The following is a 57671-nucleotide window of genomic DNA, read 5'->3' as shown; positions in this document are numbered from 1 at the left end:
CCGGGCGATACGTTGTTCCTCTACACGGATGGCGTGACGGAAGCGACCAATGAGCATAATGAGCTGTTCGGCAACGATAGGTTGCTCGATGCACTTACGCATGGCGGTGGAAAAGGCACCAAGGAAATGTGCCGCTTTGTCAAACGCCAAATTGATGCGTTTACAAGGAAAGCGTCGCAGTTTGACGACATTACCATGCTTGCAATGGAATATAAAGGGGGTAATGACCGGTAAGCTTAAGATGCTTACAAAATGTTACCCTTGACGGATTTAGAATATTTAGGTATATTTGGCTATCCAAAAACTGAATTTTTAACCAAAGGATTATCGTGATCGGCGTTATTGTTAAGTCCAACGAACCTTTCGAACGCGCACTCAAGCGTTTCACCAAGTCTTGCGAAAAGAATGGTATCATTTCCGACGTCAAGAAGCGTCAGCGTTTCGAAAAGCCCTCCGAAGAAAAGAAGCGTATTGAAACGGCTGCTCGTCGCAAGCGTCTCAAAGAGATTGCTGACCAGAACCGCAAGCGTCTCTACTAATTCGATTCCTTAATCGGACTTTGTTAAGCTTTAATGAGTTATCAGCTTGCGCTGATGACTCATTAGGTGTTTTATAACAAATCTTCATCGCTTGGAGCGAAGCGTTATAATCGCTCGAGGTCAATATGAGTTGTGCTTTGCTTACCCAGATTCTCGACGACATCAAGACTGCCATGAAGGCTCACGATGCCGAAACTCTCGGAACTCTTCGTACGCTCCATTCTGACATCAAGAACGAAGCTATGAAGTCTGGTGCCACTCCGGCACAGATTACCGAAAGCATTACCGATGCCATGTGCATCGACGTTCTCGCCAAGAGCGTGAAGCAGAAGCAGGAATCCATCGAAATCCTCAAGAAGGGCGGATTCCTGGACAAGATCCCGGCCGAAGAAGCTGTCATTGCCATTTACCGCAAGTACATGCCGGCCGAGATGACCGAAGACGAAGTCAAGGCCCTCATTGCCGAAATCAAGGCCGCAACGGGCGCCTCTTCTCCGAAGGACATGGGAAAGATCATGAAGGAACTTTCCCCGAAGGTCAAGGGCCGCTTTGATTCCAAGCGCGCTTCCGCCCTCGTTCAAGAAGCGTTGAAGTAACGCTACGCTTCCAGCCACGCTTTGTCATGCCCGCCACCGAGCGGGCATCTCTTTTTTTGCGGTAAAAAAAATTATATTGTTTGTATGATAAAAATTAGCTCTGTCATCGCTTTATTTCTTGTGTCGTTTGCTGCGGCTTCCGACATTTCCTGGAAAACATTTGATGTCAAGTTTGGCCCTTCATTTGGAAGCTGGAATGACGAGTCGACTTCAATGTTTGGAGGCTCGCTTTCTCTTGTAAAGCCGTTGAACCCCTACGTTGGAGTTGGCGTCATGTTGGAAGTCGCTACCGATGTTTCTGGGTGTGATGATTGTCTCAATTATGATTTCAACGAACTTTCTGAAGGCCTCGTGGTCAATTTGAATGCTCCCATTGGGCGCGGTGTTAGCTTGATTGCTAATTTCATGTTCCTTGTGAATTTTCAGGACGGAACTGCTGATGAAATCCGTTTTAACGACCCCACGCCAATTGAAGCTTACGATGCAGATGGAAATCGCATAGAAGCTTATGAATATGCGCGGGATAGGGATAACGGGGGCTATGTTTCCAAAACGTCTGAAGACTATTACTTTGAGTCGTTCATGTTCCGTTCGAACTTAGGCGTTTCTTGGCGTACAAAGAGTGAATTCTTTGGATTGGAATTTTATCCATTGGATTTTGCTATTGTAAGAGGCGGAGATTCGCGCATGACGTTCTCGTTGAATGCTGTTTTCCGCGTATTTTAGGTGATTCATGACTTCTGGTGAAGAACGTAGAATCCAAGAATTGGAGTTGCTCTACAAGATCAGCTCCATCTTGAACCAGAGTCTTGATTTCGAAACCGTGGCGCATCCGGTTTTGCAGACCGTTGAATCGGTGATGGGCGTTGAGCATGCAACGCTTACGTTGTACAACCGCCATACCGGCGAAATTTCCATTGAAATTGCAGAAGGTTTGAGCAGCCGCCAGGCGAGCAAGGGCCGCTATAAGGTGGGCGAAGGCATTACCGGTCGCGTTGTTGAAACGGGTAAGCCAATCATCATCCCGTCTGTCGCAAAGGACCCGGACTTCTTGGACCGTACGGGCCGCGGCAAGACTGAAGACAAGGCGTTCCTTTGCGTCCCGATTATCATGGAACAGGAAGTCGTTGGCGCCTTGAGTGCTGACGAACACAATCCCGACGAGGCAAACCTCAACGACCAGATTCATTTGCTCGAAATTATCGCGCAGATGCTTGCGACTGCTGTGAAACTCCGCCGTCAGGCCCGAGAAGAAAACGAAATCCTCAAGGCCGAAAACGAACGTATGGCGATGGAGCTTAAGGCTAGGTTCCAACCGGATAACATCATCGGCAAAACGCCCGAGATGCAGCAGGTCTATACGCAAATCGACCAGGTTGCCAAAAGCCCGCTCCCAGCGCTCATCGTGGGGGAGGTGGGGACTGGTAAAGGTCTTGTTGCAGAAGCCATTCATTTCCGTTCAGACCGCAATTTAGGACCGTTTGTGCGAGTGCATTGCGCGGCCCTCCCGGAGTCCGTTTTGGACCGGGAACTTTTCGGTAGCGAAAAGGGCGCCTTGGTTGGCGTCGTTAACGAGGCGCCGGGCCGCGTCGAGCAGGCCGAAGGCGGCACGCTATTCCTCGATGAAGTTGCTGAACTCACGCCGAATTTGCAGATAAAATTGCTTCGCCTTTTGCAACAGGGCGAAATGGAACGTGTTGGTGCTCGATTCCCGAAAAAGGTGAACGTGCGCGTGATTTGCGCGACCACTAAGAATTTGCAGCAGATGGTCTCGGATGGGACTTTCCGCGAAGACTTGTACTACCAGCTTCACATCGTTCCGATTTACGTACCGCCTCTTCGCAAGCGCCGCACCGACATTGTGCTTTTGGCGGATTACTTTGTGGATCATTACTGCCGCTTGGTGGGTAAGAATGTGCGTCGCCTTGCTCGCGGTACGATTGAAATGCTCATGAGCTACCCGTGGCCGGGCAATGTGCGCGAACTTGAAAACGCGATTGAACGTGCGGTGCTCTTGACCGAAGAAGACGTCATCTATCCGCATCACTTCCCGCCGACGATCCAGACGGACGAAACGAGCGGAACGCCTGTAAGTGGCAACCTCAAGCTCATGGTCGAGGCGTACGAACGCGATATCATTTGCGATGCGCTCAAGAGTAGCAAAGGCAAGATGGCCGCTGCCGCCCGCAGCCTCTCGACCACTCCGCGCATCCTGACTTACAAAATCAAACAGCTCGGCATCGACCTCACTGCTTTTAGTAAGTAGCAGTTATGTTGTCATGCCCGCCTGAATGTCATGCCCGACTTGATCGGGCACCTCCCTCTCGTCTAAAAACCTATATTTCACCCCATGGAATTGACTCAGCTTAAATACTTCTTGGAGGTGGCGCGCACGGAGCATGTCACGCAAAGTGCAAAGAACCTCTGCATCGTTCAGCCGGCGCTTACGCAAGCTATCCACAAGCTCGAAGATGAACTAGGCGTTTTGCTGTTCAAAAACTCTGGTCGAAACATCAAGCTCACTGATAGCGGAAAGTTCTTTTACGAAAAGCTCCAGCCGCTTTACGAGAATATGATGGCGCTTCCGGCTCTTCTCAAGGAGACGGCGAACAAGCAGAACAACAATGTCAAGCTGAACGTCCTTGCCGCATCCACGCTTATCACGAGTGCAGTGATTGAGTACAGACGAAGTAATTCAGATATCGACGTGGACATTGTGCAGAATGAAGAAACGAGCGTTTTCGATATCTGCGTTCGCACTTACGCGAATTACAGACCGGAACTCGACAATACCGAAAGTGACGAAACGTTTGTCCATTCCGAAAAGATTTATCTCGCAGTCCCGAATACGGCGCAGTACAAAAAGCTCAATTCTATATCGCTCTTTGATTTGAAAGACGAAAAATTTATCCGTCTTTACGGTTCCAAACAGTATCGCCAGATTTGTAATGAACTCTGCGATAGTATCGGATTCCATACAAATGTGACGTTCGAAAGTGATAACGCCGCTGTTGTCAAGGAAGCTGTTGCTGCGGGCATTGGCGTGGGTTTCTGGCCGGAACTCTCGTGGGGCAAAATGGACCACAAGCGCGTTCGGCTCCTTGAAATCACCGATACGGATTTTAAGCGCGATATCGTGGTATCGCTGCGTCGCAATAAACAGGATAATTCCAAGACAGAAGAATTCTACAACTTCTTGACCAAGTATATCCTTCGCCGTCAACAGAACAAACGGAAATAATCACGCTTGCGTGACAGGACTGTAAAAAAGAAAAGCCTCCATGTTAGACATGGAGGCTTTTCAATGGTTTAAATCAACAATTAGTTGAACGTGTAGGATGCCACGATGGAGAACGAATTGGAGGAGGCTTCGTTCTTTTCACCACGATAGTTACCGTCAGCGGAGTGATGGGAGAACGAGAATGCCACGCCGAGAGCGTTTTCATCGTTCAGCCACCATTCTTTGCCGACGGTGATGTTGAAGCCGAAGCCGGCATCAAGATTGTCGAAGTTGTAGGAGTTGCTGTTTAGAGAAATGCTTATGTCAGTCACGCCGAAAGAAGCGCTGGCATAAATGTTTTGTTCGGGGACGACGTAATAAGTTAAACCGCCGCCGAGCATAAGCATGTTGAAACCGTCGTGTTCAAGAGACTCTTCGTCGCGCCCGGCTTTGAATTCGAGGTCTGAGTAAATGGCGTTGCCAATGAAGGTAAAATGAAGGATTAAGTTGGGGTATATAGTACCGCCGAGTTTAAAGGATGCTTCAAAGGCGCCGCCGTCGCAAGTTATCTTGCCGAGACCGCCTTCAATCTTGTCTTCAAAGCTGGAATAGCCGGCACCCATCGTGGCGTTCAAGAAGAAACCATCATGGGTTTTCGGAGCAGAAGCTGCAAATGCGCAGATGGCGGCAAGTGCAATGGACAAAAGAATTTTTTTTCATATAATGTTTTCCTGATAAGTTTAAAATTTTGCGCAAAAAGTAATAAATAAAAAATCAATTCAAAGTTTATATTTGTAAATATATATTTACGTGTATTTTGATGATACAAAAGGGTTCAAATTCTTTCATATTCCGCAAATGTCCTTTTGATTTTTTACCATCGTAATGCATAACTCGTTTAATGGCAATGGACTAATGGTCAACAACTAATTACTATCTTTGTCGCGAAATTAAAAAATCAACCATTGAGATTATTATGCAATTCCGTCCTGTAAAAGAACAGCTTGAAATTTTGATGCGCGGCGTTACCGACATTGTGCCGCAAGACGAACTCGAAAAGAAACTCCAGAAGTCCTACGAAACGGGCAAGCCCCTCCGTATCAAGATGGGTGTGGATCCGACGGCTCCGGACGTTCACTTCGGTCATACGGTCGTGATGCGCAAGCTCCGCCAGTTCCAGGACCTCGGTCATACTGTTGTGCTCATTGTGGGTGACTACACGGCTCAGATTGGTGACCCGAGCGGCCGCAACAAGGCTCGTCCGCGCCTTACGCACGAACAGGTGCTCGAAAACGCGAAGGAATACCAGGAACAGTTCTTCAAGGTTGTCCGCCGCGATCAGGTCGAAATCCACTACAACGGAGAATGGTTCTCCAAGCTCCCGTTCAGCAAGGTCACAGAACTCATGGGCCAGTTCACTGTCGCCCAGATGCTCGAACGCGAAGACTTCCACAACCGCTATACGGCAAACACGCCGATCAGCCTCCACGAATTCATGTACCCGATGATGCAGGGTTACGATTCTGTCGCTATCCAGAGTGACGTGGAACTCGGCGGCACCGACCAGAAGTTCAACGTGCTTCGTGGTCGCGACCTCCAGATTTTTGAAGGCATGGAACCGCAGATCGGTCTCTTTATGCCGATTTTGCTCGGTACTGACGGCAAGGTCAAGATGTCCAAGTCCATCGGCAACTACGTTGGCCTTAACGAACCGGCTGATGTGATGTACCACAAGATTTACAGCCTCTCCGACAACATTGTCGAAAACTGGTACGAACTTTTGACCAACATTCCGCTCGACGAAGTCAAGCAGATGATGGCAGACATCGCTGCAGGCAAGATGAATCCGAACGATGCAAAGCACCGCCTCGCCATCGACATCGTGACGCAGTACTACGGTGCCGAAGCTGCCGAAGCCGCTGCCGCCAAGGAACGCGAAATCCACAGTGGTAACGCTATCCCGAGTGATGCTGCCGAATGCTCTGTTGATGCTGGCACGTATGGCGCCCTCGATCTCCTTGTGAACATCAAGGCTTTTGCTTCCAAGGGTGAAGCTCGCCGTATGGTGCAGAACGGCGGTGTGAAGATTGGCGGCGAAAAGCTCGCTGATCCGCAGGCCCAAATCGAAATCAAGGGCGGCGACCAGCTCGTTGTCCAGGTGGGCAAGCGCAAGTTCTACAAGGTGAACTTCTAAGGTAAGCGATGTCAAGGGAAATCTTAGTTCTCGGTTTGAATCCTGCTTGGCAGAGGGTGTTCTTTCTGGACAAGTTTACTCCAGGTGAAGTCCACCGCATCTCCAAGGTCAAGGAATACGCGTCGGGCAAGGGTATCAACTGCTGCCGTGTGTTGCAGCTCTTGGGCGGTACACCTCGCTTGATGCATTTCCTCGGTGCCGGGAACGGAGAAAAAATCTTTGACGAACTCTCTGCTTGCGGCATCCAGCAGGTGCCTATCTGGATTCGCGAAAATACGCGCATCTGCACGACGATTGCTTGTAACGGCGACACGACTGAACTTGTGGAGCCGTCTCCGATGCTTGCGGATTCCGAAAACGAAGATTTTGCACAAACGCTCAACGATTACTGGGATTCAACGCAGTACATCGCTTTGTGCGGAACGTTCCCGCAAGGCTTTAACGCGAAGATGTTCAATGAGCTGGACTTTAGCGACAAGCACATCTTTGTCGATGCTATTGACGGTATTGATGAACTCCTTGCAAAAGGCGTGGACCTTCTGAAAATCAACATGCTGGAATACTGCAAGCTTTTGGAACGCATGGGCATTCCGCAAGTCAAGTCTAGCCCGCAGTTCTGGAAGATGACGGCAACAGCAGTGCTTGAACGTCTCCCGATCAAGAATCTCATCGTGACCGAAGAAGATGCTCCAGTGCGTGCCTTCCGTCTCATGGAAAAGAAGTTCCAGGGCATCCAGTTGCAACCGCCGACCATCAATGTGAAAAACGATATCGGCGCCGGTGATTCGTTCTTTGCGGGCTGGCTCTATGCTTTTGAACAAAATCTTAGCTTTGAAAGTTGCTTGGCGAAGGCGACTGCAGTGGCTAGTGCCCGTTGCGAAGTCGAACGCCCGTGGAACTTGAGCCTGGATCGCGTTGCCGAGCTCGAAAGCGATCTCTCGACAAAGGTCGAACGCCTCGAATAAGGATTTTGCTATGGAGAACGACTTTGTTCCTTTGTTTGCCTTTGCGTCAAACTTGGAATTCTTTGGCGTCTTTCCAGAATGCAAGTCCTTTGTCCAAAGTAATATTCGTTTAGGCGAAATCGTCGAGTTGCCCGAAGGGCGCGGCTTTGCCGTTGTCCTTGGCGTTGGAATGCTTGAATTTGCAACAAATTTATCCGTTTTACTCTCTCGTTTTGCCGCTGAGGGGCCTTTTTCGCATGTAGTGCTTGCGGGCATCTGTGGTGCCTATCCTGGTCGCGGATTGAACGTAGGTGACGTTGTCCGCGTCGATTCCGAAATTGTTGGGGATTTGGGCGTTGTAGAATGCGATGGCTCGTTTACGACGTGGCACAAGGTTTGCGCTGCTTCTGCGAATGGCGCTTCGTCTACAGAGTCCGCACAAGTCTACGAATCTTCTCCGTTACAGGGCGCTCCTGCATGGCTTTCCAATTTGAAGCCTGTTGCCGGTCTCAGCGTGAATTGCTGCACGGGAACCGCCTCCATGGCGAAAGAGCGTAGCGAAAACTTCAATGTCGATGTAGAATCGATGGAAGGGGCCGCCTGCTTCTCGATTTGCCATGCCTTTTGCATTCCCTGCTATGAAATCCGTGGTGTCAGTAACTTTGCGTCCACTCGTGACAAATCCACCTGGCGCATCTCCGATGCTCTCGCCTCCCTCCGCACTGTTTTGACGTCATTCTGAGGGCGTAGCCCGAAGAAACGAGAGCAAGGCGAATGAAACAGGTTGCTTGCAAGCCTATTTCTGAGCCAAAGCCTCGGACGCAAAGCGTCAATCCAGTTAAATTTACTTCCAGCATCAAATTTCTTACTCCTTACAGCATATGCAACTAAAACTCGGTATCTCCACTTGCCCAAATGACACGTTCATCTACGAAGCCTTGCTCCAGGGGCTCGAAAATTCCCTATTTGAATGGAAAGTGACGTTTGCCGACGTGCAGACGCTTAACGAAATGGTCCTTCGGGGCGAACTCGACGTCGCAAAGATTAGTGCCCAGGTCTATCCCCATATTGCTGAAACCTACCGCTGCCTTGGTTGTGGGGGAGCTATCGGGTACGGCTGTGGCCCGCTTTTACTCTCTTCGGAGTCGGGTACGTTCAATCCGGAGCTCTCGACGACCCTTCCGGGCGCCAATACGACCGCAGCGCTCCTTTTCAAGTTTTGGTACGCCCATCAGTTCAAAAACGCTCCAAAACTCGAATACGCCCTCTTTAACGAGGTTTATCAGGGACTCCTGAACAAGAATATCCCTCAGGGCGTTACTATCCACGAGCATCGCTTTACGTGGAAGCGTGACGGTCTACACCTTTTGCAGGACTTGGGCGCCTATTGGGAGCAAGAAACGGGTTCTCCAATTCCGCTTGGAATTGCGGTTGCGAAAAAGGAACTGGGGTATGCGACTATCGAATCTGTCGAAAATGAAATCCGGCGCAGTCTCCAAATTGCCCGTCAAAGGCATAATCCAGTGACCCCTTTTATCGTCGAAAAAGCACAGATCGATGACGATGAAGTCATCAAGTCCCACATCGCAATGTTCGTAAATGACTTCTCCGAAAATGTCGGCGAGGCGGGTTGGAGGGCTCTTGAAAATCTGTGGCGGTTATCACGCTGTTGATAAGCTGTTGAATAAGCTTTATTCTATGTAATAGTTTATAAACGTAAACGTAATTTTGCAAAACGGCGAATTTTTAGCAAAAACTTTATTTATTTTCCAAAAAGCATCTTTTTTTGGAGTTTGCTTATGAGTTTAGTAAACGATCTCGAACTAGAAATTGAAAATTTCAAACGCGAATACGAGAAATTCGAACGCGGCAACAAATCAGCTGGCACGCGCGCTCGCAAGGTCTTGCAGAACATCAAGAAGACCTGCCAAGAGATCCGCGTTTCAATTCAAGGTGCAAAGAAGGAGGAGGAGAAGGACGATCTTCCGAGCGAGGATTGACAGATAAGTTATCCCCAAATGGCTATACCTGTGTAATTTTTACACGAAAAATGGCGTTTTTGACGAAAAGTATTTGACTAAAGTCATTTTTGAAGGTATATTCCCACATGGGTTTTGTGTTTGCCAAACTGGCAAACGTATGTTTAACGAATTTAAGTGTTCTATGATTGGAGAAACGTAGCAGTATGACCCTAAAGAAACTGGTCTTAATTACGGCCGGGGCGATGCTTCTTTCTGGAACCGCCATGGCGAAGAATATCAACGTTCCTGGCGATTTCGCAAAGATTGCAGATGCTCTCGGAAATGCGGATGCCGGGGATACAATCCTTGTCAAACGCGGTGTTTATAACGAAAACATCACCTTGATCATGGGTGTTGTTCTCAAGGGCGAGGACCCCTTGTCTACCATTATCGATGGTGGCCGTCGCGGTCCGACCGTCATGGGTACTTCGGGCGCAGAAATGTCGCACTTCACTGTGAGGAACGGTCTCGAAGGTATCCTTTGCGAAAACGCAGCCCCCTACATTCATCATTGCTATGTGATCGATAACCATGCAACTGGTATCGGTGCCTTTATTTCTCTGCCGTGGCTCCGCAACAACGTGGTGTACGGCAACCGCTGGTCCGGCATTCTCGCCTGGGGTGCAAAGTCTCTCGATGCCTACATCGAACAGAACGTTGTGCTTCGCAATGGCTACTCCGGCCTTACGCTGAAGGGACCGACTAACCTGGTCGCTCGTAACAACATTTTCATGGAAAACCACTACTACGGTGTGTTTGCTGACCCGGCTGCCGGTCAGACGAAGGTGGAATACAACAACATCTACAAGAACTACTACCCGTTCAACCAGTTCATCAAGGTGAACCGCACGAACGTGTCCTTGGACCCGAAGTTCATCAGCCCGTCTCTCGGCAACCCGAACTTCTTCTGCCAGTCCACCTCTCCGATGATCAAGCGCGGAAAGGGCAAGCTGGATATTGGTCTTACTGCAACTGACGTCGTTAAGGAAGAAGAAGCTGTCGAAGAAACACGTAATCCGGATACCGATGGCGATGGCCTTTGCGATCCGTGGGTTTCTGAAGAAGGTCTCTCCGAAAAGTATGCTGGCGTTTGCACCGGTTTCGATAACTGCCCGGAAGAAGCCGAAGACTTCGATGGCTTCCAGGACGACGATGGCTGCCCGGATGCCGACAACGACCGCGATGGTCTCTGCGACCCGTGGGTTGAAGCTAAGGGTATGCTTTCCCAGTACGCTCACATCTGTAAGGGTGTGGACCTCTGCCCGGAACAGGCTGAATCTCTCAACAACTACAAGGACGACGATGGTTGCCCGGATGAAGTTCCGCAGCCGCCGAAGAAGGTCTTCGTTCTTGAAGGTGTGAACTTCGAATCTGGTAAGTCCACGATTACTCAGGACTCCTACATCTCCTTGATGAAGGTCGTCGATATCATGGAAACCTTCCCGGAAGCTACTTTCGAAATTATTGGTCATACTGATAACATCGGTAACAAGGACAAGAACATGACCCTCTCCGCAGACCGTGCAAACGCTGTGAAGAACTTCCTTGTCGAAAAGGGTATTACCGAAAGCCGTATGACGACTAAGGGCATGGGCGATACTAAGCCTGTTGCTTCCAACAAGACACCTGAAGGACGTGCGCAGAACCGCCGTATCGAGTTCATCCGCACGGATATTAAGTAAAGGAGTAGGTGATGTTGCGTACTAGTTTCATCAAGACGTCCGCTCTCGGACTTGCCGTAGCCAGCACTTCTTTGTTTGCAGAGGCAACCTACACGCCGAATAAGTATCAGCAGAATGACTGGTTTGCAGAATTTGGTGGTAACACCGCCATGTACGTGAACCCGGCTGGTATTTCTGAAACCGATCAGCTCGAATTCAGCGCTGCATTCTTTAGCACCATTAGTGGCGAAGCTAGCCAGGAATATGTCAGCTTGACATACCCGATTGACTACAAGCACACTTTGGGCTTCTCCCTTTTCGAAAACGGTGCTTCCATTGAAGGTGGTGAATCCTATGGCGAAATTGCCGCTCAGTTCGGTTACGCTTACAGACTTTTCCACTTGCTCTCTCTTGGTGTCAACCTCGATGTGCTTTACATCAACCAGTTTGATGAACTCAAGCAGCTCACGGTTGGTGCTGACGTAGGTTTGAGCTGGAACCCGCTTGCTTCTTCGAAGTACGGTTACTTGCTCATCGGCGTTGCCGTCCAGAACCTTCTTGCTCCGGCTGTCAGCGAAGCTGATGGTGACGGTAGCTTCAAGTTCGTTCTCATGGGCGCAGCTGATGCTTATAAGATCCCGACGAACCTGAACGTTTCGTTCTTCTATCGCGGATTCAACCGTCTCCTCGAAATGAAGGCTGAATTCTCCCTCATTGATATCATTCATGATTCCGATGAAGGTGGTAAGGGTGCTAACCTCGAAATGAGCTTCACCTTGACTTACTACCTTTCTTCTCACCTTGGTGTTCGTGCTCGCTTCACTAAGGAAGGCTACCCGGTCATCGGCGCTACGGTTAACGTCAAGGATGTGAGCATCTTCCGTTACCTCGCTCTCGACCTCGAAATGTCTCACGACGATCTCTGGGCCAAGAAGAACCGTGGCTTTGTGTGGGCTGTCAAGCTTACTTCTCGCTTCGGTGATACCCGTGAAGAAAAAATCGGTGAAGAACGTTATCGCCGCTTGAAGATCGAACCTGAAAACGACTACCGCGCTGCAATGCGTCTGTACTTGAACCGTCAGTTCCTCGAAGCTGCTTATGCCTTCGGTAAGGTTCAGACCAAGTACCCGGCATTCCACTTGGTGGACCAGGCTGCTTTCTACAAGGCAAAGTCTTTCGAAAACCTCCGTATGCACAAGGCTGCTAAGTCCGTCTACGAAGACGCTATCAAGCGCTATCCGCAGAGTGACCAGCGTGCTAAGTACCACTTCCAGTTGATGAACATCGACTATAAGGAAGGCAAGTACACGGAAGCTATGACCAAGTATCAGAACATTGCTCAGAAGTTTGGTGAAAGCGACGTGAAGGCTGACGCTGACTACGTTGCTGGCCAGATCAAGTTCGAACAGGGCCTCTATCAGGAATGCGTCGACTTGCTCGCCTCCATCCTCCCGGGTAACGCAAACTACTTCTACGCTCGCTATACCATGGGTATTGCTAACAGCCGTATGGGTAAGTTCGATGAAGCTGAAAACTGCTTCCGTGACATTACGGAACAGCCGGTTTCCAACCAGTCTGAACGCGACCTTCAGGACGCTGCAAGAGTTAAGCTCGGCCACCTCTTCTTCTCTGGTGAAAAGCCGGACATCGCAGCTGCTGCTCAGATGTATGGCCAGGTCCAGAAGGAATCTCCGGTGTTCGATGAAGCTATGCTCGGTATTGCATGGTCCTTCCTCAAGGTCAACAAGCCGGATGAAGCTATCAAGCCGGCCAAGTGGATCATTTCTAACCTTCCGGAATCCTTCCTCGTGTCTGAAGCTTACCTCGTGATTGGTTACTGCCACTTCATGAAGAAGAACTATCAGGACGCTCTTGAAGCTTTGACTCAGGCTGAAAAGCGCACGGAACAGCCGATTGTGTCTGTTGCCGCTCGCGACAGCGCTCGTCAGGCTTACGATGCAATGCAGAGCCAGTTCGACTCCGTTCAGGTTATTGCTTTGGATCTTGCTCGCCAGCTTCCGACTCCGCGTGTGGAAAGCAAGCGCGAAGCTTTGCGTCCGACGTTCAACAAGGCTAACCAAGCTATTGAAGATTACGCTTCCTTCATGCAGAGATCCATCCAGAGTGACCGCTTCGAATCCAACCGTAAGCGTATCTTGGATGACGCTGGCTTTACAAAGGCTACCCTCTTGTCTAAGATGGGTGGTGCTGGCGGTGGCTCATCGAAGAATTCTGGCGCATCTGAAATGCCCTCGTTGGAGGATGACCTCTAATAGTTATAGTTGCGGGCCCGCTTAAAACCGGGTCCGTCCTTTTTATTTTTTAGAAATAATCATAGGTGGATAGAGAACGATGAAAAATCTATTGCTCGTTTCAGCAATTGTTTGCTCCATGGCCGGAACATCTTTTGCTGCATCGGACCCGTGTAAAGATAAGACTACCGAAGCAAAGAATCTTTACGCAAAGTGCAAATCCATTGGAAAGGGCAACTCTGGTTATGAACAGTGCGCCAGTTCCTATAGAGTTATTAAGAACCAGGCTGAACAGGCTTGCCGTTCTGGTGGCCTCGACGAACAGGGCATGCGCGATGCTATCGCCCAGTGGGAACGTCAGGTAGAACGCTGCAAGGGCAAGGTGAGCAACCGTTGCGCAAGCTCCTTGCAACAGCTCGGTCACTATCAGTTCCAGCTCGAAGAAAAGCAGTTCCTCGACAAGAACGCCCAGTATGAAGAAGATGTCGCATGGTGCGCTGACCGTGATAACAAGCCGGCAAAGTGCGCCAACATTGGCCAGTTCCCGAAGCCGGATCACCAGAAGTCTTTGGGCTATTTCCTCGAATACATCGACAAGTATCCGAAGGAAGCCAAGGCTCCGACCGTGATTTACCAGGCTGCAGCAGTGCAGGAAGCTAGCGGCGAAGACGACAAGGCATACAAGCTCCGTATGCAGCTCGTCCGCGACTTCCCGGACAACGGTCTTGTGCCGAAGGCATGGCTCCGTATTGCAGAATACCACTTCATGAACCGTAAGTTCAAGGACGCTATCGGAGCCTATAAGAAGGTGACGGGCTTCGAAAACCTCACGGGTAAGGAAGCTGCACTTGCCATGTACCACTTGGCAGAATCTTACTATAACACTGCCGAATACGAAATTGCTGCTAAGCAGTACTTCGACTACATCGTCGGCGCTGACAAGGGTAAATACCCGAACGACTTGCGCGCAGAAGCTATGGACTTCATGGCTGCTTCCTTCTCTGACTTGGAAGGTGGTGGTGTCCAGGAAGCTGAAGCTTTCTTGAGGGACAAGAAGGTTCCGTTCAAGGACTCTGTCTACTACCGTATCGGTATGAAGAACAAGGACCATGACCGTAACGAAGAAGCTGTCCAGTCCTTCAAGCGCTTGATGAACATCAACCCGGACTATATCGACGCTCCGCTCGCCGATATTGCCATGATCGAAATCTTGATCGTGCAGCAGAAGTTCGAAGACGCTCAGGCTCACCGTTATGAAGTCGTGAAGCGTTACGACCGCAACTCTTCTTGGTACAAGAAGAACCAGAAGTATCCGGAATCTGTGAAGAATGCTGAAGCAGCCATCCGTGGCGCTATGCTCGACATTCCGCAGTACCATCACGCTCAGGCTGCTAAGCTCACCAAGGAAGGTGATATCGAAGGCGGCAAGAGACAGTATGCTAAGGCTATCGAAGCTTATGAAGCATTCCTCAAGCGTTATGCCAAGGAACCGACTTGGGACGAATACAAGGTTCACATCAACCTCGCTCTCGTTTACCAGGAAATGGGTCAGCATGCTAACGCAGCCAAGATGTTCAACTGGATCGTCGAAACCGATACGACCCGCTATGGCCGTCGCGAAATGGGTTCTGGCACGCTCCTCTCCAAGGACGAAGCTGGTTACAACGCCGTTCTCATGATGGACCAGGCTCGCGAAAATGCTCGCAAGACCAAGGCTAACGATGACGCCGTCCAGGCTTACAACTTGCCGGAAACCAAGGCTTACTTCGACCAGGTCGATAAGTACATGGCCAAGTTCGGTAAGAACAAGGAAGCTGCAGAACTTGCATACAACGCTGCTATCGTTCACTACGATGCAAAGCAGTTCAGTGTTGCCGTGAACGTCCTCCGCAAGCTCAAGAAGGACTTCCCGAAACACCAGTACATTTTGCTCATCAGCCGTATGCTTGCCCAGTCCTTGCTGGAATCCAACCAGCTCGACGAATCCCTCACGGAATTCGAATGGCTCCTCAAGCAGTACAAGGCCAAGGAAACTCGCAACGACTCCATGGCTGCTGAAATCGAAAAGGCTATCGCTTACGTTCTCTTCCAGAAGGCTGAATCCTCCGTCAAGGCTGGCAAGAACGAAGCTGGTGCTAAGGCTTACTTGGACCTCGTGAAGCGCTACCCGAACATCGACATTGCTGACAAGGCAATCTTCGAAGCCGCTGCCGCTTACGAAGCAACCAACCAGTACAAGAAGGCTGCTGAAACGTTCATGCTCCTCCCGAAGAGCTATGCTAAGTCTCCGCTCACGGTTAAGGGTATCTTGCGTGCTGCAAGCAACTACAAGAAGGACAAGCAGCCGGTTCAGGCCGCCAAGACGTTCTTGTTCATTACTGACAACTTCCCGCAGGACTCCATGGCCTTCTCGGCAATCGGCTTTGCCGCTCAGACCTATGACTCCATCCCGGATAAGAAGCAGGCTGCTATTACCTTCGAACTTGCTTACAAGCGTTATCCGCAGAACGAAGAAACTCCGTCCTTCCTCTATAGCGCATGCTTGAGCTACGACGAAGCTAAGATGACCAACGAAGCTATCCGCTGCTCCAAGGACCTCGTCCGCGACTATCCGAAGAGCTCTTACGCTGTTGACGCTGCCTTCTCTATCCCGATGGCATACGCTAACGCTAAGAAGTGGGACCTCGCCATCCAGGAATATCGCAACTTCATCAAGATGTACCAGGAAGACAAGGAAAAGCTCATCGCTGCTTACATCGGTATCGCACGTGCCTACCGCAACGTGAAGGATATGGAAAACTCTGTTGACGCTTACAAGAAGACTCTTGAAGCTTACGACAAGTACGGTTTGCAGATCAAGAACGCAGACGCTGCTATCCCGGCTGAAGCTGCATTCTACATGGGTGAATACGAATACAACAAGATGACTCCGGTTGTCTTGAAGGGCAAGGAAAAGGAAAAGGCCAAGATCATCAAGAGCTTGGTTGAAATCCTCCAGAAGGCTATGGGTCACTACTCCAAGTCTGCTGCTTACGCATCTGAAAAGTGGACCTTCCGTGCCACCAACAAGATGGGTATGCTCTTCGTGACGATGGCTGCTAAGATTCGTGAACAGCAGCTCAACGGTAAGAAGGAAGAAGAAAAGTTTGCAGAACGCATTGGCATTGTGCAGCAGCTCCCGTCTTACTACGAACAGGCTCGTCCGATCTTCCAGAAGAACATCGACCTTGCTCGTGACCAGGGCTTCTACAACAAGGACGTGATCGCTGCAGAAATGGGCTACATCGAAATGTACTACCAGGGCTGCGCTGTGTTCGTCGAAGTTGCTGACGCATTCGCTAACTCCCCGCTTCCGGATAGTGCTTTGATCGTGCGTGAATACATCGGCCAGGGCATGGTGAAGGATGACGCTATCATGGCTGCCCATGAAGACTTGGAAGCCTACCGTGAAGAATTGAACAGCCGTTCTGATGCCGCTAAGCAGCTCGCTATCCCGCAGTGCGCAACCGGTATCAAGGCTTCTGCTCACTACGGTATCGAAAACGAATGGACGACCAAGCTCTTCGAAACCTTGAGAAAGCTCGACGAAGCTAACGAAGATCTCAATACCAAGATCGAAAAGTTCGACCCGTCCACGCTGTTCGCTGACCCGACCTACTTCAAGTTGAAGGCTCGTATCGAACAGATTGAACAGTCTGACGCTATGACCTTGGAAGAAAAGGTGGCTACATTCCGCAACATCGTCAAGGAAACTAAGGACGATCGTGCAAAGCTTGAAGAAGAACTCGCCAAGCTCAAGGAATGGACTGCTAACCCGAGCTTGATCCCGGCATCCGAAAGAGGTGTTGAAGCTGTTTCTGAATCTTCTAGCGATGAAGAAGCCGTTGAACAGACCTCCAAGAAGTCCAAGAAGGGCAAGAAGGCTAAGTCTGAAGCCAAAAAGTCCAAGAAAAAGGGCAAAAAAGGCAAGAAGAAATAGCGGTAAAAACTATTTTACGGGGAATCCTAGTTCATGGGATTCCCCTATTTTATTGGGCTTGAGGGCGATTGCCTAGCGGTAAAGAAAGTTTTACTACTAAAATCTCCCACAACGCTCCAAAAAAAAATAAATATGAACGAAGATTATCAAAAACAACAAAAACAATAACTCAATTAAAGGAGTCTCTAATGTCTAAATTGCTTCAATCCTTCAGCCCTGAATCTGATGGTTACCAGTTCATGTGGATCATCTTGGTCGTGTTCATCATCGGCCTTGGCTTCTCCCTGGAACGTGTTACCTACATTATGATTAAGAGCTCCAAGGGCCGCGGTAAGTTCATGGCCGATTTCGGTAAGCTCGTCATGCAGAACCAACTCGAACAGGCTCTCCAGTTCGCTAAGAGCTCCAAGCTCCCGATCGCTAAGGTTATGGACGCTATCGTCGCTGCTAAGCTCAACTGCAAGGATGCTGACAAGGCTCGTGACTTGATGACTGCTGCTTCTGACGCTGTGTTCCTCACTGAAGCTCCGCGCCTCACTCGCTACATCTCCATCATCTCCGTTATGGCTTCCATCTCCACGTTGCTCGGACTTATGGGTACGATTTACGGTCTGATCTACACATTCGACGCTGTTGCTAACAAGCCGGCTTCTGAACGTGCTAAGGCTCTTGCTGATGGTATTGCTATCGCTATGGGTACTACGCTCCTCGGACTTCTCTCTGCAGTTCCGCTCCTCGTCATCGTTGGTCTTCTCAACATGAACTCCGAACGCCTCATCCAGGAAATGGAAGAAAAGGGCCTCAAGATTATCAACTCCCTCGCATAATCAATCAGAGAGTTTAATTTTAACTGGAGTTTAAATAAACATGGCAAAAAATATCAAGAAACCAGGAAAGGTCGAAGAACCGGATTTGCTTCCGGCGATGGGCTTGTTCACCATCTTGATTCCTATGCTTTTGACCATGACTGCTTTCTCCAAACTCGCCATTGTCGAAGTGAATCTGCCTGAACGCAGCCAGATGATCATGGACAATGACGTGCCGCCTCCACCTGATGAGCAGGCATTGAACTTGTCCCTCGCTATCGCTAACAACTACCTTGTTATCGGTGCACGCGGTGGTTTCCAGCCGAACGTCTATTTCAAGGAAATGTGGACGTTCCGTTGCAAGTCTGATGCTCAGCTCGTTACGTATCCGATGGAAGACGTGAAGACGGCTGTTGAAAGTGGACATGGACCGAAGTGCAAAGATGGTTCCGAAATGGACAAAGAGAAGTATCTCTACGAAATCGAAACCATCGAACTCTGGGCTATTCAGAAAGAATCTGAAGAAGACCCGGGTAAGGTCATCTGGGCCGCATATAAGAACGACGGTAGCTCTGAAGAAGCTCATGCCGACAGTGCTTATGTAGACGGCGCCAACAACTTCTTGTCCCTTCCGGGTGAAGGCGCAATGGGTTTGCAGAAGCCGGCCGCTCTCAAGGCTCCGACTCCGGGCATGGCTGTTGCAACGCTTCAGCCGAACTCTGCCCGCACTCTCAAGCCGGGTGACAAGACAATGGTTTATCCGCTCTCCGCATACGATCTCATTGCTAAGGACTTGATCGCAATCCATACTCAGTTCATCGACTTGGACGACGTTGATAACATCATCATCGTTGCAAACGACGACACTCAGTTCGATAAGATCATCCAGCTCATGGACCGTGCTAAGGAAGCTGGTTTCAGCAAGATCAACCTTGCAAAGTTGGGAGGTTAATCATGGCTAGAAAATCTCGTAAGTATAGCGAAGACGTACCTTTCTCCTTAACGTCCATGATGGACATGATGACCATCATCTTGGTGTTCATGATCAAGAACATGGACGCTGAAGGTCAGCTCTTGACCCAGGCAGAAAACTTGATTCTTCCGATCTCGACCTCCAAGGTCCAGCCGAAGGAAGTTTCTTTGACTGTCGTGGTCGATGCTAACTACGTTATCGTTGACAATGAAAAGGTCGTGCCGACCGCTGACGTTCTCGCTCAGGAAGACCTCCTCGTTACGAAGGTGGACGAAATCCTGAAGGACCGTCGCGCTATCGAACAGGAACACGCTCTCAAGATGGGCCTTCCTGCTGACGAAGCTGGTCACATCATTGTCCAGATTGACAAGAACATCCCGTATGATGCGATGTATAAGGTCATGGCCACTTGTGGCTTCTCCGGATACACGAATATCGCATTCGCCGTGATGGAAAAGAACGGCGGGGAGGAATAATCAATGGCAAAGAAGAACATAGATCCGTTTATTGCGTCGCTCATGCCGGAATCCGACAAGAAGATGGGCGCAATCGCCGGTGTCTCTCTTGTGATCGCTTTGGCTATGTGTATTTGGGCTTCCATGTACGAACAGGTCGTTGCTGAAGTCGTATTCGACAACGCTGATTCCGTGGACCTTACTACTTCCATGCAGATTGAGCAGAAGGAAGAAAAGAAGGAAGAAAAGAAGAAGCCTGAACCGAAGAAGCCTCGTAAAAAAGCTGGTGGCGGTGGTAAGCCGCGCGGTAAGGGTCAGCCGAACGCTCCGCAGACTCGCGGCGTGCTCAAGCTCCTCACTGCTCAGACCAAGAATGCCTCTGCTGCTGCTTATGACTTGATGAAGAACCAGAAGTTCACTAAGGACATCGATAAGGTGCTCAAGGACGTCGCTGGTCTCCAGACTACGGGTAAGACCGTTCTCGGTGGCCGTCGCGGTAAGGCTAATGGTGGCTTCAATGAAGGTTATGCAGAAGGTGGTTCCGGTGGTATCGGTGACGGCCTTGCAGGTCTCCTTGGCGGTGGTGGCGGTGGTATCGCTACTAAGGCTAAGGGTTCCATCAAGACTCCGTCTATGCGTGATATCGACATGGGTGCCGGTGGTGGTTCTCGTTCCGCTGCAGACATCATGAAGGTTGTCCGCCAGCGTACTCCGGGTCTTCGCCACATCTATAACAAGTGCCTGAAGAAGAAGCCGGGATTCCAGGGTAAGGTTACTCTGAGATTCACGATCGCTCCGGGTGGCGAAATCATCAGCATCTCCACTGTTTCTTCGACGACCGGTTTCGCAGAATTCGACTCCGAAGTCAAGAATGCAGTGAGCCGCTGGACCTTCAGCAAGGTGAAGTCCGGTAACACTACGGTTACGATTCCGTTCACGTTCTCCGAATAATTCACTTCAAAAGCTTGAAAAAAAGATCAGACGCGAGTCTGGTCTTTTTTTGTATCTCGATTTTGGGTATAATGTCAAAAAAAATGGTCTTTCATTAAAATTTTGTTGCGTTTTTTCTTTTATAAAACTAACTTTATAAAAGAATTTTCAATAGGAGTTATTCCATGAACTTAAAAACCGTAGCTGCGGTCGGTACCGCATTTGGAATTCTTGGTGTCGGATCTGCCTTTGCAACGTTCGCCCGTATTGAATCTATGGGCAAAAACACCACTTACATCATGGATGATGTGAGCATTTTTGATAACGCTGCAAACATCAATCTCTACTCCAACTACTTGATTGGTGAATTCGGCCCTTATACCGACAACGATTTGAAGGCTGGTGGAAACGTTGATCCGCAGCATCCGAGCTTTGGTGGCATTTTCTCCATTGCTATTGGCGATGACAACAATCCGGACCCGCGTATCTCTATCGGTGGTCTCTTTGGCCGTGTGAATGCTGAACTTATGCAGTATTTGCCGAACAAGGTCGTCGGAGACAATGGCGAAGTTACTAATGTCCCTGAAACGGTGACGAACTTCGACGGCTTCTTGGGCGGTACGCTCTCGGACGGCAATGCCTGGGGCTTGCATGTTTATATTGCAACGCAGGATGGTGGTGACAAGGGTGAAGATGGCAACTACCAGGTGTCCAAGAACTCCTTTGCCTCTGTTGTGCAGGCTGACGGTGGTATGAACTTCCAGTTCACGAACTACTTCGACTTGGAATTCTCTCTCGCTTTGGCCCGTATCCAGTACGGTCCGGAACACCACAACTTCTTTGACGATGGCAACTTCTCCTGGTTGATCAAGTCTCGTGCATTCTTTACTTTGGACGCCATTAACGGCGAACTCGTGCCGGCCTTGAACCTCAAGTTCATCGATGCTCCGGGGCTGGATGAAAAGCATGCTCAGGTTGGCGTTGGTGTCAACGTCGCTCTCGACCGTGGCTTCTTCTGGATGGGCTTGGACTTTATCTATAACAAGAGAAAGGCTCATGACTGGTTCTATGAAAAAGGTGTCTGGACTTACGATTCCCGTAACGAAGACAACAAGATTTGGGACGACCGTACCGATGTCGGTGGCATGATCAGCTTCGGTATCGAACGTAACATTTGGTGGGATTGGTTCGTGATCCGTGTTGGCGGTCAGAAGTCTATCCTTTATACAAAGTGCAATGTCAACGACAAGAATGCTGACAAGTACACCAAGGATCATTATGGTATCTGCAAGGACGATGGCAACTTCTTCACCACGAATCCGCTTGCTGACGGTACCTCTAAGGACCATGTTGGCTTCGGTTTCGGTATCAACATCGAAGAAAAGTTGAAGATCGACGTGACCGTTGCTGAAGACCTCCTCTTCCGCAACCCGTTCCAGGGCGAAGGCCGTCTCTTCTCCAGAATCTCTGCAACGTATTCGTTCTAACTGGTCATTAGTCAATGGTTAGTAGTCATTAGTTAAGGTCATTGGCTTGAGTCGATAATTCTAACGACTAATGACCAACAACTAAACACTAGCAACAATTTTCGAAGCGCACTCCATCTGGGTGCGTTTCTTTTTTTATTTTATGGGCATGAAGAAAATTTTAACCCTCATATTCCTTGTACTGCTCTCGTCTTGTTCGGAACCGACGGAGCGTATCGAAAAGAAGCTCCTCTCGTATTTGCAGGAGGACTTGAAGTTCATGGTTGCAGAGACCTTGAATGCGAATGCGACGAAGGCTGATTTGCTCGATGAACCGTATTACAAGATTCGTGATTTTAGGTTGTTCGAAGGCGCCGAGGCGGAGATTTATGCAGCCTATGCCGAAGTCGATTTTTACATCTATCGCGACCTCGCTATGTACGAAAAGCGCAAGTATCGTTACGAAGTCCATGGCAGGCATTGGGACCGCTATTCCAAGGTTCTAAAATTTGGCAAGGACAAAAATCCATAGGTTATAAACGGGCTTGATTTAGTTATATTTGGGTTGTGGGATTTCTTTTTTAGAGGGCCAAATTTTGTTCGGACTTTTCTCTTGTGATATTGGTATTGACCTGGGTACCGCCAATACGCTCGTCCACGTGGCTGGACAGGGCATTGTCATTAACGAACCGACTGTGATTGCTGTTGACCGTAAGAGCAATCGCGTGACTGCAATTGGCGGCGAAGCTAAGAAGATGCTTGGTCGTACGTCTGGCGAAAGCCGTGCTATCCGCCCGATGCGCGATGGCGTGATTGCTGATTTTGAACTTGTGGAAACGCTTTTGCGCACCTTTATTACGCGTGTGCAGCGCTATCCGTTGTGGATGGTAAAACCGCGTGTGGTGGTTGGCGTTCCGAACGGAATTACTGAAGTGGAAACGCGTGCCGTGATCGATGCTATCAAGATGACTGGCGCAAAGGAAGTCCACCTGGTTCACGAACCGATGGCTGCCGCTATTGGTATGGGCATTCCTGTTGAAGAACCTGTCGGTAACATGATTGTGGATATTGGCGGCGGTACGTCTGACATCGCTGTGATTGCCTTGAACAAGTCTGACTGCAACGGCTCTGTGCGCGTTGGCGGTGATGAAATGGACGAGGCCATTGTGCGCTACCTTCGCACTATGTACAACCTCTGCGTTGGCGAAAGCACTGCTGAACAGATCAAGATACAGATCGGTTCTGCTAGTCCGCTCGAAGAAGAATTGACGATGGAAGTCAAGGGTCTTGACTTTATTGCCGGTATGCCGCGCACGATTCCTATCGGTAGCGCCGAAATCCGCGAAGCCATCAATGAACCGGTGACGGCCATTATCGAAGCCGTGAAGCAGGCCTTGAGCATCACGCTCCCGGAACTTTCTGCCGATATTTATGACAAGGGCATCATCCTCACGGGTGGTGGCTCCCAGTTGCGCGGCCTCGATGAACGTATCCGCAAGGAAACGGGTCTCTCCGTGAACGTGATTGACGATCCGATGACTTGCGTTTGCAAGGGTGCTGCCCGCATTCTCGAAGACCTGGACAAGTACCGTCCTGTTTTGGTGGCTTCTTCTACCTAAATTCTGAAATTGCACTTCGATGCTTAGAGCTTTTCGCTTTATTGTCGATCTGTTTACCCAAAGGCATGGCGTTGTCGCTTTTGCCTTTTTTCTCGTTTTAGGGATTCTGATGCATGCGTCTTCGACGGCAGTGCGCGAGAGCATTGTCGACAAGGCGCTTTCGACGGTATTTTACCCGGTGCAGCTTTTGATGACCTCTGTGAACGACTTTAAGTCTTTGCAGGCCGAAAATGACCATCTGAAGGCGGAAAACGCAAGGCTCCGTCAGGAGACTTACCACGCGAGCGAGGGCTTGCAGGAACTGGCGAGGTTACATACGCTGGTGCGTTTTGACGACAAGTGGGATTTCCCGATTGTGACGTCTCGCGTGGTGGGGCATAACCCCGGGCGATTTCTCACGACTCTCGTAATCAATCGCGGAACGCATCACGGCGTGAAAGAGAACATGCCGGTGATGTCGATGAACGGCCTTGTCGGGAAGATTTCGAAGGCTTCGCTTACGCATTCGCGCGTGCAGCTCATGGTGGACCCGAACTTGAAACTCTCCGTGCTCGAGCGCCGTACGCGTGTGGTGGGCTTCTTGGAGTCTGTAGACGGTCATTTGCTTTCGGCGATGATTCCGTCGCATGCTGGCGTTGCCGAAGGCGATACGCTCATTACGTCGGGGCTTGGCGGCATTTTCCCGAAAGGTATCCCGGTGGGCACGGTGCACAAGGTCCGCAAGGCGGATCTGGACGTGATGAGCCTCATGGATGTGAAGCCGTTCCAGGAATTTTCGACCTTGGAAGAAGTGTTTGTGATGCAGAAGGAACCGGATTGGATTATCCAGGAGTTGCTCGATGAGTAATTACGGATGGTTGAAGACGCTTCTGATGTTTGTCATCGCTTTTGCGGTGCAGTCGACGATTGGCGACTGGCTTAAGATTTTGGGCGTTGGGCCCGACTTTATCCTGATTTTCATTGTATCCGTGGCTTTGCGTTTTGGGGCTGGTACGGGTTGCTTCTGGGGATTTTTGGCCGGGTTTTCGCTGGATGTCTATGCGCCGGTAGAGTGGCTGGGGGCGAATACCATTGCCATGACGATTGTTGGCTTTGCCGTGGGGCAGCTTGAAGAACATTTCCTTACGCTGAACTTGCCTCCGAAAGTGGGCGTGCTTGGCCTTGCGTTTTATGTGAACGATATGTTCTATTTCCTCATAACGGGTCTCGAAAGAGATGTCGTGACGACTTTATTCCTGACGAAAACGGTACCGGAAAGCATTTACACTGTAGTTATTGGCGGTATTTTGTTCTACCTCACTTCGGGGAAGAAGTCGGATGTATAACGATACATCGGAGAACGAGGCGCGAGTTCGTAGGAATTGGAACGTCCTGATTTTTTTGGCGGGGACGGTTCTTGTCTTTACGGTGATTTTGTTCAAGCTTTTTTCGCTGCAGTACCTGCATTACGAAGAGAATTTCCAGCGCTCCGAAAATAACCGCTTGCGTCGAATTGAGTTGATTGCTGACCGAGGCTACATTTACGATAGGAACGGGAATGTGCTGGTGCGTAACCGCCCCTCGTACCAGATTGCGCTCCAGGCGCTTGAAATGCCGCGTAAAAAAGCGGATAGGGATTCCATTTTCAAGAAGCTTTTGAACATCCGTGATGCGGCTGGCGTGCGTCTTTTTGATTCGCTTTCGCTCGATACGGCGTTCCAGAGGATTCGCTGGGTGCGTACGCGTCCGGTCCGCATTCTCGAAGATGCGACGATGGAGCAGGTCGCCGTCATTGAAGAACATTCGACGGAACTGCCGGGTGTCTCGGTGATTATTGAATCGCGCCGTGAATACCCTTATGGAACGCTAGCCTCGCATGTGCTCGGTTACACGAGTGAAATTTCGGAAGAGCAGCTGAAGCTCCCGGAATATGCATCGTACTCGCAGGGCGACCGCGTGGGGCAAAAAGGATTGGAGCAGGAATATGACAAGGAGTTCCGCGGCAAGAACGGGCTTAAGCTTGTGGAAGTGAATGCTTCGGGGCGCGAGGTGCGTACGCTTACGGATGTGGGCGGCTTTATTGCGCCGGAACCGGGACTCCACATGGTTTCGACGATTGACTTGAAACTGCAGAAGGCGGCGGAAGCGGCGATTCCCGATTCGGCGAAAGGCGCCTTGGTGGCGATCGATCCGCGCAATGGCGAAATCTTGGCGATGGTGTCTTCGCCGCGACTGGACCCGAACATCTTTTCCTTGAAGCGTCGTGAACGCAACAAGGGCTGGGCGCATGTGGCGCTGGATTCGATGCGACCGCTCACAAACCGTGCGATTTCGGGCGTTTATCCGCCGGCTTCGATTTTTAAGCTTGTGACGTCTGGGGCAGGGCTTGAAAGTGGGATTATTTCGGAGACAAAGTATTACCCAAAAGCTTGTACGGGCGGTTACCAGTACGGGGCGCGTTACCAGAGATGCTGGGGCGTGCATGGAAACTTGAACGTGGTGCATGCGCTGCGCCTTTCGTGCGACGTGTATTTCTATCAGGCGGGCCTTGAAATCGATATGGCGCGTATCAATGAATTTGCTCGCCGCTTTGGTTATGGTGAACAGTTGCTTGGCGTGGATATCCCGGGCGAGCGTGCTGGCTGGCTTCCGGATTCAGCGTCGTTCAACCGGCGCAATAAGCGCCTGGGTTGGCGCTGGGCTCGCGGGCTTATTCTGAACCTCTCGATTGGGCAGGGGCAGATGGTGACTCCTTTGCAGCAGGCTGTGTTTATTGGATCTTTGGCGACGAACAAGGGCGTGTATCGGCCTCACTTTATGAAGGAATTGCAAGATGCCGAGGGCAATGTGGTGCGCCGCTATGAGCCTGAAATCATCCGTCCTGGAACGATGAAGCCCGAGACACATCGCGTGCTCTTGAATGCAATGGACTCTGTGGTAAACCATCCGGGAGGAACGGGCAAGAAAGCTGCTGTACCTGGAATTCGCGTGGGCGGAAAGACCGGTTCTGGCGAATGGAAAAAAGGGCAGAAGACGCATGCCTGGTTTGCTGCGGTGGCACCTCTGGATGACCCGCAAATTGCGGTAGCCGTGATTATGGAAGCGGGCGGTGGCGGCGGCTCTGTGGCAGCACCGATTGCGCGTAAGGTGCTGATGGCGTTTTTTGGTAAAGAAGAAGAGGAACAAGAATGAGTACCGACCGCATTCAAGACAAGTCATTAAAGTTTGACTGGTTCTTTATTGCCGTGACGCTCACGCTCATGACGTTTGGCGTGTTCCTCGTGTATTCGGCGACTGTGGGCGAAGAACTGGCTGTTTACGATACGCACTGGTTTAGGCAGATCATTTACTTCTTGACCGGTATTGCAATTGCGGTAGGCCTTGTGTTTGTGAAAATCGACTGGCTTAAGCGCGTGGCAGTGCCGTCTTATGTGATTGCTCTATTTTTGCTGTTGTTCGTGCTCATATTTGCGGGCGATGTAAAGGGGGCGGGGCGCTGGATTGACTTGAAGGTAATCAAGTTGCAACCTTCGGAGTTTGCAAAGATTGCGTACTTGATTACGATTTCGTACTGGCTTTCGAAACATCCGGTGAGTTTGCATAAATTGAAGTCTTTTTTGGTGCCGTTAGGACTGTTTATTGTTCCGTTCTTGCTTGTGCTGAAGCAGCCGGATTTGAGCACGGCGCTTGTGTTTACGGCAGTGACGCTTGTCGGGTTCTTTTTTGCGGGCCTCACGTTTACGGACTTGTTCTTGATTGTAAGCCCTGTCTTGTCGGTGCTATTTTCGCATTCGCAGTCGATGGTGTTGCAGGTCTTGTGGGGCATTTTGATTTGCCTTGTCGTGTTCTCTGTGTTGCGTAGGCATTTGTCGAAAAAGTTCTCGGGCGTGATTATTGCGACGAACATCTTGGCGGGGTATGCCAGTACGATGGTGTGGAACATGCTGGAGCCGCACCAGCAGAAGCGCGTGAACACGTTCCTGGATCCGATGAGTGACCCGCTTGGCGATGGCTATCAGGTGTTGCAGTCGCTTACGGCGATTGGTAGCGGCGGCATTGGGGGCAAGGGCTTTGGAAACGGCTCGCAGACGAATCTCTCGTTTTTGCCCGAAGAACATACGGACTTTATCTTTAGCGTGCTCGGGGAGCAGTTTGGCTTTGTCGGGTGTGCTGCAATTCTTGTGCTGTTTACGTTGTTCTTGTGGCGAGCCTCATCGATTTGCAAGACGAACGATGACCCGTTTGTGACGCTTGTGACGATGGGCGCGTGCACGATATTCTTGTTCCACATCACGGTGAATATTGCAATGACGATTGGGCTTATGCCGGTGACGGGGCTTCCGCTGCCGTTCCTCTCTTACGGTGGCTCGTTTGCGCTTGTGTGCATGTTCCTCGTGGGGCTCTTGATGTGCCTGCGGTATCAGGGAAACAAGTAATTAGTTGTTGGTCAATAGTCATTAGTTGATTGTTTAAATAAAATTTTACCGTTCGTTTTGTCTGAAAAAGCGTGTTATAGAGTAGGGGCGCTTTGTGCTCCTTGATAACAGGAGGCTTTATGGAACTTTTGCGGACGGTCGCTAATTTTGTTTTCGGGATGGAATGTCTGGGGTGCGGGACTTCTTCGGAAAGGCTTGACCCGTGGCTTTGCCCCTCGTGTGCATCGGAGCTTGTGCGTGAATCGTGTTTGCCCAAGTTTCCAAACGAGGATGCGTTTTGCCTTTTTCCGATGAGGCCATTGACCAGGCGGCTGGTGCATGCGCTCAAGTACAGGAATATTCCCGGGCTTGCATCTTACCTAGTGCGTCATTCGTCGGCGGTAAAGCTCGGGGAGGTGGCGCAGGAACTTTTATTGCTTGCTCAGCCGCTATACTTTGTGCCTGTTCCTCTCCATAGGGCGAGGTTTCGCGAGCGTGGCTACAACCAGGCGGAGCTTTTGGCGGCGGCGCTTGCGACTGCGACTGGAGGTAAGGTTTGCCGTTGGTTAAAGCGCAAGACGTTTATTGTTTCGCAGACTAAGCTCTCGAAAGAGGAACGCGAAATGAATGTGGCAGGTGCGTTTGTATCAAATTTCCCACGGAAAATGCCTACGCGGGGGAGTGTTGTCGTTGTGGATGACGTTTTTACGACGGGGGCGACGACTTCGGCGTGCTTGGCGGCATTTGGACCGGATTTTCCGTTCCCTCTTAAGGTGTGTACGCTAATTTACGACGAGCCTGCGACGGCTGTGGCGGATTTTGCTGCAGATTGCCGCGCTTTTTACAAATAAAAAAGCGCTCCCGATGTTCGGAAACGCTTTTTACGGAGGAAGAGGGACTCGAACCCCCAAGCCTTACGGCGGCGGTTTTCAAGACCGCTGACTTACCAATTAGCCTATTCCTCCAATTGGTGCGCAAAGAATAGAAAAAAATGCCGTATATCGTCAACGATACTTTGCTTTTTAATGAAGATTAATTATTTTTTTACATACGATGAATAACCAAGGAGCATATACCGATCTTGGGGACGGCGAAGTTGCCGCTCTCTTGTTTGAATATATGCCCAAGATTGCTGCAGAGCACGAAATGGACAGTCTCCTTGTGCTCATGGCCGATTTGGGCCGCCGTATTGTGCAGGCCGATCGTTGCTCTCTCTGGCTTATTGACGAGGAGAAGAACGAACTGTGGACCAAGGTTGCTCATGGTGTAAGTGAACTTCGCATTCCGCTCTCGGCTGGTTTTGTCGGTTATTCGCTTAAGACTGGTGAACCGCTTTTGGTCGATGATGCGTACCGCGATGCTAGGTTTGATCGTCGTAGCGATATCAAGAACGGCTATCATACAACGTCTGTCATGACGATGCCTCTTGAAAGCGATAATCGCGTGATGGGCGTATTCCAAGCTATCAATAAGGTTGGCGATAACGTATTCTTCTCCAAGAAGGATTTGGAACGCCTCAAGCTTATTTCGGTCTATTCTGCGAAGACGATTGAATCTGCAATTCGTGCGCAGAAACTGGAACGTTATGCGAAACAGTTGGAACGCAAGGCCGAGGAACTCAAGTCCGCTCATATGGAGCTTATCCGTATTTTGGGCGAGGTCTCCGAATTCCGCAGTCAGGAAGTGGGCGACCATATTCACCGTGTCGCTGAAATTTCGTTGAAGCTCGCCAAGTATCTTGGACTCCCGCCTGATCTGCAGGAACTGATTTACTATGCGGCTCCGCTCCATGACCTTGGCAAGGTCGGTATTGCGGACATGATTTTGAACAAGGCGGGCAAGCTGACGCCTGAAGAGTTCAACATCATGAAGAGTCATTCCATTATCGGTCGTACGTTGTTGCGCGATTCCAAGACGGATTTGCTTTGCATGGCGTCTGACATTGCGAGTGCCCACCATGAACGTTGGGACGGTACTGGTTACCCGGATAAGCTTAAAGGCGAAGAAATTCCGCTTGCAGCCCGCATTTGTGCGGTGGCCGATGTTCTTGATGCCCTTTCGAGCCCGCGCTGCTACAAACCCGCTTGGACCGAAGACCGCGTCAAGGAAGAGATGAAAAAATCCAGCGGCTCGCATTTTCAGCCGGAGCTCATCGATATTCTCATGGAGCACTGGGACGAATTTTACTCTTGCTATAAACCAGATGGTGAGTTCGTCAAGAAAAAGCTCTTGCCACCTGTGAAATAAATCACATCGTCTTTTTTGCCATGCCCGCCGTTGTGCGGGCTTTTCTTTTTGGTATTGCAAGAGGGAGATTCCCTCCCGGAACCCCGGAACTTGTCCGGGGCAAGCTCAGTCCGGGATGACAAAAGGCGGGAATGACAATGCTTGTTACGGGATGGTGACCCCGTCCCCATACGCGGATCATGACCACATAAGAGCTAAAGCTCTAAGTGGTCAAAGAGAATAAATCCGGGGTGACAATTAAAAAATGCCGAAAATAAAGAAAAAACCTCGGTTTTCACCGAGGTTTCTTCGTGGTTCCGATTGGAATTGAACCAACGACACGCGGATTTTCAGTCCACTGCTCTACCAACTGAGCTACAGAACCATTTTGGTGACCCAATTATAGATATTTATTTTCCGCTTGTCAAGGGTAAAGAGAATATTACTGTTATTTTTTTAAAAAAACTACTAAATTTAGTGTTGTTGGATGGAATAATAAGGTGTCCCATGGAATAATTCATGGGGTAGTGTGTTTTTTATTTTAGGTGGTCGCCGTGATTCGCTCAAAAAAATGGATTAAAGAGATTCTTTCTCTGACTGCGGTTTTTGGTACAGCATTTGTTATAGGTTGTGCTGAAGAGAATGCTGATGCTTCTTTTAATGCTCCGAGTTCTAATATACCTGGGCAGCAGTGCCAAGTGCCGGGTACATGCAATGATACGATCATTAACGGCAATGATACGAGCGTAATACCACTGAATCCACATACAGATACCATCATAAGGGTTATTGGTACCGATACTATTGTTGAAACCGTTGTTGTTTATCTCCCTGAAGATACTGTACTTCGTTGGGTTGGACAATCTGCATTGCGTATAACGGAAATTGCTCCGTTGAACATGGACTGGCTGGACGAAAATGGCGATGATCCGTCCTGGGTGGAAATTTACAACTCTAGTGATAAAGATATTGACCTAGAGGGCTACACACTTGTTGAAAATGTGAAGAACTTGCGCAAGTGGGTTTTTGGTAGCAATATTATTAAGGCGAAGTCTTTTAGAGTTGTCTTCTGCGACAGGAAAGATATTTCCGCTGTGGAAAGTGCCGATATCGGCGATCGCCATACGCGTCCGCACACGAACTGGAAGCTGGATAAAGACGGCGGTACGATTTACTTGATCGACAGATACAATGGAATCCGCGACTCGGTTGCTTATCCGCAATTGTTGGGTGGCCTCAGCTGGGGTATCGTCGATGGTGGCTATTGGAAGTTCTTTGATAAGCCGACTCCGGAAAAGCCGAATACAGAATCCAAGGCTTATGATGAAATCGTCCCTGCTGCGGATATGAGCGGACTCAAGGCCGGTTTCTATAACGATGCATTTACTCTGAATCCGCCGGCTCTTGAAGATGGCGTGAAACTCCGCTGCACGACAGATGGTTCTGTGCCGACTGAAAATTCTCCGGAATTCAATTCCCCGAAGACGATTGACCATAGCATGGCTTTCCGTTGCGCAACGTTCAAGAAGGGTGCTCTTTCGAACAAGGTTACGACTCGCACGTTCTTTGTGGACGAAGATGTCGTAAAGATGCCTGTTGTCGCCATTAGCGTGGATTCCAGCTTCTTCCGCGAACATTACATCAAGACGAGCTGCGACGCTCCGAAGGGTTGCAAGGACAGTGCTGGCCTTTATGCTGATGTAGAACTTCCGATTCATGTGGAATATTTTGAAAAGGGTTCTTCTACAAAGGATGGCGCTACCTGGGAAATGGATGCAGGCATCTCGTTGATGGGCGGATATAGCCGCTTGAATGATAAGAAGTCTGTTTCTATCCACCTTCGTGAAGGTTACGAAGACGGTAGTGTCAATTATCCGTTGTTTGAAACCCGCAAGGGCGTGAATGACAAGTATAGGGCATTTAACCTCCGTAATAACGGTAACCGTTTTGTCAGTGACTACATTGAAGATGCTATGGGCGGCGCTCTCCTCGAAGGTACTAGCGTAGACTATCAGAGAAGCCGTCAGGTCGTGGTGTTCTATAATGGCAAGTATTATGGTATTCACGACATGCGCGAACGTTTCAATAAGCATTATGTAGAAACGAACTACAAGATTGAATCGAGCTCCGTGAACTTTATCAAGCACTTGGGCCAGGAAGTTGAAGCCAGCAACGGTACGACGGATGCTTACTTGGCAATGCTTAGCTTTGTTGCCAAGAACGATTTCTCCGGCGAAAATAATGCAAATTACGCAACGGTGAAGACGATGCTCGATGTGGGCAACTTGGCGGACTACATGGCTGCTGAAATTTATATCCACAATGGTGACTGGCCGAATAATAATGTGCGTGCCTGGTCTGCTCCAGAACATCCGTGGAAGTTCATGGTTTATGACCTTGACCACGGCTTTGACTGGACTTGGGGCGTGAACAATAAGGAATTCACCCAGGAAACCAATATGTTTGAATGGATCAAGAAGGGTGGTGGAAACAAGCCGTGCAAGGTAGAAGGCTGCTTTGCAAATCTCTATATCCAGCTCATCAAGAATCCGGAATTCAAGCGCATGTTCATTAACCGTTCTGCTGTGATGTTCAATAGCTATACGAACTTTGCTAACGTGACTAAGATCGTCAACGCTATGACGGCGACAATCGATGCTGACGAAATGACGCGCGACCTTGCTAAGTTCAAGCAGGACCAGAAGTGGTATGAAAACTCTTGCGGTCATGGATTTGACAAGACTGGTTCTTGCATGAAGGAATGGGCTGAAAAACGCGATCCTAAGGTTATTCGTGAATACGAAGAAGAATTCGGTTTGAGCGGTACGGCTTCTGTGACTATCGCTGCATCTGGCAAGGGCACGGTGCTTATGGAAGGAGCTGCACTCCCGAATGGTGCTACGAGTTACAAGGGCAAGTTCTTTGTGGGTAACCCGATTCTCTTGACGGCTGTCCCTGATGCTGGTTCTGTGTTTACTGGCTGGAGTGATGGCGTCACTGACAATCCTCGCTTGGTTGAACCGACGGAAGGAGCTTCCTTTACCGCTAAGTTCCAGTAATTGAAACCGTCGTGAGAGGCGCTTTATCGAGAAGCTCTTTGTCGAGATGCGCCGCCGCTTATGGTGAAATTCGGGGCCTGGATATAGATCCAGGCCGCTTTTTATTTCTACATTTTGCTATATGAAAAGTCCCGTGCGTAAGATGTTCGATGGCATTGCGAGCCGTTACGATTTTCTGAATCACTTTCTGAGTTGTTATCAGGATGTGCTGTGGCGCAGGTATTGCTGCAAGCGTCTGAAGAAGATGATGGCTGCGGGCATGCTCGCGGAAAAGTCGATTGACGAGATGCCGCTTTCGAAATTGCAAGACGAGATGCCGCGCGATTTGAATAAAGTTCGCTTGCTCGATTTGTGCGGGGGTACGGGCGATTTTGCCAACACGTTCCGCAAAATTTTCGAATCTGGTTGCGTGTGTGCGCGCGACTTTGTCGTGGACCCTGCTGTAATCGGTGATTTTTCGTACGGGATGCTTGCCGAAGTCAAGCCGAAGAAAATCGATGCGCATGCGGTGCAACTCGATGCCATGAAAATGCCTTTTGCAGAACTCCAGTTTGACGTGATTCTGAACGGCTTTGGCATGCGTAACGTGCCTGACGCCCGTGGCGCCTTGCTGGAATCGTATCGCGTGCTTGACGCGGGCGGCTACCTCTGCGTTTTGGAATTTTTCTCGCCGAGGAATTTGTTCAATAAGTTCTTCTATAAGGTGCTTGCACCGCTATTTATCCCGGTAATGGGCGCCTTCTTTAGCGGCAAGCGCGATGCTTACGAATACTTGGTAAACTCGATTATCCGCTTTTTGCCAGTCGATCAGTTCTGCAAAATGGCCGAAGAATGCGGCTTTGAAGTTAAGCAAGTCAAGATGTTCGATGGCGGAATTTCGTTTGGCGTGTTCTTGCACAAGCCGGGTAAAGCATGAGCCACTTTGTGCTTGGAGTGACGGGCGCTAGCGGCAGCATTTATGCGACCCGTACGGCGATGTACTTGCAGCGCTTTCATCATGAGGTTACGCTCATCGTAACGCCCCCGGGCAAACAGGTTCTCGAATACGAAGGCCAAAGTGCGCTTTTCGACTATTGCAAAGACGTGTGCAACGTGGATGATTTTTTTGCGGAATGCGCGAGCGGTTCTAGCGATATTGCAGGCATGGCTGTGGTGCCGTGTTCCATGGGAACGCTCGGGCGCATTGCGGCTGGGACTTCGGATAACTTACTTGTGCGTGCGGCGGATGTTTGCCTCAAGGAACGCCGCCCGCTTGTGATTGTGCCGCGCGAGATGCCGTACAACTTGATCCACATCGAGAATATGAAGCGAGTGACTTTGGCGGGCGCGGTCGTGATTTCGGCGTCGCCGCAGTTCTACAGCAAGCCGCAAAGCATCGAAGAGCTTGTGGATACCGTCGTCGCGAAAATCCTAAAGCACTTGGGCGTGGAACAAACGCTTGTCGCGAGTGTTGCTAAAGTGTGGAATGGCGATGAAAGGGAGATTCCCGCTCCCCGGAACAAGTCCGGGGCAAGCTCAAGCGGGAATGACAAATCCACGGAGGCGGGAACGATAACCAATGACCAATAACTATTGACTAACAGCTAAACCATGAATAAAATCCTTGAATTTACACATCTAGTCCGTTTGAGCCATTCGCTGTTTGCGATGCCTTTTGCGATTGGTTCCATGTGGGTCGCGGCAAACGGTTTCCGCGACATGAGCGCTTTTGAAACTGCCCGCATTATCGTGCTTATTGTGCTTTGCATGGTGACCGCCCGTAACAGTGCCATGAGCTTTAACCGCATTGCAGATGCCAAGTTCGATGCGGAGAATCCGCGGACGGCAAAGCGCCATTTGCCGGCAGGGCGACTGAGCCGAAAATCGGTGATGGCGTTCTTGGCGTTGAATGGAATCTTGTTTGTTGTGTTTGCATGGATGCTCCAGCCGCTTGCTGGCGCGCTTGCGTTCCCGGTGTGGCTGTTGCTGCTTTCGTATTCGTACTGGAAGCGTTTTAGCTGGCTTTGCCACTGGTTCCTTGGCTTTGCGATTGGCATGAGTCCGCTTGGCGCCTGGATTGCCGTTCGCGGTGAATTTGCCGTGTTTCCGATATTCCTCCTGTTTATTCTGATGCTTTGGATGGGGGGCTTTGACATTATCTACGCGACGCAGGATATTGAAATCGACCGCAAACAGGGCTTGCATTCCGTGCCCGCTCGCTTTGGCCTTGAAAAGTCCTTGCGCATTGCGCTGGCGAGCCATTTGGCAATGCTCGTACTTTGTGTCGTGTTCGGATTTTTCTGGAACATGGGCTGGATTTGGTGGACGATTACGGGACTTATGACAGCCGCGATTGTCTATATTCATTTGTTCAGAAAGTCAAATGACCTGGATGCGATGAACCGCGACTTTTTCCTTGCGAACGTGGCCATCAGCGCGCTTGTGATGATTGGTCTCATCGTCTGGATTTGCATGGGAGGTGACGTCAATGCCCTTTATTAATCGCCCGAACGGAAAGCTCACGAATGAAGAAAAAGTGAAGATGTTTCATTTGATGGGAGGCGTTGCCGCCGTTTTAGCGCTTGTCTGCATTTTGCTGATTGAAACGGGTGCTGCTGGCGAACGCCGCGACCTTGCCGACATGGGCCTAACAGCGATGATTGTGATGCTCGCTGTTTCGCTTATTGGTGCGATGTATTTTAAGAGATAAAACTCTCTTAAATTTCCAAATCTGCAGATATAACGGTCTCGACGGTTCCGTCATCGCATTCAAAGAGGAGACTTCCGTCATCGTTCATGTCGATGATGCGGCCTGTTTTTTTGATGGATCCTTCGCCGGAATCCCGGTTTTGGTCGGTGCAGTGATGGTTTACGATGATGGTGCCGCGGGCGCCGATGAACTGGTCCATGCGCTTCCAAGCTTCGACCCATGGGCGAATGCCGAAGGCTTTGTACTGTCCGATGGCGCGTTCGAGATTCCCGATAAGCGCCTGCAAAAGCTTTTCGCGATTGACTGGATGCCCGAAGATTTCTTTGAGCGTGGTGACGGCGCGATTCAGGTGCGCATAATCGGCAGAATCGCTATTGACGTTTATTCCGACACCCATTGAAAGAGCCGGACGCGGCGCATCTTGTTGCATTGTCATCCCCGCGGAAGCGGGGACCTCCCTCTTGACGAAGACTATTTCCGCGAGAATCCCGCAGAACTTGCTTTTGCCGTAGAGAATGTCGTTGGGCCATTTGACCGTGATTTTTGGCGAGTTAGCGTTTACCGATTCAGCGCAGTCCCGGTTTGCAATAGCAACGTCTTCTTGAACATTGTTGAATGTTTCTGCAAATGTGAGTGCGGCTACTTGTGTAATTTGTGCAAAATTACTTGCGGGTATTCCTTCGAGCGGAATCAGAATGTTGAAATAGAGATTCTTGCCGGCAGGGGAGTCCCACGTGCGTTCGTGACGGCCATGCCCATCGCTTTGAGAGTCTGCGACAAAGAGCGTACCTGGTGCAATTTCACCAGAGGCCGCCATGGATTTCATGAGCTTGTGCGTGCTGCCGATAGTCTCGAAAAGATAAGCTGGTGCCCCGTTAAAACCCGTAAGCTGCCAGTCTGTGAAATTGCGTTCTTGCGAAAACATTTGCTAGCCGTTAGTCGATGGTCATTAGTTGTTAGAAAATCTAGTAAAAGGAGATGCCCGCTCGGAGGCGGGCATGACAAGAACAGAGATGCCCGCTCGGAGGCGGGCATGACATGGGTGGCGATTCTCGTCTTTCGCGAAACTTACTCGTCTGCTTGCTTTTCTTGTAGTTCTTTGAGGGCTTCTTCGGGGAAGATGTTGAAGAACTCGCGCTTCTTGTCTTCAAAGAGCTGGAGCATGCGTTCCTGTTCGAACTGCTCACGGTCGATGTTCTGCATGAAGAATTCGTCTTTGGCGAAATTGCGGCTCTGTATCGTCTTTTTGATATCTTCGGACAAGTCGACGTTGTCCCAAAGAATGTAGTACGAACCGACAAAACCGTCTGCAAAAATATCAACGTTCAATTGTACGGAATTGCTTTGCGAAGAGTCCACCATCTGGACTTTGGTTTCGCGCTTTTCAGGGCGGAAAACATCAACGTCACTAACAGGTGTGTTTAAATCCTGTGCTGAGCAAAATGCTGTTGCACAAAAGAATAACATTACCTTATGTTTGAACGACAAAATCATATTTACAATATACAATGAAAAATGCAAAAAGAACAAAGTCGTTTCGAAAAGCGCTGCTGAAAACACGGTTAAAAAGTCACTAAAATGCGCCGGAACCGTATATGCAACGCTTCCGTCTTGCGGAGTGTATTATATGCGCGGGGCTCTCGTCGTTCGTCTGTAGCCACGTAGTGGTGTTCTCTCGTCTAAAGAGCGAGCGGCATCCACGGTTTCACGACGTCGATGGATTCGAGCTTGCCCTGCAATTTGCGGCGGATGGCGGCTGCGGCAATCATCGCTCCGTTGTCTGTACTCAGGCTGCGGTCCGGCACGCAGAAGCGGATGCCCTTCTTGTCGCAGTAGTCCTGCAAGCGGGTGCGCAACCAGCTGTTTGCACTCACGCCACCGCCCATCACGAGCGTCTTCATCTTCGTTTTCTTGAGGGCGTTGATGGTCTTTGTGACAAGGCTATCGACAATGGCATCTTCGAGCGAGGCGCAGATGTCGCCGAGGTTCTGCTGGATAAATTCCGGGTCGTGCGTTTCGGTGTAACGGAGCACGGCAGTCTTTAAGCCGCTGAACGAGAACTCGCAGCTGTCGTGCGTGTGGAGCGCGCGCGGAAATTCCACGAATTTGCGGTTGTGGTCCTTGCCGAGACGGCTGATGGTTGCCCCTGCGGGGTACTTGAGGCCGATGAGCTTACCGCACTTGTCGAATGCTTCGCCGGCGGCGTCATCGCGGGTGCGACCGATGCTTGTGTACTTGAATCCCGGTTCTTCCATCACGAGTTCCGTGTGGCCACCCGAGACGGTGAGCGTCAAGAACGGCGGTTCGATGTTCGGGTTAGAGAGCCAGGCAGCGGCAAGGTGGCCTTCGAGATGGTTCATGCCGTAGGCCGGAATGTTCAAATCGCGGGCGAGGCCTTTGGCAAAGCTAGCGCCAACGAGGAGCGGACCCATAAGGCCAGGGCCTGTGGTATAGGCAATCGCGTCGATATCCTTGAGTTCGATGCCGGCTTCCTTGACGGCGGCTTCGGCAATGGGGGCAATCTTTTGCAAGTGCGCACGGGCGGCGATTTCTGGAACAACGCCTCCGTAAAGGGCGTGTTCGTCAATTTGGCTGTAAAGCGGGTTCGAAAGAACTTTTAAGGGCTCGTCCTGTAAAACGGCGCATGCCGTTTCGTCGCAGCTGGATTCGATTCCAAGCCAAATCATATTCCGTATTCCTCGTCTTTGTCTTCGCCTTCGGTATGGGTCTTGATGAGCTTAATCTTGTCGGGTTTGACAAGGACGGCCTTGATGGACATGCTGCGGTCGATATCGGGCGGCAGGTTCAACTTGACTGTCGGGGCAAGGCTGTCTGCATCTTCAATGGCGAATCGGTTGTATTCAATAAAAAGTTCAATATCGTTGTGCTTGATGGCTTCGATGACTTTGTCGCCGCCGGTGACTTCGACGGTTGCCTGTTGCGGCGAGAGCGTATTCAAAGCTCGGTCATAAAAACCAATCAGCTGAATGGGGATGTTCTTAAATTCTTTCGACTTGATTTTCTGGACATCGACAAATACTTTTGCCACAGAATCGCTAGGCGTTACAAATGGCGGTAGTAGATCGGTTTCTAGAGGGACCGAGAGTGTCTGGCTTGCCTTGATGCTGTCGAAAAATACGGAGTCCGTCGGAATGTCGATGATTCGCGTGAGGGCGTTACGGGCGCCTGAAACTTTCAAGTCTTCTTGGAGGAGCTTGGGCTGTTGCACAAGCACATAGCCTGGGGCCGCGCCAAACGTTACGTTGCTCTTGATGGGGATGCTGCGTTCAATGCGCGTATCGACCGCCACATCGATAAAGAGGTACTGGTTGTCCGGTTCCACATAGTGCACCGAAGAAAAGTTCGGGGCTACAAAGTTCTTCGAGTCGAGGTGGATGCGCTTGGAGCCGAGTTCGGCGAGGTGCATGTCGACGACCATTGCTGCCTGCTTTTGCGACTGCAGGCGGATAAGGTCCAGGGGCTTGCCTTCGACGGTCACCGAGACAGTGCTAGGCGGCTTTGATGCAATCGCGAGCGCTTCGGGCAACTTCACGAACGTAAGCGGCACTTCCATCGTCAGTTGGAAGTCCTTGAGCGAGATGACATAGAACCAGAGGGCCATCGCGCATACCAAGGCGGTAATCTTTAATATGATGTTTCCCATAAAAGCCCCTTAAAGAACAGCTATAAATTTAATTATATTCGAGGCGTGTTCGGACAATTAGGTTACTTAATATCGGAATCTTTTAGAGGATGGAAGCAGCACCGCACGGTGATTCTTCCGTCTTTGCTCACGATTTTCCTGTGCTCGCTTTTGCTCTCGGCCTCTTTTACGGCGCTCGGCGTTTCGTTCAAGCTCCTCTCGGTCGAAAAATCGCTGTACGTGATTGAGGCGTTTTTGAAAGAGGATGTTCCCGAAGATTCCATTGCGGTTATCCAGACGCGGCTCGAACATACGCGCCATGTGGAGTCCGTCTCGTTTGTGAGTGCGGATTCGGCGCTCGCTGATTTTAGCAACCATTTCTCGCCGGACATGCTCACACTTGTCGAAGGGAACCCTATCCCCGCATTTTTCCGAGTGTCCTTGAGCGAAGAGGCGCGCAACCCGGCAGACCTTTCCGAAGTGCGCAATACGATTGCCGAAGAAGCCTACTTTGAAGAGGTGCAGGCTCCGTTGAAGTGGGCTTCGCGAATTGCGTCGTGGAAGTTCAAAATGATTTTCTGGCCGATTTGCATCAGTATCCTTTTGCTCATTACGCTCTCGCTTATCATTTGCAATTCGGTAAGACTTTCGCTCATGTCCCGCAAACTCCTGGTCGAGAACATGAAGTACGCGGGTGGCAGTTATCTGTTCATTGAATTTCCGTTTGTGCTCGAAGGGGCCATGCAAGGGTTTTTAGGGAGTGGCGTTGCCATCTTGTTGCTTGGGCTTGTCATCCGTTCGCTCGTGCAGATTTTCCCGATTGTAGCAAGTGGCGTTGCCTATTTTGGAATTGTAGCGCTATTTACGGTGCTCTTGGAAACGATGCTCGCGGGCTACTTTAGTTTCCGCACGGTGCGCAGTTTCTTGTTCGAAAAGAAGGGTGAGCAGGAATAATGCGTCTTGTTTGCCGGTTCATTCCGCTTTTGGTTTTCATCTTTGCCGTGGTGGCGGGCTCTGCCGTTTCGTCTTATGCGGCCCCGAAAAAGACCGATGCGCAGATCGATGAACAAAAGAACGCCCTCAAAAAGCTTGAGGTCGATCTTGCGAAAAAACGTGAAGAACTTGCCGTCCTTGAAACCGAAGAAAAGGGCGTCTTGAACACGATTTCGCTTTTGGACCAAAACTTGAACCGCACCAGGTCTTACCTTTCGGAACTGACCCGCAATGAGGATATGTTGCAGGGGGCTGTTAAGCAATTGGTGATGGATATCGATTCTCTTGATTTGAAAATCAAGGCTCGCAAGCGTGCCATGAGAAAGCGTATCCGTAATTTGTATGTACACGGCCGCAGTAACGATGCCGAAATCCTCTTTGAACTTTTGACCAAGAACGGGAACCCGGAACGCGAAGTTTACTGGGTGCACCACTTGCTGAACCGTGACCGTGAAGACGTTGAAACGCTCCGCCAGCTCATTGCCGAACGCACGCAGAAACAGCAGACGCAAGAGAAACACTTGGCCGAGCTTTCGAGACTCCGTTCCCGCAAGGCAGTCGAAGAACGCGGCCTTGTCGCGCAGATGAACGGTCAGGCGCGAATGCTCAATTCCCTCAAGCACGACAAGGCTGTGCAGCGCATGGCGCTCAAGGAATTCGAACGCAACCAGAAGACCATGCTTGCGCTCCTCAAGAAACTTGAGCAGCGCCGCAAGCGAGAAATCGAGGAAGCGAAGCGCGCCGAGGCAGCCCGCCTCGCCGCCCTCAAGAAGAAGGAACGCGAAGCCGAGAAAAAACGCCAAGCTGCCGACAAGAAGCGCGAATCAGAAAAGAAGCGTGAGGTCGAAACTGCCCAAAAGCAGACTCCGGTACCGCATTTCAAAGGCCCGAAGTGCATGCCGCTCGACGGCCCGATTATTAGTGAATACGGCCTGCAGGAACACCCGGTGCTCCACATCATGACGCGTAACCTCGGGGTGGAAATCCGCGGAAAGCGCGGTGGCCGCATCCGTGCCGCTGCAGCCGGAACTGTGGCGATGGTCGCCGAAATTGACGGCCGCGGCCCCTCCGTGATCATCGAACACGAAGATGGAACGTACACGGTGTACGGTCACATGAAGGCAATCCACGTCCAAGAGGGCAAAAGTGTCAAGAAATGCGAAGAAATTGGAGAAGTGGGCGATATTGCTTCGTTAAATGGTATTAAATTGTATTTCCAAGTAAGCGAAGGGACACAGACCGTGGACCCGTTGCAATGGTTGAAACAGAGATGATAGAATATCGCTTAAATGGCCCCGCCTCCCAGGAACGAATCCGCATTCGTCTTATGGCGGCGTTGCGTGAGAACCGCTTCCCGCAGTCGATTCTTATCGACGGTCCTGTGGGCATTGGCAAAAAAGCGCTCGCGATGGAAATTGCCCAGGCGCTCCAGTGCACAAACCCGAGTGTTCGCCCGTGCGGTAATTGCTTCGGCTGCAAAATGGCTACCGATACCGGCGTGACCGACAACTGGGTTGTGCCGATGGAAGCGAAAGAGGCTAGCGCCCGCAATGCGGCTGACGTCTCTGCCGGGAGCTCTGCAAAGACCATCCAGGATTTTAAACAGGCCTACATCGAAGAAATCACGAAGAACCCGTACCGCGTGGATATTTTCAGCGCGGGCGCCGTGATTTCGGTGGAACTCATTCGTACGATGACCGCCTCTTTTGCGATGAAGGGCGACCGCGTGCGCGTGGTGATTATCGCCGAGGCCGACCGCATGAACGATTCTGCGGCAAATGCGTTCCTCAAGACTCTCGAAGAAGTCCCGCCGAACACGTACTTCATTTTGACGACTTCGTCTCGCGAAAAGCTCTTGCAGACGATCCGTTCGCGCTGCCTAGCGCTCCACCTGCCACCCCTCACGGATGAAGAAGTCCGTCAGGAGGCCATTCGCGTGGGCGGCGAAGAATTTGACGAATCGACACTGACCGACGATGTGATCGGGCTTGCCGTGGGTTCTCCTGGCATGGCGCTTTACTACGCCGAACACGCCAAGAACTGGTGCCCTCTTGCGGTCGATTTTATCGAGAAGTCGCTTTCACAGGATTACACGGACCTTTTCTTTAAGCTCGAAGATTCCGGACTTGAAGACCCGGCCATCGTGAACCGCTTCTTGGAAGTGCTCTCGTTCTTGATTACGGACTTGTTGCGCCGTGAATCGGGCGCTCCGCTCCGCATCCCGGAAGCGACGGGCAGCGTGAATCTCGAACGCTATCCGCAAGTGGGGGCATCTGCCCTCGAAGCGGCTCTCGTGAGTGTGCAAGAAACTATGTCGAGAATCGCCTCCAGGCGAATGGCGGCAGTGACCTGCCTCCAGAACCTCTCGCTAAAACTTTTTGAAGGCTACAAGTAATGGAAGATCTTGTCGCCTCAACTTTGTCCTCTACGCTAAAGATTCCGCATGCGGTCGCGAGGTTCTTGGTCTCGCGCGGCATCAAGACTGTTTCTGATGCGTACCACATGCTGTGCTCTAACGAGAGCGACGTGCATGACCCCTTCCTCATGATGGGGATGGACAAGGCTGTGGAATGGATACTTGCGGTTCGCGAACGTGGCGAGCGCGTGTTCATTTTTGGCGACTACGACTTGGACGGCATGACGTCCGTGACGCTTTTGACCCGTTGTCTCAAGACTGTAGGTATTGAATCTGAATGGCGACTTCCGAACCGCTTTGGCGATGGCTATGGCCTCTCGGTTTCTGCCGTCGATGAAATGTATGAGGCGGGTGCTCGCAACTTGATTACCGTGGATACGGGCATTACCGCAAACGTGGAAATTGCACATGCCAAGGAACTCGGCATGGCGGTCATGGTCATGGACCATCATCAGCCGTCGGGCGATGGGCTCCCGGTAAGCGATGTGCTTCTGGATCCGCATCAGGATGGCGACAATTACCCGAACCCTGAACTTTGCGGTGTCGGTGTTTCGTACAAGTTTATTTGCGCCTTGTTCAGCCGCCTCGGCATTAAGGCCCCGGTGGAATATTTGGACTTGGTTGCACTCGGGACGCTTGCGGATTTGGTGCAGATGACGCCTGAAAACCGCTATTTTACGCGTACCGGGCTCGAAAGCCTTAAGAGCAGCCGTTGGCCTGGCGTACAAGAAATGTACTCTTCCCTCATGAAGCCCCATAGCTGTGTGGGCGGCATCGACGTGATGTACAAGCTTGCGCCGCTCCTCAATGCTCCTGGCCGCATGGAACGCCCGGACCCGGCCCTTAAACTTCTTTTGTGCGAAAACAAAGGCGAAGCGGGCAAGCTCTTGGAAGAGCTGAAAGAATGGAATAAGCGCCGCAAGGACAAAGAAGCAGAAATCACCAAGATGGCGATGGAGCAAGTTCAAGCGCTTTACGGCGACACCATCCCGACTGTCATTGTAGTTGCTGGCGAAAACTGGCACGTGGGCGTGATTGGCATTGTCGCGGCAAAGCTTGCCCAGGAATTCCACAGACCTTCGGCTGTGCTGTCGATTATCAACGGCATGGCACATGCGAGCGCCCGTGCTGTTCCTGGATTCAACTGGCACAAGGCCCTTTTTGACAGCCGTGAACTTTTTGACCGCTGGGGCGGTCACGCAAATGCGGCGGGCTTCTCGCTCGAAGCCGGTAAAATTGAAGAGTTGCGTGGGCGCCTGTTACAGTCTGCGGCAGATCAAGGCTACACGGGTGAAGTTATCAATACCGAAGAATCGTACCCGTACGACATCAAAATTGCACTCCGTGAACTGACCGTAGAGACGCGTGTCCCGACGGGTCGCTATCCGATTCGTGAACGCTCCATTCTTGAGTTCATCGACTTGCTGGAACCGTTTGGCGGAAACTTCCCGTACCCCGCATTCCGCGCCGAGAACGTGACCGTGCATCGCGTGCGTGAACTTCGTGGCGGACACCTGCAAATGGAAATCTCGCAGGCGGGGAGTGCCGTTTTCCCGGCAATAGCGTTTGGACTTCGCAAGAGCAAGGCTCTGCTCGGGCGCTCCCGCCCGGTGACGGTCGTGTTTGAGCCGATTTGGAATTACTATAACAACACCAAGACGGTGCAGCTTTGCATCAAGTCCATCGAGTAGTGCTATGCTGAAACGGAACGCTCCATTGCTTGCCTTTGCTCTCGTCTTTGTGGCTGTGCTGTACTTTGTCTACAGCATCCCGCAGTACGAGCCTATCGTGGATGTCGAGGAAGAAGAGGAAGTTCCTGAAGAAGCGTTTACTGGCCGCGTGGAAATGCCCTCGATTGATGAAATCTACGTGATTGAAAATACCGCAGGTCGTGACCTGAACAAGCTTGCGATGTTTTTGGAAGGCCGCGCCGCTGGCTTGCATTACCTCTCCTCGGAGTATTTCAAGAAAATCCGTGTGACCCGCAAAGGGAACCGATTTATCAAGTCCGATGACGATGTGTTCCTCGGTTTGCACCTGACACTCGATAGCCTTGGGCGCTTTATGGATCCGCAAATCATGTTTACGAGTTCCGATAACGAAGTGTTCAAAGTCAAGCTCCTGAAGCATGTAGAATACTTCTGGCGCCTTCCGCCGAGCAAGCAGGGCAAACTCGAAATCTGGATCCCCATTCGCTTCCACGGTGGGGTTTAACCCCTTACTGTCACCCCGGACTCCGTTCCGGGGTCACCATACACTATTAAAGGCGATGCCCGCACTGAGGCCGGCATGACAACAAATGCAAAAGAAAAGCTCCACTAGGTGGAGCTTGGCAAATGTTTTGCACATTTTGGCGCTTTTAGCGAGTGATTACGCTCTCAGAATTTCGACGAGCTGCTTTGCGTTCTTTTCGATAAGCACGAATGCTTCGAACATGCGGGCTTCACGCCATTTGGTCAAGTACTTCGTCTGCCAGTCCACGGCGATCACATCCGGGTCCTTTGGTCCGTTTTCGTTCTGGTACCAGACTTCCTTCGTGATTTCGCGGATCATAGCACCCATTTCGGCGGCCGGCTGCAAAGAACCCTTGCAGAGGAGGAGGGCACGGAGGTTGTCGAGGAGGATTTCGTCAGAAGGCTGTTCAGCATCTTCGCGGGCACATTCCCAAATTTCGTCGCGGTGGCGTTCTGTCCAGCCGAACAAGTACTTTTTGGTCTTTTCGAGCTCGCCCTTGGCAAGCTTTTCATCGACCGCTTCGCGCGGATAATATATGCTGTTTGGATAGAATTCAATCATGATCTACCTCCCTTCTGCGAAGTGAAGCACAAAAACAATGCCCGGGGCGGGACTTGAACCCGCACGGAGTTGCCCCCAAGGGATTTTAAGTCCCCAGTGTCTACCATTCCACCACCTGGGCAGGTTGTGCGCGTGTAATATAGCAATTTGTGTGGGTAAAATTACACGAGTCTTCATTTTAATATGGTTTTTATCACCTTTTTCACCAAAAACATATTTTCTGTTTATAAATGTTTACTTTGTGGTCGCGTTAATGTATATTATGAATTGGACTAAAGCGAAAAAAGGCCCTTTTTATTATTAATTTTGGTTCGATTGTGGTGTCTTGGATGTCTTGTCGTGTGGAGATTTAGATATGTTGAATCACGGTTCAAAAAAGAACGGTTATACCCTGGTAGAAGTCCTTGTTGTCGTTACGATTATGGGCGTTTTATCATCTATGGGTGTTGCGGGCCTAAGAGGTGCTGTGATCAATAGCCGAATGAAGGACAATGCCTTGAATGTGACGGCTTTTTTGGAACGTGTTGCGAATGAAGCGAACCGAATGTCCAAACGTATCTGTGTCAAGAAGGATAACGATCAGCGAATCAGCGCTTATGTGGCCAATCAATGTGACGGTGTTGGTAGCGATGGCTCGGAAGTTTTTGATACTTACGAACTTGAAGCTCCAGCGAAGTTTGAATGTGGCGACGGAATTGACATGAGCGAAATTTCTGGTTTTAGTGGTGGTGATTGGGCCCAAAATGGAGCCTTGTTTGTTCCGCGTATCGGGCTTTCGGCGGCACCTGCCGAGGGGTATGTGTGCATGCAGTATGGAAGCCATGGAACGTATGCGGTTGCCATCAAGAAAAAAAACAATAACATGATCGTCCCGATGTGGAGATCTGGTGCTTATTGGAGTAAGCTGTAGGTTTGTTATGGTGAAACTTTTGAAGAATAAGAAAGGCTTTGGTATTGTTGAAATCCTGGTCGCTGCTGCGGTCCTCGGTTTTATGTACATGGCTATATTGAATCTTCAGGGCGGAAACCATGATGCATTGCTGCGCATCCGCGGCCGTGACGGGGCTATTGAAGTGGCCCAGCAGGTTTTGGATTCCCTCAAGTCCGTAGGTATAGCCTCTATCCCCTCGAAGTCTCTTTCGGATACGACTTTTGATGTGCATGATATTGACCGCAAGTGGGCTCGTGGTCTTGGCGATTCCGCAACGGTGACGTACTCTTCGCAGGTGACTGTGGCGGCAACGCAAAATTATACTTCGAAGGATTCTTCGCAGTACGAGACGATTCGCCACGTTTACGCAAAACAGGTGAAGGTCAAAGTCTCCTGGAATTTCAAAGGCACAACGCAGTCTATCGAAGTCTCAAGTGTAATTAGATGAAATGTCATCCTGAGCGAAGTCGAAAGACAACTTGGAAGGCGAGTGTTGCGACCATACTTGCATGGGCATAACCGAGCCGAAGAGTTGGGGCTTTAGCCCCATCCAGTAAAAATATTCACTAGAAATAACTGGATTCCTCGTCCTAACGGACTCGGAATGACGTTGTTCTGTCTGTTAATTTCCTAAAATGTGCATGATTACGGGCCGGTTCTTGCCGGCTTCTGTTTTATGTATTGTGAGTTTGCCGGTGCTGTCGTAACTGAACTGTTCACCGACGCGTTCGCCGTTCACGTAGTTGAGGCTGTCCTTCAATATGCCGCTCGGATACCAGTTGCGCCAGATGCCATGGCGTTTGGATTTGCCGTCAGGAGATCTTTGCCAAAAACCTTCGCTTGCCATTTTGCCACCCATGCTGTCTGGGTAGAAACTGCGGCTTATGCGAAGAGCTGGATCTCCATAGCTTGTCGGTGGATCGTCGTACGCCCAGAATTCTTCGTACAAAAGAACGTGTCCTGCCTTGATGTAGCGTAACGATACCGGAAACTTGCCGATGCTTTGTTTGAACGCATCCTTGTAGCTTAAGGTGCAAGTGTCGAGTGTCCCGCTGGGCCAAGAAGAATGGACAAACGAAGTCTCGGCGCAGAACAGCGTGGAAGAGTTGGCACAAGTTCCGTAGGAAATGCCGGAGCTTTCTACAGGTCCGTCTGTTTCTTCCGTAATAAAATTGCTTTCCCGTACAACGTTGTTGTTTTCGTCGAACCACTGTATTTTTTCACGCCCCTTGAAATAATCCGACTTGATTTTTTTGATGAGGGAACCGTCTGCCCTGTAGGTTGTGTGCGGGTCGAAAAGGATGTCGCTGTCTGCGAATCCTTCTTCCTTGATTTGGGCTTTGTTGCAACTTTCGCCAGTGGAATCGGGTTCTCCATATGATTCGTAATACCGCTTGTAAATGCCTGATTTCTCTTCGCCTTCGCATTCGTAGTATTCCACAATTCTGCAGTCACGACCATAGCGTTTGATGTATCCCGGATTCGGTTCGTTTTCCCCGTCATGAATAAAGTTTCTCTTCACATCGTAACAGTTGCTGTTTTCTTCGGCGAGAATTCCGTTGTCGTGCCACTTTTTCCATATGCCTGTGGGGTTCCCCTTGTCGTCATAATGTTCTTCAAAAGCCTTTACCCCATTGTGGTGATAGCCTTCCCAGTCGCCAACAGGGTGGTCATCCTTGTAATACTGGACTGCTTCGACCTTCTTGTTCTGGTAGTAGACCGTCCACTTGCCGTCTTTTTTCCCTTTGTTGTAGAGTCCGATCATTGCGACATCGCCAAAGCCTGTCCAACGTTTGAATTCACCATGCGGGAGGCTGTCTTCGTAGGGAATTTCTAGCTCCTTGATGCCGTCGTTGTACCATTCGTTACGCTTGAGGACGGTACCGTCGGGGTAGACCCAGATGGAGGTCTTTTTGACGCCGTTTGCGTGCCTTGCGAGGATATGTTCTTCTGCCCGCTCGACTGTACAGCCGGCGAAATAGCATAAAATGGCAAAAAAGGCGATTAAATGACGGAGTCTCATTGTTCGTAAAGTAGAAAAAAAGTAATTTCTAGATGTGAACGGACAGACGAAAAAATCAATTGCAGAAACTTTGCACATGAAAATCCAGACGCCCTGGATTTGGCTTGTCGTCGTTCTTACGATTTGTTTGACGGCTCTGTTTTATGTTTCGCAAAAACCGCAAGTCGCCGTTTATTCCCAATACGTGAAGTCGCTTTGTGATTACCAGTTTGCCGATGCGAGCCTCATGCGTTCGATGGAACGCGTCCGAAGCGGAAATGGAGTCGATTCGGCAATAGTGCTTTCTCAGATGATGGCGCTTCGTGAAGTGGCTCTTTCGTTTGATGCGGGCATCCAAAAGCTCGAACAGGCGGGCTTTTCGGCGCCTCCGGCTGCGTCTGTTTCGCTTTTCAAGTCTAGCGTCTTGGCTAAGGTCTCTTGCTTGCAGCGCTATCTTTCGGAACGCATGGCATGGCATGCAGAGCTGGGAAAAGTCTACCGCTTGATGGAAATGAATCCTTCAGATGCCGGGCTTCCGTTAATGCGCAAGCTGGATTCGGCGAGGGCAGGGTATGCTGTTGTGCCGGATGAGCTTGTGCTGCCGGAGTCGATTAACAAGCGCGTGGAATCGCTATTCCAAAAAAATGTGGACCTGTACGAAGCCTGGAATCAGTTCGATAACGATAAGACTCTCAGCGTGAGTGACGAACTGCTCCACTTTTTCCAGATGGAAAATCTGAAGGAAATATCGCTTTCGGAGAAAGTCCCGCTTGCGTTCTATTTCTTGTCGCTCGTGCTTTTGCTTGCCACGTTTTTCTTTATATTCAAGTCTAAACAGTAAGGATTGCAATGTCTATTTTCCGTGTTCGTAAAGTTGCTTTTATCAATTTTGGTCTGCTACTGATATTCCTTGCTAGTTGGGTCTCGTGGTACATTTATCCACTGGCGAAAAGCTTCTTTGTCGAAGAAAGCTTGTTCTATGGCAAGGTGAGCTATGCAGCTATTCCGAGCTTGTTCGGCGGTTCGAACTTGCCGTTTTTCGATAAGACTTTTTTCCAGATTAACGGCGATACAAAGTGCACGTTCGTGCTTTATGCCAATGACGATCTTTTGGACGACATGGCCGAATGGTTTGATTTCTCGGCGATGAACGCGAGCGAAATCCCGCTTGAAATTTATGCCTCACGTGTAGGCGACAAGTTTATCGTGAAGTCGATGGCTTCGAAAAATGGCGAGCTCAGCTGGGATGACTTGTCGGCGGATTACCAGTTTTACTGGTGCTTTATGGGCGTGAGCGTTGTTGCCATTATGCTGATTTTGGGCATTATTTTGATTTTTGTAGCGCTTGTGCATAAGCCGCGGCAGGTAAGGCTACAGAATCCGGCGGATGTTTTGCAATGATGAATCGCAATTTGGGGCTTTGGGTATTGCTGTTTGCGAGCGCACTTGCTTTTGCAGCTCCAGATTCTCTTGTGATTGATGTGCGCGGTGCAAAGGCGAGTTTCCAGAGTCCTGCGGGAATCTGGTGGCCTAAAAAAATAAAGAAAGCTCCGGTTGTCGTCTGGTTCCACGGGGGCATGAGTAGTGGTAACTGCGCGAAAGGACTTGTGGCGGGGGCGGACTTTGCGGAGCTATATCCTGAAAAAATTGTGGTGAGCGTATCGGCTTGTCGCGATAACCATTGGGTCACGCCGGCTGCAATTGCCGCTGTTGATGCGGCGCTTGATTCTGTGGCTGCAAAGCGTGGAGCGCCGGTAGAACGAGTTTCGTTGGTGGGCGTTTCGGACGGCTCGCTGGGCGTCCTGGTTTATTCGCTCGAAGGGCGCCGTGCTGTGGATGACCGCTTGCTCATGAGTTCGTTCGGGGGCTTCTTGGGAGGTTCGTCGGAGCTTGCGGCGCCGAAGAAAATGCAGGTGGGGCGTTTCCGTTTTTTGCAAGGGGGCAAGGACAGGCTTTATCCGTCTGACCAGACGGTGCCGTGGATTACGGAATTTTGCAAGGCAGTTCAGGTGGACTGCGAACTCCGGTTCGACCCCGATGGCGAGCACGATTGGGATTACTGGAAGGGCAAGCGGATGGAATGGATCCGCAACGCCATCCGCAAATAATTTGGGCCAAATAGCCTTATTTATGAACCTCCCCTTGACAAAAGGGTGTTTTTTTTCAAAATTTGGTGCACCACGCGGATGTGGTGGAACTGGTAGACACGCTAGATTCAGGTTCTAGTGCTCGCAAGGGCATGAAGGTTCAAGTCCTTTCATCCGCACTGAAAAACCCGGTAGTTCGCTATCGGGTTTTTCGTTTTGCTATTGTTGAGTTGGATATGAGTGATTTTTTAGATGATGAACTTTGCGAATTCTCGCTGCAAGAGGTTGATGGCGAGTGTGTCGTGTTGCGCCCGCTTGGCGAGGCGGACGTGCAGCCGCTGTTCGAGCTGATCGAAGGCTCTCGTGAGTTCTTGTCGGATCACTTGCCGTGGCCTGTTGAGGAATGCCTAACTCCCGAAGATGTTTCTGCGAAAATGGATGCCTGGAACTTGCAGGCGCAGATGGCTAATGGCGCCTGCTGGGGCATTTTCGAGAAATCTTCGCAAAAAATCGCAGGCTGCATTATGCTTGGCTGGGTGCAGTGGAAAAATCGCTCGGCGACTGTGAGCTATTGGCTTGGGGAGCGTTTTTGCGGTCGCGGACTTGCGACCGAAGCTCTTTTGCTTGTGGCGGGCGAATCTTTTGCGATGGGGCTGAACCGCCTTGAACTTACGGCTTCGGTCAACAATCTAAAGAGTGTTGCGGTCGCCCGCCGTGCCGGATTCCAGGAAGAAGGTGTTTGCCGCGAGTACGAACTCCTCCACGGGCATTTTGAAGACCATATCCGCTTTTCGCTCCTCGCTAGAGACTTTTGTTAAGCATTCACGGCGTTTGTTGCTCTTGTAGCGTTCGGGGCGTTGCGGGGTGGAACCCCGCTCGAAGGGGTGATGGAAGACCCGGCGAGCCGGGGCTGCAATCAGGGGAATGCCTGCCCCTCTCGTCTCTCGTCTGACATGGTTACTTGGGTAAACGATAAAAGCTTTTTATTCTTTGATTTTGTGGCGTAAGACTTCTATTTTTAGAATATGGAAACAGGAGAAAATCGCATAGTTGAACCTGATGTTCTGCAATACACGAACTACCGTGTGTATTTGCGGGACTATTATGAGTTCAAGAAGAAGACGGTTCCGGCTTTTAGCCTCCGTTTCTTCGCGGAGAAGGCAGGGCTTTCGAGCCACGCCCATCTCAAGCTCACGATTGACGGAAAGCGAAATATTACAAAGAACACGGTGGTAAAGCTCATCCACGGCCTCGGCTTGGATGGTCAGCGTGCTGCATATTTCGAAAGTCTTGTTTTCTTCAATCAGGCTCAGACGGATGCGGATAAGCAGGTTTATTACGCCCAGCTTTTGAAGGCGAGCCCGCGCTCCAAACTGCACAAGATGGATGCGGCTCAGTTCCGTATTTTCCGCGAATGGCACCACTCTGCGATTCTCGAGATGGTGGCTCTCAAGGATTTTCGCCCGATTCCCGACTGGATTTCCAAGCGCCTCGGCGGCCTCATTACGCCTGCCCAGGTGACGGAATCTCTTAAACTTCTCGTGGAACTGGGGCTCCTGGTAAAGACCGCGAACGGTTACCGCCAGCGCGATCCCCTGATTACTACTGACGACGAAGTCCAGGATTTGATGGTCAAGATGTACCATCTGCAGATGCTCAAGCTCTCGGCGGACATGCTTTCGGCGCTTCCGGGCTCGCAAAGGGACGTTTCTGCCCTGACTTTCAGCATAAAACGCGAAGATTTCCCCAATTTGAAAAAACATTTGCAACTCATGCGCAAAGAACTACTAGATTTCTCAGCAAAGGCTGGGGAAGGTGAGGATGTTGTGCAAATCAATATCCAGCTTTACCCTCTAACCCGAGGAGTATAATGCGTTCTTTGTGTTCAATAATCGGTTGCATGCTTGTGGCATTGTGGGCGGCCGGATGTTCTGAATCCGACACTACGGCCGGTATTGAAATTGGAAATCCGGAGATTGCACAGAACATCGGGCTTACCGCTGATTTCTCCATCGACTATTCAGACGCAAAGCCTGTCGCTCTTGCCAAGGCGGCATCCAAAGACGAAAAGGTCGTTATCGATACGTTCCGTTTGTCTTTGATGAATGTCTATTCTTACAGTAGCTACTATACGATGGTCATTACGGACGATCAGGATGGCGGTCTCCAGCTCTGGCCGTACGAAGAAGATCCGGCTGCGGTACTTCCGATTTCGTTTACGGAAGGCGAAATTGTCAAGGATGCATTTGAACACATCAACTTGAAACATAACGGCATTTTGAAGGAAATCCGTGTCGGTTTCGAAGTGAACCGTAAAGATGGAGTCAATTCTATCTATGGGCGAATCCGCCAGGATGGCAAGGAAATTCCTTTTGTCTACGAATTGAACCGCATTCAGGGCTTTGACCTGTTCTACCATTCGTCTCAGACCGAAATTCAGGAATCTTCTGTGAATTTGTCTGTGATATTCCGCGTGCGCCGCTTTGTCGGTGGGCTTGACCTTGGTTCGGCTAAGGTCGGTGACGATGGCGTTATTCGCTTTAGCAAGACGGAAAATACGGAACTTTGGGAATCGCTGAACGAACGTTTCTTGCCGAGTTTCCAGGCTCTGCGCTACAAGTACACGGATGATCAAGGTAAAAACCATAGTGATTACGTGGACGACGTGTGGAGCGAAATTAGTGGAAAACGGAACAGCAATTTTATCACAAACGGCAACTTTGACGAAGGCGGTGCAGACTGGGTGTTCCATACGCAGTTCAATGGTGTTGCTGATACGGCTGTCGTTAAAGAAAAGAATTCCAAGGTGATGCGTGTCCGTGTTACACGAGGTGGAGACTATTCGTACAGCGTGCAGCTGTTGCACGAAAATATTCCTGTGGTGGCCGGAGCTACATACAAGTTTATTTTCACCATCTGGTCTGATGTCGAAGGCGAAATTACCGCTCGTTTAGGAAAGTCCACTTACTACAACGTGACCAACGGCTTCCAGGAACACGTAAAGGTTTCGACTTCTGGCAAATCTTTTGAAATAGAATTCTCGCCCGATGAAACGGACCCGTATGCCCGTCTGGACTTGAATCTGGGCAAGGCCGAAAGGACGTTCTGGATTAAGGACGTGCAGTTGATTAGAATTAAGTAGTTTGCTAAATTCTAGTCATTATGGCAACTATTCCAACTCTAAAAGAAAATCTCGTTATTGAAAATATTCGCCCGAGCATCGAGGGCGGCCGCTTCATGCTCAAGCGTGAACCCGGTGATACTGTGACCCTCCAGGCAGACATCTTCCGCCATAGTCACGAAAAGTACGATGCTGCGATTTTTTATCGCCACGTTTCCAAGAAAAAGTGGGAACAGGCTCCGATGCACTTTGTCGACAATGACCTTTGGGAAGGCTCCTTCACTGTCGGAAACATCGGTTATTACGAATACAAAATTTGCGCATGGACCAAGGAACCGAAGGACGTTCCGACAGAAAGCCCGGTGATGAAGCTCCGTGTGGACCCGGTCTACAGCCGCGTGGGTACGTGGTACGAAATGTGGCCGAAGAGCCAGGGCACTGACCCGAACAAGAGTGCAACGTGGAAGGATTGTGAAAAGCAGCTCGACTACATTGCAGGGCTTGGCTTCGATACGGTTTACCTTGTTCCGATCCACCCGATTGGTGTCACGAACCGCAAGGGCGCAAACAACGCGCTCCACGCCAAGGTCGACAAGAAGGGAAATCCGCTTGAACCGGGATGCCCGTATGCTGTCGGTAACAAGAACGGCGGTCATTACGATGTGGACCCGGAACTCGGGACCATGAAGGACTTCGAACATTTTGCAAAAGCCGCTCGCGCCAAGGGACTTCGCCTTGCACTCGATATCGCGCTCAACTGCAGCCCGGACCATCCGTATGTGAAGTCGCACCCGGAATGGTTCTACCACGAACCGGATGGCAGCATCAAGTTTGCAGAAAACCCGCCCAAGAAGTACGAAGACATCTACCCGTTCGACTACTACAACGAGAACTACAAGGAACTCTGGAAGGAAATCGAGAACATTATTTTGTTCTGGGCGGATAAGGGAATTGAAATTTTCCGTATCGATAACCCGCACACCAAACCGTTCCCGTTCTGGGAATGGCTCATCGCCGACGTGAAGGAAAAGCGCCCGGAACTCGTGTTCCTCGCCGAAGCTTTCACGCGTCCGAAGATGATGCACCGCCTCGCAAAGTCTGGCTTTGACATGAGCTACACGTATTTCGCATGGCGCTCTGCAAAGTGGGAGTTCGAACAGTACTTGAAGGAACTCACGCAGTCCGACGCTAAGGAATACATGCGTGGTATCTTCTTCCCGACGACGCCGGATATCTTCCCGAAGTATCTTGCATACAAAGGACCGAATGCTTTTAAGCAGCGCTACTTCTTGGCCGCGACGCTTTCGAGCCTTACGGGTATGTACAACGGATACGAACTCTGCGAAAACATCCCGAGCCCGATCAAGGAAGAACTTGCCGATAGCGAAAAGTATCAGTACAAAGTACACAACTGGTCTGGCCCGGGCATTCAAGACTTTGTTCGCCGTCTGAATGTCGCCCGTCAGGAACATGTCGCCTTGCAGGAATACGATAACCTCGATTTCCATTACGCTCAGAACGACCAGCTCATGGTTTACTCCAAGAAGTCTGGTGATGACGTGATTCTCTGCGTGTGCAATATGGACATGGACCACGTGCAGGAAGGTATTGTTGAGCTCGACATGGCTAAGCTTGGCCTCCAGAACGATTCGTTCTTCTTCTTGAAGGATATCGTGACGGGCGAAAGCTATGTATGGCGTGGCAACAAGAACTATGTGAAGCTTGACCCTGCAAAGGCTCCTGGCCACATGTTCGTGGTGAAGAAAATCTAAAAACTTGCGAATCGCGAACGAAACGCCACAATCGCAATTGGAAACGCCCCGGAAGCCGCCGCTCCCGGGCGTTTTTTTAGATTGCTCACAAAAACTCTTTTTAAAAGCTTTTTTTGTGTCTTTTTTAGAGGATTAAATCTAATTTTAGACGAGGTATTTAAAGGATGATTATGAAAAAAATTTTATTGAGTTCTATATTGGCTGCGGGCGCTTGTGCAATGTTTAATGCCTGCTCTGATGATTCTCCGTCTCCGCTTACTCCGTCTGTTGCGGCATCTTCATCGAGTGTTGATTGGCTTGTTGGAAGCAGCTCTAGTGTAGATGGGAATAGCGATTTGGGATCCAGCTCTTCTGTTGTGCCGGGGTCCAGTGCCTCTAACTCGAGTTCTTCTGTGGTTGTACCGCCTAATTCGGCGACGAGTTCTAGCAATGATGGGCCGTCTCAGTCGAGCTCTTCTGTCAATCCGACATCTAGCGCCACTCCGAATTCGTCAGCCGTTGAAAGCTCTAGCAGTGCTGAACCAGAATTAGGTGCAGATGGATTCCCGACTCTTGAATCTTACGGCCCGCCTCCGGCCGAATACACCAAGGACATTAGCGCTACGGCAAAGCGCGGTTGGAATACCCGCTATTGGGACGCTTGCAAGCCGCATTGCTCTTGGCTTAGGGAAAACGCTAACGATGTGACTCGTGCAGACACGTCTTCCGATGCGGCCTACATTGCCGACTATGGCACTGCGCGTAACTGCAACATTCGCGATGTCGAAGTCCCCACCTTTACCTTGGGTGATGTTTCGAAGTCCTGGTTCGGTTACAACGGGACCAGGAGCGCTTGCGGCGACGAAAAGGAAAAGGGCGTGTTCACCTGCACGGACATGGCGCCTATTGCCGTGAACGACACGCTTTCTTATGCGTACGTTGCGGGCACTGCCGATAGCAAGTGCGGCAAGTGCTATCACTTGCAGTACGATGGCCACTTCGCGAACGAGATGGAAAACAACCCGCCAAGGGAAACCCACAAGGCGCTCAAGGGCAAGCACATGATTGTGATGGCCTCCAACATCGGTAACGATGTGGCGGGCGGTAATGCTAATTTACCTGCAGGCCAGTTCGACTTGATGGTGCCGGGCGGTGGCGTGGGCGCCTTTGACGCTCTTACTGTTCAGGTAAACAAAGGCCGCGACTTCAACTGGGGCGCAGGCTTTGGCGGATTCTTGACCGAATGCCAGAACAAGCTCGGTTACGATGCTACTCTCGCCGCGTACCAGACTTGCATCAAGGATATGTGCGACGCGGCCTTCGGCGACGCAGGCCTTCCGAACCTGTTGCGCGGTTGCCATTGGTTTGCCGACTGGTACAAGGCTGCAGACAATCCGACCTACTACATCGAAGAAGTGGAATGCCCGCAGTACTTGATCGACCATTACATGAGCCGATTCAACACCACTACGCAAACCAACATCAAGAAGGTGACGGACTGGTCCACTTACAAGGAAGGCGATGTGCTTGACACGCTCCATTGCTGGAAGGCAGGCGAGGCTCCTCCGGAAAACGGCTGGCAAAATCCGAGCGCCGGCTGCGATGTTAAATAAAGTAATCGAATAGATTTGAGACTCCTCGCACTCCGCGAGGAGTTTTTTGTGGAACGCCGTAGTGTTTTGGAAAATTGCTAGGTGCTTTGGTGTAAAACGTCATGGCGGGCCCCGTTCGCCATCCCGACCTGTCATGCCCGCCGGAGCCTGTGCTGAGCGCAGTCGAAGTAAGCGGGCATCTCCCTTTCCCCAAAAAAGATTTCTGTTTACAGAATGTGGATAATGTGTAGTGCCGGCGGCATACATCCCGTTTTTATCGAAAAAAGTGAAAAAAAGTGAATTTTTTTCACAATTA

At 50.4% G+C, this 57671-nt stretch carries 55 protein-coding genes and 4 tRNA genes (1 of these 59 running past the window's edge); 48 read left to right on the top strand and 11 right to left on the bottom strand.

Features of this window, described 5'->3' with window-relative positions; translation table 11 throughout:
• The 6 genes from B7991_RS13725 to B7991_RS13700 form a co-directional block, all read left to right on the top strand.
• Positions 1-234, top strand: the 3' end of a protein-coding gene (locus B7991_RS13725) for a SpoIIE family protein phosphatase (RefSeq protein WP_088631332.1). 1701 nt of this gene lie to the left of the window's left edge; 234 of the gene's 1935 nt are visible here — the last part of the coding sequence; its start codon lies off the left edge, out of view; its stop codon occupies positions 232-234.
• A gap of 95 nt (positions 235-329) precedes the next feature.
• A complete protein-coding gene (gene rpsU / locus B7991_RS13720; RefSeq protein ID WP_014546541.1) occupies positions 330-539 on the top strand; it encodes a 30S ribosomal protein S21 in 210 nt (69 codons plus the stop codon).
• Between the two features lie 125 nt (positions 540-664).
• Positions 665-1135: a GatB/YqeY domain-containing protein gene (locus B7991_RS13715; RefSeq protein WP_014546542.1), complete on the top strand. Its 471-nt coding sequence runs from the start codon at positions 665-667 to the stop codon at positions 1133-1135.
• An 84-nt stretch (positions 1136-1219) separates the two neighbouring features.
• Positions 1220-1861 carry a hypothetical protein gene (locus B7991_RS13710; RefSeq protein WP_088631331.1) on the top strand — a complete coding sequence of 214 codons (642 nt, stop codon included), beginning with the start codon at positions 1220-1222 and terminating at the stop codon, positions 1859-1861.
• Positions 1862-1868: 7 nt separating this feature from the next.
• On the top strand, positions 1869-3401 hold the full coding sequence (locus tag B7991_RS13705) for a sigma 54-interacting transcriptional regulator (protein WP_088631330.1): 1533 nt from the start codon (positions 1869-1871) through the stop codon (positions 3399-3401).
• An 84-nt stretch (positions 3402-3485) separates the two neighbouring features.
• Entirely contained in the window at positions 3486-4376 is an 891-nt protein-coding gene (locus B7991_RS13700; RefSeq protein WP_088631329.1) for a LysR family transcriptional regulator, read from the top strand.
• A gap of 80 nt (positions 4377-4456) precedes the next feature.
• Here the strand turns inward: B7991_RS13700 and B7991_RS13695 are convergent, their stop codons facing one another.
• Complete coding sequence (locus tag B7991_RS13695; protein WP_254917984.1) at positions 4457-5059, bottom strand: hypothetical protein; 603 nt, start codon at positions 5057-5059, stop codon at positions 4457-4459.
• Between the two features lie 272 nt (positions 5060-5331).
• On the opposite strand from B7991_RS13695, the gene tyrS reads away from it, so the two are divergent.
• The 20 genes from tyrS (at position 5332) to B7991_RS13595 (ending at position 28900) form a co-directional block, all read left to right on the top strand.
• Positions 5332-6549: a tyrosine--tRNA ligase gene (gene tyrS / locus B7991_RS13690; protein WP_088631327.1), complete on the top strand. Its 1218-nt coding sequence runs from the start codon at positions 5332-5334 to the stop codon at positions 6547-6549.
• A gap of 8 nt (positions 6550-6557) precedes the next feature.
• Positions 6558-7514 carry a 1-phosphofructokinase family hexose kinase gene (locus tag B7991_RS13685; RefSeq protein ID WP_088631326.1) on the top strand — a complete coding sequence of 319 codons (957 nt, stop codon included), beginning with the start codon at positions 6558-6560 and terminating at the stop codon, positions 7512-7514.
• A 10-nt stretch (positions 7515-7524) separates the two neighbouring features.
• Positions 7525-8235, top strand: coding sequence for a futalosine hydrolase (gene mqnB, locus B7991_RS13680; RefSeq protein ID WP_088631325.1), 711 nt, complete (start codon positions 7525-7527; stop codon positions 8233-8235).
• 139 nt (positions 8236-8374) lie between these two features.
• The gene (locus B7991_RS13675; RefSeq protein ID WP_088631324.1) at positions 8375-9166 is read left to right on the top strand and encodes a 1,4-dihydroxy-6-naphthoate synthase; all 792 of its coding nucleotides are present in this window, start codon (positions 8375-8377) and stop codon (positions 9164-9166) included.
• 126 nt (positions 9167-9292) lie between these two features.
• Positions 9293-9493, top strand: coding sequence for a hypothetical protein (locus B7991_RS13670; RefSeq protein ID WP_014546551.1), 201 nt, complete (start codon positions 9293-9295; stop codon positions 9491-9493).
• A gap of 185 nt (positions 9494-9678) precedes the next feature.
• Complete coding sequence (locus B7991_RS13665; RefSeq protein ID WP_235003022.1) at positions 9679-11196, top strand: OmpA family protein; 1518 nt, start codon at positions 9679-9681, stop codon at positions 11194-11196.
• An 11-nt stretch (positions 11197-11207) separates the two neighbouring features.
• Complete coding sequence (locus B7991_RS13660; protein ID WP_088631322.1) at positions 11208-13448, top strand: tetratricopeptide repeat protein; 2241 nt, start codon at positions 11208-11210, stop codon at positions 13446-13448.
• 79 nt (positions 13449-13527) lie between these two features.
• The gene (locus tag B7991_RS13655; RefSeq protein ID WP_088631321.1) at positions 13528-17406 is read left to right on the top strand and encodes a tetratricopeptide repeat protein; all 3879 of its coding nucleotides are present in this window, start codon (positions 13528-13530) and stop codon (positions 17404-17406) included.
• A 188-nt stretch (positions 17407-17594) separates the two neighbouring features.
• Entirely contained in the window at positions 17595-18233 is a 639-nt protein-coding gene (locus B7991_RS13650) for a MotA/TolQ/ExbB proton channel family protein (protein WP_073424959.1), read from the top strand.
• 40 nt (positions 18234-18273) lie between these two features.
• Positions 18274-19164 carry a biopolymer transporter ExbD gene (locus B7991_RS13645; protein WP_088631320.1) on the top strand — a complete coding sequence of 297 codons (891 nt, stop codon included), beginning with the start codon at positions 18274-18276 and terminating at the stop codon, positions 19162-19164.
• A gap of 2 nt (positions 19165-19166) precedes the next feature.
• The gene (locus B7991_RS13640; RefSeq protein WP_014546558.1) at positions 19167-19661 is read left to right on the top strand and encodes a biopolymer transporter ExbD; all 495 of its coding nucleotides are present in this window, start codon (positions 19167-19169) and stop codon (positions 19659-19661) included.
• A gap of 3 nt (positions 19662-19664) precedes the next feature.
• The gene (locus tag B7991_RS13635) at positions 19665-20591 is read left to right on the top strand and encodes an AgmX/PglI C-terminal domain-containing protein (protein ID WP_088631319.1); all 927 of its coding nucleotides are present in this window, start codon (positions 19665-19667) and stop codon (positions 20589-20591) included.
• Between the two features lie 164 nt (positions 20592-20755).
• On the top strand, positions 20756-22057 hold the full coding sequence (locus B7991_RS13630) for a hypothetical protein (protein WP_088631318.1): 1302 nt from the start codon (positions 20756-20758) through the stop codon (positions 22055-22057).
• 148 nt (positions 22058-22205) lie between these two features.
• Entirely contained in the window at positions 22206-22568 is a 363-nt protein-coding gene (locus B7991_RS13625) for a hypothetical protein (protein ID WP_235003023.1), read from the top strand.
• A gap of 64 nt (positions 22569-22632) precedes the next feature.
• Entirely contained in the window at positions 22633-23655 is a 1023-nt protein-coding gene (locus B7991_RS13620; protein ID WP_088631316.1) for a rod shape-determining protein, read from the top strand.
• A gap of 19 nt (positions 23656-23674) precedes the next feature.
• A complete protein-coding gene (mreC, locus tag B7991_RS13615; protein WP_088631315.1) occupies positions 23675-24502 on the top strand; it encodes a rod shape-determining protein MreC in 828 nt (275 codons plus the stop codon).
• Positions 24495-24980: a rod shape-determining protein MreD gene (mreD, locus tag B7991_RS13610; RefSeq protein WP_088631314.1), complete on the top strand. Its 486-nt coding sequence runs from the start codon at positions 24495-24497 to the stop codon at positions 24978-24980. The genes mreC and mreD overlap by 8 nt, the downstream gene beginning before the upstream one ends.
• Positions 24973-26826 (top strand): penicillin-binding protein 2, encoded by a 1854-nt coding sequence (gene mrdA, locus B7991_RS13605; protein ID WP_088631313.1) that lies wholly within the window; start codon positions 24973-24975, stop codon positions 26824-26826. Before mreD ends, mrdA begins: the two co-directional genes overlap by 8 nt.
• Entirely contained in the window at positions 26823-28070 is a 1248-nt protein-coding gene (gene rodA / locus B7991_RS13600; protein WP_088631312.1) for a rod shape-determining protein RodA, read from the top strand. The genes mrdA and rodA overlap by 4 nt, the downstream gene beginning before the upstream one ends.
• Before the next feature lie 119 nt (positions 28071-28189).
• On the top strand, positions 28190-28900 hold the full coding sequence (locus tag B7991_RS13595; protein ID WP_088631311.1) for a ComF family protein: 711 nt from the start codon (positions 28190-28192) through the stop codon (positions 28898-28900).
• 33 nt (positions 28901-28933) lie between these two features.
• Here B7991_RS13595 and B7991_RS13590 read toward each other — a convergent pair.
• A tRNA-Ser gene (locus B7991_RS13590) sits at positions 28934-29014 on the bottom strand.
• A gap of 88 nt (positions 29015-29102) precedes the next feature.
• Between B7991_RS13590 and B7991_RS13585 the strand changes: the two genes are divergently transcribed.
• Positions 29103-30296, top strand: coding sequence for an HD-GYP domain-containing protein (locus tag B7991_RS13585; protein ID WP_088631310.1), 1194 nt, complete (start codon positions 29103-29105; stop codon positions 30294-30296).
• Between the two features lie 291 nt (positions 30297-30587).
• Here the strand turns inward: B7991_RS13585 and B7991_RS13580 are convergent.
• Positions 30588-30660, bottom strand: a tRNA-Phe gene (locus B7991_RS13580).
• 169 nt (positions 30661-30829) lie between these two features.
• Between B7991_RS13580 and B7991_RS13575 the strand changes: the two genes are divergently transcribed.
• The 5 genes from B7991_RS13575 to B7991_RS13555 all read left to right on the top strand — a co-directional run bounded on the left by B7991_RS13575 (position 30830) and on the right by B7991_RS13555 (position 36023).
• A complete protein-coding gene (locus tag B7991_RS13575) occupies positions 30830-33334 on the top strand; it encodes a CotH kinase family protein (RefSeq protein ID WP_088631364.1) in 2505 nt (834 codons plus the stop codon).
• A 121-nt stretch (positions 33335-33455) separates the two neighbouring features.
• The gene (locus B7991_RS13570) at positions 33456-34250 is read left to right on the top strand and encodes a ubiquinone/menaquinone biosynthesis methyltransferase (RefSeq protein ID WP_088631309.1); all 795 of its coding nucleotides are present in this window, start codon (positions 33456-33458) and stop codon (positions 34248-34250) included.
• Positions 34247-34903, top strand: a complete 657-nt coding sequence (locus tag B7991_RS13565) for a UbiX family flavin prenyltransferase (protein ID WP_254917983.1) — start codon at positions 34247-34249, stop codon at positions 34901-34903. Before B7991_RS13570 ends, B7991_RS13565 begins: the two co-directional genes overlap by 4 nt.
• Positions 34904-34924: 21 nt before the next feature.
• Positions 34925-35815 carry a 4-hydroxybenzoate octaprenyltransferase gene (locus tag B7991_RS13560; RefSeq protein ID WP_088631308.1) on the top strand — a complete coding sequence of 297 codons (891 nt, stop codon included), beginning with the start codon at positions 34925-34927 and terminating at the stop codon, positions 35813-35815.
• The gene (locus B7991_RS13555) at positions 35802-36023 is read left to right on the top strand and encodes a hypothetical protein (RefSeq protein WP_088631307.1); all 222 of its coding nucleotides are present in this window, start codon (positions 35802-35804) and stop codon (positions 36021-36023) included. The genes B7991_RS13560 and B7991_RS13555 overlap by 14 nt, the downstream gene beginning before the upstream one ends.
• Positions 36024-36030: 7 nt before the next feature.
• Here the strand turns inward: B7991_RS13555 and B7991_RS13550 are convergent, their stop codons facing one another.
• The 4 genes from B7991_RS13550 to B7991_RS13535 form a co-directional block, all read right to left on the bottom strand.
• Positions 36031-36948: a biotin--[acetyl-CoA-carboxylase] ligase gene (locus B7991_RS13550; protein ID WP_088631306.1), complete on the bottom strand. Its 918-nt coding sequence runs from the start codon at positions 36946-36948 to the stop codon at positions 36031-36033.
• Between the two features lie 143 nt (positions 36949-37091).
• Positions 37092-37490: a hypothetical protein gene (locus B7991_RS13545; protein ID WP_235003025.1), complete on the bottom strand. Its 399-nt coding sequence runs from the start codon at positions 37488-37490 to the stop codon at positions 37092-37094.
• Between the two features lie 212 nt (positions 37491-37702).
• Positions 37703-38710, bottom strand: coding sequence for a tRNA (adenosine(37)-N6)-threonylcarbamoyltransferase complex transferase subunit TsaD (tsaD, locus tag B7991_RS13540; RefSeq protein ID WP_088631305.1), 1008 nt, complete (start codon positions 38708-38710; stop codon positions 37703-37705).
• A complete protein-coding gene (locus B7991_RS13535) occupies positions 38707-39687 on the bottom strand; it encodes a YbbR-like domain-containing protein (protein WP_088631304.1) in 981 nt (326 codons plus the stop codon). Before B7991_RS13535 ends, tsaD begins: the two co-directional genes overlap by 4 nt.
• Before the next feature lie 45 nt (positions 39688-39732).
• Here B7991_RS13535 and B7991_RS13530 point away from each other — a divergent pair, with 45 nt between their 5' ends.
• The 5 genes from B7991_RS13530 to B7991_RS13510 are packed head-to-tail and all read left to right on the top strand — an operon-like array spanning position 39733 to position 45289.
• Positions 39733-40620, top strand: a complete 888-nt coding sequence (locus B7991_RS13530; RefSeq protein ID WP_088631303.1) for an ABC transporter permease — start codon at positions 39733-39735, stop codon at positions 40618-40620.
• Positions 40620-41933 carry a murein hydrolase activator EnvC gene (locus tag B7991_RS13525; RefSeq protein WP_088631302.1) on the top strand — a complete coding sequence of 438 codons (1314 nt, stop codon included), beginning with the start codon at positions 40620-40622 and terminating at the stop codon, positions 41931-41933. Before B7991_RS13530 ends, B7991_RS13525 begins: the two co-directional genes overlap by 1 nt.
• Complete coding sequence (locus B7991_RS13520) at positions 41915-43054, top strand: AAA family ATPase (protein WP_233138500.1); 1140 nt, start codon at positions 41915-41917, stop codon at positions 43052-43054. Before B7991_RS13525 ends, B7991_RS13520 begins: the two co-directional genes overlap by 19 nt.
• Positions 43054-44766 carry a single-stranded-DNA-specific exonuclease RecJ gene (gene recJ, locus B7991_RS13515; protein ID WP_088631300.1) on the top strand — a complete coding sequence of 571 codons (1713 nt, stop codon included), beginning with the start codon at positions 43054-43056 and terminating at the stop codon, positions 44764-44766. The genes B7991_RS13520 and recJ overlap by 1 nt, the downstream gene beginning before the upstream one ends.
• A gap of 4 nt (positions 44767-44770) precedes the next feature.
• Positions 44771-45289, top strand: coding sequence for a hypothetical protein (locus tag B7991_RS13510; protein ID WP_088631299.1), 519 nt, complete (start codon positions 44771-44773; stop codon positions 45287-45289).
• Between the two features lie 156 nt (positions 45290-45445).
• Here B7991_RS13510 and B7991_RS13505 read toward each other — a convergent pair whose 3' ends face one another.
• Together B7991_RS13505 and B7991_RS13500 are read right to left on the bottom strand one after the other, a co-directional pair.
• Entirely contained in the window at positions 45446-45871 is a 426-nt protein-coding gene (locus B7991_RS13505) for a hypothetical protein (protein WP_088631298.1), read from the bottom strand.
• Positions 45872-45909: 38 nt separating this feature from the next.
• Positions 45910-45992 (bottom strand) — tRNA-Leu (locus tag B7991_RS13500).
• 234 nt (positions 45993-46226) lie between these two features.
• On the opposite strand from B7991_RS13500, the gene B7991_RS13495 reads away from it, so the two are divergent.
• The gene (locus tag B7991_RS13495; RefSeq protein WP_088631297.1) at positions 46227-46781 is read left to right on the top strand and encodes a prepilin-type N-terminal cleavage/methylation domain-containing protein; all 555 of its coding nucleotides are present in this window, start codon (positions 46227-46229) and stop codon (positions 46779-46781) included.
• A gap of 7 nt (positions 46782-46788) precedes the next feature.
• The gene (locus B7991_RS13490) at positions 46789-47250 is read left to right on the top strand and encodes a type II secretion system protein (RefSeq protein WP_088631296.1); all 462 of its coding nucleotides are present in this window, start codon (positions 46789-46791) and stop codon (positions 47248-47250) included.
• 174 nt (positions 47251-47424) lie between these two features.
• On the opposite strand, the gene B7991_RS13485 is transcribed toward B7991_RS13490, so the two are convergent.
• The gene (locus tag B7991_RS13485) at positions 47425-48825 is read right to left on the bottom strand and encodes a toxin-antitoxin system YwqK family antitoxin (RefSeq protein ID WP_254917982.1); all 1401 of its coding nucleotides are present in this window, start codon (positions 48823-48825) and stop codon (positions 47425-47427) included.
• Positions 48826-48901: 76 nt separating this feature from the next.
• On the opposite strand from B7991_RS13485, the gene B7991_RS13480 reads away from it, so the two are divergent.
• The 9 genes from B7991_RS13480 to B7991_RS13440 all read left to right on the top strand — a co-directional run bounded on the left by B7991_RS13480 (position 48902) and on the right by B7991_RS13440 (position 57376).
• Complete coding sequence (locus tag B7991_RS13480; RefSeq protein WP_088631294.1) at positions 48902-49645, top strand: hypothetical protein; 744 nt, start codon at positions 48902-48904, stop codon at positions 49643-49645.
• Between the two features lie 8 nt (positions 49646-49653).
• Entirely contained in the window at positions 49654-50205 is a 552-nt protein-coding gene (locus B7991_RS13475) for a hypothetical protein (protein ID WP_088631293.1), read from the top strand.
• On the top strand, positions 50202-50912 hold the full coding sequence (locus B7991_RS13470; RefSeq protein ID WP_088631292.1) for a hypothetical protein: 711 nt from the start codon (positions 50202-50204) through the stop codon (positions 50910-50912). The genes B7991_RS13475 and B7991_RS13470 overlap by 4 nt, the downstream gene beginning before the upstream one ends.
• 74 nt (positions 50913-50986) lie before the next feature.
• Positions 50987-51070, top strand: a tRNA-Leu gene (locus B7991_RS13465).
• 57 nt (positions 51071-51127) lie between these two features.
• Positions 51128-51709 (top strand): GNAT family N-acetyltransferase, encoded by a 582-nt coding sequence (locus tag B7991_RS13460; RefSeq protein WP_088631291.1) that lies wholly within the window; start codon positions 51128-51130, stop codon positions 51707-51709.
• A gap of 207 nt (positions 51710-51916) precedes the next feature.
• Positions 51917-52762, top strand: a complete 846-nt coding sequence (locus B7991_RS13455; protein ID WP_014546591.1) for a TIGR02147 family protein — start codon at positions 51917-51919, stop codon at positions 52760-52762.
• The gene (locus B7991_RS13450) at positions 52762-54033 is read left to right on the top strand and encodes a carbohydrate binding domain-containing protein (RefSeq protein ID WP_088631290.1); all 1272 of its coding nucleotides are present in this window, start codon (positions 52762-52764) and stop codon (positions 54031-54033) included. The genes B7991_RS13455 and B7991_RS13450 overlap by 1 nt, the downstream gene beginning before the upstream one ends.
• Positions 54034-54053: 20 nt before the next feature.
• Positions 54054-55784 (top strand): alpha-1,4-glucan--maltose-1-phosphate maltosyltransferase, encoded by a 1731-nt coding sequence (locus B7991_RS13445; RefSeq protein WP_088631289.1) that lies wholly within the window; start codon positions 54054-54056, stop codon positions 55782-55784.
• A gap of 170 nt (positions 55785-55954) precedes the next feature.
• Positions 55955-57376 carry a glycosyl hydrolase family 5 gene (locus tag B7991_RS13440; RefSeq protein WP_254917981.1) on the top strand — a complete coding sequence of 474 codons (1422 nt, stop codon included), beginning with the start codon at positions 55955-55957 and terminating at the stop codon, positions 57374-57376.
• A 99-nt stretch (positions 57377-57475) separates the two neighbouring features.
• Here B7991_RS13440 and B7991_RS15010 read toward each other — a convergent pair.
• Positions 57476-57671, bottom strand: a 196-nt coding sequence (locus B7991_RS15010; protein WP_217898068.1) for a hypothetical protein, incomplete at its 5' end; no start/stop codon positions are given.

The organism is Fibrobacter sp. UWB3 (genome assembly GCF_002210405.1).
GTDB lineage: Bacteria > Fibrobacterota > Fibrobacteria > Fibrobacterales > Fibrobacteraceae > Fibrobacter.
This window is presented reverse-complemented; position numbering and strand designations above follow the sequence as displayed.

What these genes read in the sequence shown, in the direction of transcription:
- B7991_RS13510 (WP_088631299.1), top strand. Translation starts at nt 44,771, where the DNA reads ATGCTGAAACGGAACGCTCCATTGCTTGCCTTTGCTCTCGTCTTTGTG.
- B7991_RS13660 (WP_088631322.1), top strand. Translation starts at nt 11,208, where the DNA reads ATGTTGCGTACTAGTTTCATCAAGACGTCCGCTCTCGGACTTGCCGTA.
- B7991_RS13630 (WP_088631318.1), top strand. Translation starts at nt 20,756, where the DNA reads ATGAACTTAAAAACCGTAGCTGCGGTCGGTACCGCATTTGGAATTCTT.
- B7991_RS13685 (WP_088631326.1), top strand. Translation starts at nt 6,558, where the DNA reads ATGTCAAGGGAAATCTTAGTTCTCGGTTTGAATCCTGCTTGGCAGAGG.
- B7991_RS13490 (WP_088631296.1), top strand. Translation starts at nt 46,789, where the DNA reads ATGGTGAAACTTTTGAAGAATAAGAAAGGCTTTGGTATTGTTGAAATC.
- B7991_RS13570 (WP_088631309.1), top strand. Translation starts at nt 33,456, where the DNA reads ATGAAAAGTCCCGTGCGTAAGATGTTCGATGGCATTGCGAGCCGTTAC.
- B7991_RS13545 (WP_235003025.1), bottom strand. Translation starts at nt 37,490, where the DNA reads ATGTTATTCTTTTGTGCAACAGCATTTTGCTCAGCACAGGATTTAAAC.
- B7991_RS13705 (WP_088631330.1), top strand. Translation starts at nt 1,869, where the DNA reads ATGACTTCTGGTGAAGAACGTAGAATCCAAGAATTGGAGTTGCTCTAC.
- B7991_RS13550 (WP_088631306.1), bottom strand. Translation starts at nt 36,948, where the DNA reads ATGTTTTCGCAAGAACGCAATTTCACAGACTGGCAGCTTACGGGTTTT.
- mreD (WP_088631314.1), top strand. Translation starts at nt 24,495, where the DNA reads ATGAGTAATTACGGATGGTTGAAGACGCTTCTGATGTTTGTCATCGCT.
- B7991_RS13665 (WP_235003022.1), top strand. Translation starts at nt 9,679, where the DNA reads ATGACCCTAAAGAAACTGGTCTTAATTACGGCCGGGGCGATGCTTCTT.
- B7991_RS13450 (WP_088631290.1), top strand. Translation starts at nt 52,762, where the DNA reads ATGCGTTCTTTGTGTTCAATAATCGGTTGCATGCTTGTGGCATTGTGG.
- mreC (WP_088631315.1), top strand. Translation starts at nt 23,675, where the DNA reads ATGCTTAGAGCTTTTCGCTTTATTGTCGATCTGTTTACCCAAAGGCAT.
- B7991_RS13715 (WP_014546542.1), top strand. Translation starts at nt 665, where the DNA reads ATGAGTTGTGCTTTGCTTACCCAGATTCTCGACGACATCAAGACTGCC.
- B7991_RS13445 (WP_088631289.1), top strand. Translation starts at nt 54,054, where the DNA reads ATGGCAACTATTCCAACTCTAAAAGAAAATCTCGTTATTGAAAATATT.
- mqnB (WP_088631325.1), top strand. Translation starts at nt 7,525, where the DNA reads ATGGAGAACGACTTTGTTCCTTTGTTTGCCTTTGCGTCAAACTTGGAA.
- B7991_RS13710 (WP_088631331.1), top strand. Translation starts at nt 1,220, where the DNA reads ATGATAAAAATTAGCTCTGTCATCGCTTTATTTCTTGTGTCGTTTGCT.
- B7991_RS13635 (WP_088631319.1), top strand. Translation starts at nt 19,665, where the DNA reads ATGGCAAAGAAGAACATAGATCCGTTTATTGCGTCGCTCATGCCGGAA.
- mrdA (WP_088631313.1), top strand. Translation starts at nt 24,973, where the DNA reads ATGTATAACGATACATCGGAGAACGAGGCGCGAGTTCGTAGGAATTGG.
- B7991_RS13625 (WP_235003023.1), top strand. Translation starts at nt 22,206, where the DNA reads ATGAAGAAAATTTTAACCCTCATATTCCTTGTACTGCTCTCGTCTTGT.
- B7991_RS13555 (WP_088631307.1), top strand. Translation starts at nt 35,802, where the DNA reads ATGCCCTTTATTAATCGCCCGAACGGAAAGCTCACGAATGAAGAAAAA.
- B7991_RS13485 (WP_254917982.1), bottom strand. Translation starts at nt 48,825, where the DNA reads ATGAGACTCCGTCATTTAATCGCCTTTTTTGCCATTTTATGCTATTTC.
- B7991_RS13650 (WP_073424959.1), top strand. Translation starts at nt 17,595, where the DNA reads ATGTCTAAATTGCTTCAATCCTTCAGCCCTGAATCTGATGGTTACCAG.
- rodA (WP_088631312.1), top strand. Translation starts at nt 26,823, where the DNA reads ATGAGTACCGACCGCATTCAAGACAAGTCATTAAAGTTTGACTGGTTC.
- B7991_RS13675 (WP_088631324.1), top strand. Translation starts at nt 8,375, where the DNA reads ATGCAACTAAAACTCGGTATCTCCACTTGCCCAAATGACACGTTCATC.
- B7991_RS13595 (WP_088631311.1), top strand. Translation starts at nt 28,190, where the DNA reads ATGGAACTTTTGCGGACGGTCGCTAATTTTGTTTTCGGGATGGAATGT.
- B7991_RS13640 (WP_014546558.1), top strand. Translation starts at nt 19,167, where the DNA reads ATGGCTAGAAAATCTCGTAAGTATAGCGAAGACGTACCTTTCTCCTTA.
- B7991_RS13480 (WP_088631294.1), top strand. Translation starts at nt 48,902, where the DNA reads ATGAAAATCCAGACGCCCTGGATTTGGCTTGTCGTCGTTCTTACGATT.
- B7991_RS13505 (WP_088631298.1), bottom strand. Translation starts at nt 45,871, where the DNA reads ATGATTGAATTCTATCCAAACAGCATATATTATCCGCGCGAAGCGGTC.
- B7991_RS13565 (WP_254917983.1), top strand. Translation starts at nt 34,247, where the DNA reads ATGAGCCACTTTGTGCTTGGAGTGACGGGCGCTAGCGGCAGCATTTAT.
- B7991_RS13455 (WP_014546591.1), top strand. Translation starts at nt 51,917, where the DNA reads ATGGAAACAGGAGAAAATCGCATAGTTGAACCTGATGTTCTGCAATAC.
- recJ (WP_088631300.1), top strand. Translation starts at nt 43,054, where the DNA reads ATGGAAGATCTTGTCGCCTCAACTTTGTCCTCTACGCTAAAGATTCCG.
- B7991_RS13560 (WP_088631308.1), top strand. Translation starts at nt 34,925, where the DNA reads ATGAATAAAATCCTTGAATTTACACATCTAGTCCGTTTGAGCCATTCG.
- B7991_RS13520 (WP_233138500.1), top strand. Translation starts at nt 41,915, where the DNA reads ATGGTTGAAACAGAGATGATAGAATATCGCTTAAATGGCCCCGCCTCC.
- B7991_RS13700 (WP_088631329.1), top strand. Translation starts at nt 3,486, where the DNA reads ATGGAATTGACTCAGCTTAAATACTTCTTGGAGGTGGCGCGCACGGAG.
- B7991_RS13475 (WP_088631293.1), top strand. Translation starts at nt 49,654, where the DNA reads ATGTCTATTTTCCGTGTTCGTAAAGTTGCTTTTATCAATTTTGGTCTG.
- B7991_RS13670 (WP_014546551.1), top strand. Translation starts at nt 9,293, where the DNA reads ATGAGTTTAGTAAACGATCTCGAACTAGAAATTGAAAATTTCAAACGC.
- tyrS (WP_088631327.1), top strand. Translation starts at nt 5,332, where the DNA reads ATGCAATTCCGTCCTGTAAAAGAACAGCTTGAAATTTTGATGCGCGGC.
- B7991_RS13440 (WP_254917981.1), top strand. Translation starts at nt 55,955, where the DNA reads ATGAAAAAAATTTTATTGAGTTCTATATTGGCTGCGGGCGCTTGTGCA.
- B7991_RS13645 (WP_088631320.1), top strand. Translation starts at nt 18,274, where the DNA reads ATGGCAAAAAATATCAAGAAACCAGGAAAGGTCGAAGAACCGGATTTG.
- B7991_RS13495 (WP_088631297.1), top strand. Translation starts at nt 46,227, where the DNA reads ATGTTGAATCACGGTTCAAAAAAGAACGGTTATACCCTGGTAGAAGTC.
- B7991_RS13535 (WP_088631304.1), bottom strand. Translation starts at nt 39,687, where the DNA reads ATGGGAAACATCATATTAAAGATTACCGCCTTGGTATGCGCGATGGCC.
- B7991_RS13470 (WP_088631292.1), top strand. Translation starts at nt 50,202, where the DNA reads ATGATGAATCGCAATTTGGGGCTTTGGGTATTGCTGTTTGCGAGCGCA.
- B7991_RS13525 (WP_088631302.1), top strand. Translation starts at nt 40,620, where the DNA reads ATGCGTCTTGTTTGCCGGTTCATTCCGCTTTTGGTTTTCATCTTTGCC.
- B7991_RS13460 (WP_088631291.1), top strand. Translation starts at nt 51,128, where the DNA reads ATGAGTGATTTTTTAGATGATGAACTTTGCGAATTCTCGCTGCAAGAG.
- tsaD (WP_088631305.1), bottom strand. Translation starts at nt 38,710, where the DNA reads ATGATTTGGCTTGGAATCGAATCCAGCTGCGACGAAACGGCATGCGCC.
- B7991_RS13655 (WP_088631321.1), top strand. Translation starts at nt 13,528, where the DNA reads ATGAAAAATCTATTGCTCGTTTCAGCAATTGTTTGCTCCATGGCCGGA.
- B7991_RS13585 (WP_088631310.1), top strand. Translation starts at nt 29,103, where the DNA reads ATGAATAACCAAGGAGCATATACCGATCTTGGGGACGGCGAAGTTGCC.